Origin of the sequence: Brumicola pallidula DSM 14239 = ACAM 615 (assembly GCF_000428905.1) — a bacterium.
GTDB lineage: Bacteria > Pseudomonadota > Gammaproteobacteria > Enterobacterales > Alteromonadaceae > Glaciecola > Glaciecola pallidula.
In genome coordinates this window covers 1-57,671 of record NZ_AUAV01000011.1, presented here as the reverse complement: position 1 = coordinate 57,671, position 57,671 = coordinate 1, and the positions used below count along the sequence as shown (strand labels likewise).

General features: G+C 41.4%; 45 protein-coding genes, 3 tRNA genes and 1 pseudogene (1 of these 49 running past the window's edge). 22 read left to right on the top strand and 27 right to left on the bottom strand.

Annotated features, from left to right (window positions below):
- Positions 1–1,228 carry the 3' portion of an aminotransferase class V-fold PLP-dependent enzyme gene (locus G399_RS0103035; RefSeq protein ID WP_006012522.1) on the top strand. It extends 515 nt beyond the left edge of the window, so only the last 1,228 of its 1,743 coding nucleotides appear in the window; its start codon lies off the left edge, out of view; the stop codon is at positions 1,226–1,228.
- A 53-nt stretch (positions 1,229–1,281) separates the two neighbouring features.
- Here the strand turns inward: G399_RS0103035 and G399_RS0103030 are convergent, their stop codons facing one another.
- Positions 1,282–3,504: a TonB-dependent receptor plug domain-containing protein gene (locus G399_RS0103030; protein WP_006012525.1), complete on the bottom strand. Its 2,223-nt coding sequence runs from the start codon at positions 3,502–3,504 to the stop codon at positions 1,282–1,284.
- Positions 3,505–3,711: 207 nt separating this feature from the next.
- Here G399_RS0103030 and G399_RS0103025 point away from each other — a divergent pair, with 207 nt between their 5' ends.
- The 4 genes from G399_RS0103025 to G399_RS0103010 all read left to right on the top strand — a co-directional run bounded on the left by G399_RS0103025 (position 3,712) and on the right by G399_RS0103010 (position 9,067).
- On the top strand, positions 3,712–4,101 hold the full coding sequence (locus tag G399_RS0103025; RefSeq protein WP_006012527.1) for a MerR family transcriptional regulator: 390 nt from the start codon (positions 3,712–3,714) through the stop codon (positions 4,099–4,101).
- Between the two features lie 256 nt (positions 4,102–4,357).
- Positions 4,358–4,807 (top strand): GbsR/MarR family transcriptional regulator, encoded by a 450-nt coding sequence (locus G399_RS0103020; RefSeq protein WP_006012530.1) that lies wholly within the window; start codon positions 4,358–4,360, stop codon positions 4,805–4,807.
- A gap of 47 nt (positions 4,808–4,854) precedes the next feature.
- Positions 4,855–5,925, top strand: coding sequence for an efflux RND transporter periplasmic adaptor subunit (locus G399_RS0103015; protein WP_006012533.1), 1,071 nt, complete (start codon positions 4,855–4,857; stop codon positions 5,923–5,925).
- Position 5,926: 1 nt separating this feature from the next.
- Positions 5,927–9,067, top strand: a complete 3,141-nt coding sequence (locus tag G399_RS0103010) for an efflux RND transporter permease subunit (RefSeq protein WP_006012536.1) — start codon at positions 5,927–5,929, stop codon at positions 9,065–9,067.
- A 6-nt stretch (positions 9,068–9,073) separates the two neighbouring features.
- Here the strand turns inward: G399_RS0103010 and G399_RS21450 are convergent, their stop codons facing one another.
- The 11 genes from G399_RS21450 to G399_RS0102955 all read right to left on the bottom strand — a co-directional run bounded on the left by G399_RS21450 (position 9,074) and on the right by G399_RS0102955 (position 22,302).
- Positions 9,074–12,301, bottom strand: a complete 3,228-nt coding sequence (locus G399_RS21450; RefSeq protein ID WP_006012539.1) for a complex I subunit 5 family protein — start codon at positions 12,299–12,301, stop codon at positions 9,074–9,076.
- Positions 12,298–13,824, bottom strand: coding sequence for a complex I subunit 5 family protein (locus G399_RS20065; protein ID WP_006012541.1), 1,527 nt, complete (start codon positions 13,822–13,824; stop codon positions 12,298–12,300). The genes G399_RS21450 and G399_RS20065 overlap by 4 nt, the downstream gene beginning before the upstream one ends.
- 2 nt (positions 13,825–13,826) lie before the next feature.
- Positions 13,827–14,132, bottom strand: coding sequence for an NADH-quinone oxidoreductase subunit K (locus G399_RS0102995; RefSeq protein WP_226988981.1), 306 nt, complete (start codon positions 14,130–14,132; stop codon positions 13,827–13,829).
- The gene (mbhE, locus tag G399_RS20060; protein ID WP_034896001.1) at positions 14,122–14,871 is read right to left on the bottom strand and encodes a hydrogen gas-evolving membrane-bound hydrogenase subunit E; all 750 of its coding nucleotides are present in this window, start codon (positions 14,869–14,871) and stop codon (positions 14,122–14,124) included. The genes G399_RS0102995 and mbhE overlap by 11 nt, the downstream gene beginning before the upstream one ends.
- Positions 14,864–15,169: a DUF4040 domain-containing protein gene (locus G399_RS20055; RefSeq protein WP_051288469.1), complete on the bottom strand. Its 306-nt coding sequence runs from the start codon at positions 15,167–15,169 to the stop codon at positions 14,864–14,866. The genes mbhE and G399_RS20055 overlap by 8 nt, the downstream gene beginning before the upstream one ends.
- Positions 15,159–15,485, bottom strand: a complete 327-nt coding sequence (locus G399_RS0102980) for a cation:proton antiporter (protein ID WP_006012547.1) — start codon at positions 15,483–15,485, stop codon at positions 15,159–15,161. Before G399_RS0102980 ends, G399_RS20055 begins: the two co-directional genes overlap by 11 nt.
- Positions 15,482–15,739 carry an MrpF/PhaF family protein gene (locus G399_RS0102975; protein WP_006012549.1) on the bottom strand — a complete coding sequence of 86 codons (258 nt, stop codon included), beginning with the start codon at positions 15,737–15,739 and terminating at the stop codon, positions 15,482–15,484. The genes G399_RS0102980 and G399_RS0102975 overlap by 4 nt, the downstream gene beginning before the upstream one ends.
- Entirely contained in the window at positions 15,736–16,290 is a 555-nt protein-coding gene (locus G399_RS21175) for a Na+/H+ antiporter subunit E (protein ID WP_006012558.1), read from the bottom strand. The genes G399_RS0102975 and G399_RS21175 overlap by 4 nt, the downstream gene beginning before the upstream one ends.
- A gap of 12 nt (positions 16,291–16,302) precedes the next feature.
- Entirely contained in the window at positions 16,303–19,026 is a 2,724-nt protein-coding gene (locus tag G399_RS0102965) for a cation-transporting P-type ATPase (protein WP_006012560.1), read from the bottom strand.
- A 632-nt stretch (positions 19,027–19,658) separates the two neighbouring features.
- Complete coding sequence (locus G399_RS0102960; RefSeq protein WP_006012562.1) at positions 19,659–21,065, bottom strand: glycosyltransferase; 1,407 nt, start codon at positions 21,063–21,065, stop codon at positions 19,659–19,661.
- Positions 21,046–22,302 carry a GGDEF domain-containing protein gene (locus G399_RS0102955; RefSeq protein ID WP_006012564.1) on the bottom strand — a complete coding sequence of 419 codons (1,257 nt, stop codon included), beginning with the start codon at positions 22,300–22,302 and terminating at the stop codon, positions 21,046–21,048. Before G399_RS0102955 ends, G399_RS0102960 begins: the two co-directional genes overlap by 20 nt.
- 458 nt (positions 22,303–22,760) lie before the next feature.
- Here G399_RS0102955 and G399_RS0102950 point away from each other — a divergent pair, with 458 nt between their 5' ends.
- Positions 22,761–23,606: an HDOD domain-containing protein gene (locus G399_RS0102950; RefSeq protein WP_006012566.1), complete on the top strand. Its 846-nt coding sequence runs from the start codon at positions 22,761–22,763 to the stop codon at positions 23,604–23,606.
- A gap of 27 nt (positions 23,607–23,633) precedes the next feature.
- Here the strand turns inward: G399_RS0102950 and G399_RS0102945 are convergent, their stop codons facing one another.
- On the bottom strand, positions 23,634–24,437 hold the full coding sequence (locus G399_RS0102945; RefSeq protein WP_006012573.1) for a thioesterase family protein: 804 nt from the start codon (positions 24,435–24,437) through the stop codon (positions 23,634–23,636).
- 181 nt (positions 24,438–24,618) lie between these two features.
- Between G399_RS0102945 and G399_RS0102940 the strand changes: the two genes are divergently transcribed.
- Positions 24,619–25,935, top strand: a complete 1,317-nt coding sequence (locus G399_RS0102940; protein WP_026843397.1) for a spinster family MFS transporter — start codon at positions 24,619–24,621, stop codon at positions 25,933–25,935.
- On the opposite strand, the gene G399_RS20045 is transcribed toward G399_RS0102940, so the two are convergent.
- Positions 25,927–27,087 carry an alkane 1-monooxygenase gene (locus G399_RS20045; RefSeq protein WP_006012578.1) on the bottom strand — a complete coding sequence of 387 codons (1,161 nt, stop codon included), beginning with the start codon at positions 27,085–27,087 and terminating at the stop codon, positions 25,927–25,929. The genes G399_RS0102940 and G399_RS20045 overlap by 9 nt on opposite strands.
- Before the next feature lie 178 nt (positions 27,088–27,265).
- Between G399_RS20045 and G399_RS0102930 the strand changes: the two genes are divergently transcribed.
- A complete protein-coding gene (locus tag G399_RS0102930; RefSeq protein ID WP_148277426.1) occupies positions 27,266–28,300 on the top strand; it encodes an AraC family transcriptional regulator in 1,035 nt (344 codons plus the stop codon).
- The gene (locus G399_RS0102925; protein ID WP_006012584.1) at positions 28,287–29,135 is read left to right on the top strand and encodes an alpha/beta fold hydrolase; all 849 of its coding nucleotides are present in this window, start codon (positions 28,287–28,289) and stop codon (positions 29,133–29,135) included. The genes G399_RS0102930 and G399_RS0102925 overlap by 14 nt, the downstream gene beginning before the upstream one ends.
- A gap of 157 nt (positions 29,136–29,292) precedes the next feature.
- On the opposite strand, the gene glgC is transcribed toward G399_RS0102925, so the two are convergent.
- Together glgC and G399_RS0102915 are read right to left on the bottom strand one after the other, a co-directional pair.
- Positions 29,293–30,549 carry a glucose-1-phosphate adenylyltransferase gene (gene glgC / locus G399_RS0102920; RefSeq protein WP_006012586.1) on the bottom strand — a complete coding sequence of 419 codons (1,257 nt, stop codon included), beginning with the start codon at positions 30,547–30,549 and terminating at the stop codon, positions 29,293–29,295.
- A gap of 152 nt (positions 30,550–30,701) precedes the next feature.
- Positions 30,702–31,583: a mechanosensitive ion channel family protein gene (locus tag G399_RS0102915; RefSeq protein ID WP_006012587.1), complete on the bottom strand. Its 882-nt coding sequence runs from the start codon at positions 31,581–31,583 to the stop codon at positions 30,702–30,704.
- Between the two features lie 169 nt (positions 31,584–31,752).
- Between G399_RS0102915 and G399_RS0102910 the strand changes: the two genes are divergently transcribed.
- The gene (locus G399_RS0102910) at positions 31,753–33,015 is read left to right on the top strand and encodes an MFS transporter permease (RefSeq protein ID WP_081585819.1); all 1,263 of its coding nucleotides are present in this window, start codon (positions 31,753–31,755) and stop codon (positions 33,013–33,015) included.
- A gap of 74 nt (positions 33,016–33,089) precedes the next feature.
- Here G399_RS0102910 and G399_RS0102905 read toward each other — a convergent pair whose 3' ends face one another.
- The 6 genes from G399_RS0102905 to G399_RS0102880 form a co-directional block, all read right to left on the bottom strand.
- Positions 33,090–33,989: a hydroxymethylglutaryl-CoA lyase gene (locus G399_RS0102905; protein WP_006012591.1), complete on the bottom strand. Its 900-nt coding sequence runs from the start codon at positions 33,987–33,989 to the stop codon at positions 33,090–33,092.
- 33 nt (positions 33,990–34,022) lie between these two features.
- A complete protein-coding gene (locus tag G399_RS0102900; protein WP_006012593.1) occupies positions 34,023–36,017 on the bottom strand; it encodes an acetyl/propionyl/methylcrotonyl-CoA carboxylase subunit alpha in 1,995 nt (664 codons plus the stop codon).
- A complete protein-coding gene (locus tag G399_RS0102895) occupies positions 36,014–36,808 on the bottom strand; it encodes an enoyl-CoA hydratase/isomerase family protein (protein WP_006012595.1) in 795 nt (264 codons plus the stop codon). Before G399_RS0102895 ends, G399_RS0102900 begins: the two co-directional genes overlap by 4 nt.
- A 123-nt stretch (positions 36,809–36,931) precedes the next feature.
- A complete protein-coding gene (locus tag G399_RS0102890; RefSeq protein ID WP_006012598.1) occupies positions 36,932–38,539 on the bottom strand; it encodes a carboxyl transferase domain-containing protein in 1,608 nt (535 codons plus the stop codon).
- A gap of 144 nt (positions 38,540–38,683) precedes the next feature.
- Positions 38,684–39,853 (bottom strand): isovaleryl-CoA dehydrogenase, encoded by a 1,170-nt coding sequence (locus tag G399_RS0102885; protein ID WP_006012600.1) that lies wholly within the window; start codon positions 39,851–39,853, stop codon positions 38,684–38,686.
- Complete coding sequence (locus G399_RS0102880) at positions 39,850–40,248, bottom strand: MerR family transcriptional regulator (protein WP_006012603.1); 399 nt, start codon at positions 40,246–40,248, stop codon at positions 39,850–39,852. Before G399_RS0102880 ends, G399_RS0102885 begins: the two co-directional genes overlap by 4 nt.
- A gap of 207 nt (positions 40,249–40,455) precedes the next feature.
- Here G399_RS0102880 and G399_RS0102875 point away from each other — a divergent pair, with 207 nt between their 5' ends.
- Positions 40,456–41,628, top strand: a complete 1,173-nt coding sequence (locus G399_RS0102875; protein WP_006012606.1) for a thiolase family protein — start codon at positions 40,456–40,458, stop codon at positions 41,626–41,628.
- 101 nt (positions 41,629–41,729) lie between these two features.
- Here G399_RS0102875 and G399_RS0102870 read toward each other — a convergent pair whose 3' ends face one another.
- Both G399_RS0102870 and sbcB read right to left on the bottom strand, forming a co-directional pair.
- Complete coding sequence (locus G399_RS0102870) at positions 41,730–43,376, bottom strand: flagellar assembly protein A (protein ID WP_006012609.1); 1,647 nt, start codon at positions 43,374–43,376, stop codon at positions 41,730–41,732.
- Positions 43,377–43,456: 80 nt separating this feature from the next.
- Positions 43,457–44,929 (bottom strand): exodeoxyribonuclease I, encoded by a 1,473-nt coding sequence (gene sbcB, locus G399_RS0102865; RefSeq protein ID WP_051288473.1) that lies wholly within the window; start codon positions 44,927–44,929, stop codon positions 43,457–43,459.
- Between the two features lie 561 nt (positions 44,930–45,490).
- On the opposite strand from sbcB, the gene G399_RS0102860 reads away from it, so the two are divergent.
- The 3 genes from G399_RS0102860 to G399_RS0102850 all read left to right on the top strand — a co-directional run bounded on the left by G399_RS0102860 (position 45,491) and on the right by G399_RS0102850 (position 50,322).
- Complete coding sequence (locus G399_RS0102860; RefSeq protein WP_006012613.1) at positions 45,491–45,748, top strand: hypothetical protein; 258 nt, start codon at positions 45,491–45,493, stop codon at positions 45,746–45,748.
- 293 nt (positions 45,749–46,041) lie between these two features.
- On the top strand, positions 46,042–49,941 hold the full coding sequence (hrpA, locus tag G399_RS0102855) for an ATP-dependent RNA helicase HrpA (RefSeq protein ID WP_006012623.1): 3,900 nt from the start codon (positions 46,042–46,044) through the stop codon (positions 49,939–49,941).
- Positions 49,942–50,019: 78 nt separating this feature from the next.
- Entirely contained in the window at positions 50,020–50,322 is a 303-nt protein-coding gene (locus G399_RS0102850; RefSeq protein ID WP_006012625.1) for a PilZ domain-containing protein, read from the top strand.
- Positions 50,323–50,354: 32 nt separating this feature from the next.
- Here G399_RS0102850 and G399_RS0102845 read toward each other — a convergent pair whose 3' ends face one another.
- Complete coding sequence (locus G399_RS0102845) at positions 50,355–51,536, bottom strand: class I SAM-dependent rRNA methyltransferase (RefSeq protein WP_006012628.1); 1,182 nt, start codon at positions 51,534–51,536, stop codon at positions 50,355–50,357.
- Positions 51,533–52,003, bottom strand: a complete 471-nt coding sequence (gene rnhA / locus G399_RS20040; protein WP_034895994.1) for a ribonuclease HI — start codon at positions 52,001–52,003, stop codon at positions 51,533–51,535. The genes G399_RS0102845 and rnhA overlap by 4 nt, the downstream gene beginning before the upstream one ends.
- A 78-nt stretch (positions 52,004–52,081) precedes the next feature.
- Between rnhA and dnaQ the strand changes: the two genes are divergently transcribed.
- From dnaQ to G399_RS0102805, 7 genes are all read left to right on the top strand, one after another.
- Complete coding sequence (gene dnaQ / locus G399_RS0102835; RefSeq protein WP_006012632.1) at positions 52,082–52,783, top strand: DNA polymerase III subunit epsilon; 702 nt, start codon at positions 52,082–52,084, stop codon at positions 52,781–52,783.
- A gap of 61 nt (positions 52,784–52,844) precedes the next feature.
- Entirely contained in the window at positions 52,845–54,218 is a 1,374-nt protein-coding gene (locus G399_RS0102830) for a TIGR03503 family protein (protein WP_006012634.1), read from the top strand.
- A 170-nt stretch (positions 54,219–54,388) separates the two neighbouring features.
- A tRNA-Asp gene (locus tag G399_RS0102825) sits at positions 54,389–54,465 on the top strand.
- A gap of 26 nt (positions 54,466–54,491) precedes the next feature.
- Positions 54,492–54,565: transfer RNA gene (locus G399_RS0102820), tRNA-Asp, on the top strand.
- 29 nt (positions 54,566–54,594) lie between these two features.
- Positions 54,595–54,671 (top strand) — tRNA-Asp (locus tag G399_RS0102815).
- Positions 54,672–54,781: 110 nt separating this feature from the next.
- The gene (gene lolD / locus G399_RS0102810; protein ID WP_006012637.1) at positions 54,782–55,471 is read left to right on the top strand and encodes a lipoprotein-releasing ABC transporter ATP-binding protein LolD; all 690 of its coding nucleotides are present in this window, start codon (positions 54,782–54,784) and stop codon (positions 55,469–55,471) included.
- A gap of 1 nt (position 55,472) precedes the next feature.
- Entirely contained in the window at positions 55,473–56,699 is a 1,227-nt protein-coding gene (locus G399_RS0102805; RefSeq protein ID WP_006012639.1) for an FtsX-like permease family protein, read from the top strand.
- A 53-nt stretch (positions 56,700–56,752) separates the two neighbouring features.
- Here the strand turns inward: G399_RS0102805 and G399_RS0102800 are convergent, their stop codons facing one another.
- Positions 56,753–57,043 carry a high-potential iron-sulfur protein gene (locus G399_RS0102800; protein WP_006012642.1) on the bottom strand — a complete coding sequence of 97 codons (291 nt, stop codon included), beginning with the start codon at positions 57,041–57,043 and terminating at the stop codon, positions 56,753–56,755.
- Positions 57,044–57,472: 429 nt separating this feature from the next.
- Between G399_RS0102800 and G399_RS22320 the strand changes: the two are divergent.
- Positions 57,473–57,671, top strand: a pseudogene (locus tag G399_RS22320) (RNA-guided endonuclease InsQ/TnpB family protein); the annotation flags it as partial.

Genomic DNA, 57,671 nt, shown 5'->3' with positions numbered 1-57,671 from the left:
TATTTATCCGGTAGCGGAGATTTGTCGTTTGGCTAGGCAGCGAGATATATTGAGTGTTATCGATGGTACCCAAGCTATTGCCCATATGCCCGTGGATGTTGACTCAATGGGCTGTGATTTTTACGTGTTTAGTGGTCACAAGATGTATGCGCCGACAGGTGTTGGCGTAATGTATGGCAAAAGCAAGTGCTTAGAAGACTTACTTCCTCTGCGATTAGGCGGAGAAATGATAACGCGGGTATCATTTACAGACGCTGAATACCAATTACCGCCGTTAAAATTTGAAGGTGGAACACCTAATGTAGCAGGCGTGATTGGCCTAGGTGCGGCGGCTAAATTTTTGACCTTAAATATACTGGCTATTCAGCAGCATGAAATCAGTTTATTTAAATTACTTAGTAGCGGTTTAGAAAAGCGAGAAGGTATCCGCTTGTTTGGAAATGTAAATGCTTGTATTCAGTATAAGGGTAAGCAACAAAGTCAACATAGCGCTGATTTGGCACTGGGTCATTCAATAGGTTTGCAGTCATTTATTTTTAATAACCATCATCTATATGATGCAGCCGCGTCACTATATCAAAAGAATATTGCGCTTAGAGTCGGGCATCACTGTGCCATGCCATTGATGAATGTCTTAAACATTGCGGGGACCATGCGGGTCTCTATTGGTTGTTATACCACTGAACAAGACATTCAGCGTTTTTTGCAAGCACTGGACAACACGCTAGCTGAGTTAGACCAAAACGTAGACTGTCGGGTGTCGCTAAAACCTAAACAACAAGAAGTCAACTCGTGTCGCGATGAAGAATTAGCAATTGCATTTAAGGTTAAACAAGCGCAGGGGTGGGATAATCAATATCGTCAACTGTTGCTTGCAAGTAAAGCTCTTAAGGTATTGCCTGTTGAAATGCGTACAAATGAAAATGCTGTGTTTGGGTGCGAGTCGGATTTATGGATTGCTTACTATGACCAACAACTATGTGCATACTCGCAAAGTAAGATCATTCGCGGCATCCTTGCCCTTCTTATTGAGAAAGTGACGCAAATGACTGTGACGTTAGCGGGTAAGAGTGTCAGTCATAAAAATAATGCCGATGCTGCCGGTTTCGATTATTTTGTGTATCTGACGGATCTAAACTTAACACCGTTTTTTAGTGTCGGTAGACGTGATGGTATACAAAATGCGATTTCATCAATAAAAAACAGCTTACTAAAAGGCAATAATTAGCGCTAACAATAATTAGCGCTAATAATATCTGCGATGGACTTCATGTTTGAAGCTCAATACCCCCCTAATCGAATTCTTACACCCGCATTAACAATAAAGCCGTCGTTGCGTGACCAAATATTGGTGGTCCATTGCCCATCGGGTGACCGTATGGGCAACACTAGCGAATCTTCTTTGGTCTGTCGTATATCGAGCAAGTTCTCCGCGTTGATAAACCAGCTGAACCGGCCTCTCGTAATTTCGCCCATTAGCCCGAGGTGCCAATAGGGCAGGCTCTCAGTCCGGAAAGGATTGCCGTTTAAACGCTGTATACCTGTATAATAGGCTTCAAAACCAATCCTAAATTTACCGTGCTGCTCCTTCATAGCGACAAAGCCGGCTGAATGTTGCGGAGTAAGCTCAATACGCTGACGGCTTAAACTGGTTGCGTCAAATTCAGTCGCATCTAAGTATAAATAGCTGGCGGTGAGTTTATAGTCTTGCCATTTATAGCGAAGGAGTATCTCTGAGCCATAAATACGCGATTTTCCTGCCGCATTCAGTAAACGAACTCGGTCAAGTGGCCCGCCGGTTTGAGAAGCCAAAGCTTGTAACTCAGTCACGCCATCGACGCTTGAAGTAAAGAAGGTAAGGTTAGTTTCAAGTTTATTGTATTGGTATCCAATGTCCAAAGAAGAGGTGATAGCCGTTTCTGCTCTTATGTTATTTAGCGGCTCGAGGCGCGACAGACCGGCTGCTTCAATCTCTTCTACGAAGGGTGTCGGCGCAAAATAGCCGCGTCCATAAGAGGCCCGAATAGTCCAATCATCAGGGCGATATAGCAGTGATATGCGCGGACTAAACTGCGATCCAAACTCGCTATGATCATCTAAACGTGCGCTGATTGAGGTAGAAATTTGTTCTGTGAACTCATAGTCAGTTTGCGCAAATATACCCGGTACTTCGTATGAATAATTGAAGTTAGGAAAATCTTCGGATTCAAAGCTATCTGACTGCATGGCTAAACCAACAACCCATTGTGAGCTGAGCGTATAACCCGACAATGTGCTCTCCAAAAGATAACTCTCATGACGGTCGTCGTCTAGTACGTCACCAAACTGTTTATTATGAGTTTGTACCATGGCGGATCCGCGTGCTTTCCAGCTTAATAAGTCTCCTAAGGGGACATTAGCAATTAGACCAGCATCAAAGCGCTCGCTGTCTTGGTTTTGCTTAAAAGTGCTACCATCTGGGACAGTTTGGCCCACTCTTGTGCCGCCTTCGCGTTTTTCTGTCATAAAGCCAGCTGTTGCGTATAAGCTTGCGCCGTTTTCACTGTCCCAAAACAAGCGTGGCCGAGCAGTGAAACGCTCATACCCTGCCATGTCAATCCAGCCGTCGTCATCGAGGTCTTGTTTAGCTTGATGATGAGAACCAGCGGTAAGGGATGCGCCAAAAGAATCGTTAATAGGTGCAGCTAAATAGGTGGTTATGTCTTGCCCATCGCGCGAAGTTGCATTCAACAGTATTTCGGCTTCGGGCTTTTGTGAGGGCCTGCGTGAAATTAGATTGATTACGCCACCCATAGCGGAGCCGCCATATAGTGAAGATGCCGAGCCCTTGATTATTTCAACACGGGACAAGTCAGTTGGCGGGATCTGCAGCAGGCCAATGGAGGAAGCTTGACCGCCATAAAGGGCTAAGCCATCGTTAAGTAACTGAGTGTAGCGACCGTAAAGACCTTGTAAGCGAATGTTTGCACTGCCTAAAGCCGGTGAAGTAGTTTGTACTCGTACACCCCCAGTTTCAGCTACCAACATGGAGATGTTACCCGGGCGCATAATGGCTTTCTCTTGAAGCTCTTCGCTGTTGATTACTTCTACTCGAATAGGCTCATTGTTAATTGACCGACCCGAACGAGTGGATGTAACGAGAATAGATTCAAGCTCGTCATGTTCGGCATCGTCATGCATATGTTCATCATCATGCATATTTTCATCTTTAGATTTGTTTTCAGCATTCTCATGTTTATGCTTGTCTTTATCAAAAGATGTGTCAGTTATCATCAATTCCTGTGGTGAAGATGAGTTAGCGTTTGTCTGGGTTTCACTCTGATGAGCTTGCGATTTAAAAGCGAACATAGTGACGGTAACAATGAATAAAACAAATTGTTTACAGAAGTGAAAAGCGCTCATAATGATCATATTCCTTAATGCTAGAGAGGTCTTAATGGATAAATGCTTTTTTGTATGTCGCATTTTGTTGCTTGATTTTGTTGCTTCATTTTGTTGCTTCATTTTCAAAATTCTATCGCTAAATTAAAATACATGCGGGTGTCTACTCGTCGCTTACTTATTTATTCCACAGCACTCACGCCACAGCACTCACGCCACAGCACTCACCCAGCTGTGCCCACGCAGCAGCGTTCATCCAATGGGTTTTGGTTACTTTGATATTTATTGTGTGTAGAATAAAGCTTCCAGCTACGGGAATGTCAAGCAAACATGCAAATAAAACAATTAGCCAGTTTTACTGGGGTAAGCGCTAAAACCATCCGCTATTACGAAGACATTAGTCTACTGTCAAAAGCGAAACGTGGTGATAACGGTTACCGCTATTATGATGACCAAGATGTGTCCTTGTTAAAATTCATTCGCCGTTGCAAAGAGTTGCGTATCCCATTGGCTGACATAAAGCGACTGGTTGTAGTGCAGAGCAGTGGCAACGATCCGTGCAAGCAAGTTGATACAATAATTTTTCAGCAACTTGAGAAAATACGCATTGCCCAATATGAATTGCATCAACTAGAGCAAAACTTGAAAACACTGGCGAATTGTTGCAAACATGAACGTATTAAAGATTGCGCAATACTGAAACATTTACGGTCGAACTGACATCGAGTTAATTCTCATTTTCCTTGGCTGGCTTCGTGAATTTATCTCTTATATTACAATCTCGGCAAGTATAACAATTAACGTAGACCGTTGGGTCAAGATCTGAATGCAAGTCTATCTGCAGCAGTTACGCTTCTCGACTGGCAATTGAAAGGGGATTTTTACCTACTATCAATTGCAATTGAGCACTAATGTTTATATTATTCAGTTTCAACTGAACAGTATGAATATTTCTTGTGAGCATGAGTAGAACAAATTGAGATCAGAAAAAACTGAACAAGCCATTGAAGAATTTATCGAACGACTTGGGCTGATTAGTCAAGCTGAGGGCATGCCGCGAATATCGGGCAGGATATTGGGTGTATTAGTCTTGTTTGATGAGCCTTTTAGCTTTTCCCAACTGAGCGAAAAATTGCAAGTTAGCCGCGCCAGTATAAGCACCAATACGCGATTACTAGAGACACTCAGCATAATAGAGCGCACCACCAAACCGGGTGAAAGACAAAACTATTTTCGCTTACGTAAAAATCCGTACGTCAGCCTAATGCGAGGAATACAAACCCGTATGCTATACGCTCAGGAAGTAGTAGAAGAAGCAAGAGAGCAACTACCCGAACAATGGAGTGGTGCACAAAAACGCTTACAAGAACTGGAAAAATTTTACAAAGATTTTTATCACGCTTCCTTGGCTATCACCAACAAGTAACTTGCTAAACGTAAAGCAAAATTTTTAAATTTAGGAACCCCTTAGTAATGAAGAACCCGTATATTATTGCCTTGGCATTTATTGTGATTTTGTGCACATGGATGCTGAGCGGCTTATTCGTTGAAAGCGATAAAAAATCAAATAGTGATTTGCTTAACAATGCGCAGTCAAAGGATCTATTTAGTGTTGAAATTGCACAATTAACAGCGCAAGACAAGTCGATATTGGTGACTGCGCAAGGTCAATCTGAGCCTAATAGAGTGGTAACGATCAGATCTCAAACCTTTGGTAATGTGGTTTCAGTAAAAGCCAAAGAAGGTCTAGCGTTGAGCACTAACGATGTAATCATCAGCATAGATATTCAAGACAGAATGCTAGTGCTAGAGCAACAAAAAGCCTTACTTAAACTCAACCAAAAAACCTACGAAAGAGTGAAAAAACTCGAAGATAAGAAGTTTCAATCAGAGGGTGAAGTAGAAACAGCATTTGCCAACTTAAAAGTATCAGAAACGAATGTGGCAAATATTCAGCGAGATATAAAAAACACAACAATTGTGTCACCTTTAAGCGGTATATTGGAAAAACGTTTGGTAGAAGAAGGAGACTATATAGAGGTCAATACACCTATCGCGATCGTGGTCGAAAACCACCCTCTTGTTGTGTTAGTCACCATTGCACAGCAGGACATAGCAAACGTAGAAAAAGAGATGACTGCACAAGTTGACTTTGCCAATGGCGTGTCTCGCCAAGGCAGTGTCCGATACATTTCCCCACGTGCCAATAGCAGCACGCGTACATTTGATGTTGAAATTGAAATAGACAACGCAAACGGCAGTTTACGCTCGGGCATTGGTGCAAAAGCACAAATACCGACAAAAAAGGTAAAAGCGTATTATTTGTCACCGGCACTATTTAGCTTGAGCGACTCAGGGGAAATTGGCGTTAAAACGGTAAATGAGCAAGACATTGTTGAATTCTATCCTGTTGAGTTAGTTCAATCCGACAGCAACGGTGCTTGGGTAACAGGATTGCCTGATACCGCAAGGGTGATCATTACGGGGCAAGGGTTTGTTAAAGCAGGCAATAAAGTGAAGCCCATAACCAAGCAGGCGCAATAGTATGGATCGTCTGATTGACGGCGCCTTTAGTCGTTCACGTACCGTTGCGCTCTCGTTCATTATAATTTTGATTATGGGGACAAGTGCTTATTTTAGTATCCCAAAAGAGTCCGAGCCCGATATCCCCATACCGACTATTTACGTGTCGGTCAATTATGAGGGGATCGCGCCCGAAGATGCCGAGCGTTTATTGCTAAAACCTTTAGAAAAGGAACTGCAGTCTTTGGAAGGACTCAAAGAGATGCGTGGGGTAGGTGCTGAAGGATTTGCTTCAGTAACACTTGAATTTGATGCGGGTTTTAATCCTGACTTTGCCTTACAAGATGTGCGTGAAAAAGTCGACCTAGCGAGAGCCGAACTCCCACAAGGTACAGACGAACCACGAGTCACCGAGGTCAATGTTGCTTTGTTTCCTGTGTTAACGGTAGTTCTCTCTGGCGAATTACCGGAAAGAACCTTACTTGTTATTGCTCGCAGTTTACAAGACCAAATAGAAGGATTGTCAGGCGTATTAGAAGTCGACATTGGGGGTCAACGCGAAGAACTTCTAGAGGTGATTATTGAGCCTAATAAGCTTGAAACTTATAACTTATCGTTAAACGATGTATTTAACTTTGTGACGCAAAACAACCGATTGGTTGCTGCCGGAGCGCTTGAGCAAAGTGCAGGACGCATGGTGTTTAAAGTACCAGGCGTTATTGAGGGCTTACGCGATTTACAAAGCTTACCGATTAAACGCGAGGGCAATACTATCGTTACCTTTGAAGATGTAGCGACTATTCGTCGTACCTTTAAAGACCCTAGCTCATTTGCCCGTATTCAAGGTGAAACTGCCCTAGCGCTAGAAGTTTCAAAACGCACAGGCGCGAATATTATTGAAACCATCGCCCAAGTTAGAAACATCGTTGAAAAAAACAAATCCTTTTGGCCTGACAGCATCAAGGTGGATTACTTACAGGATAAATCAGAGCAAATAAAAGACATGCTCGGCAACTTAGAAAACAACGTAATCACGGCCATTATTTTAGTCATGATTGTAATTGTTGCTGTCCTTGGCGTTCGCCCTTCAATATTAGTTGGCTTATCTATTCCTGGTTCATTTTTAGCCGGGATGTTAATTATTAGCGCCCTTGGCATGACACTTAACATCGTTGTGTTATTTAGTCTTATTTTAGTGGTGGGAATGCTAGTCGATGGCGCTATAGTCACGATAGAGCTTGCCGACCGAAAAATATCTGAAGGTGCGACCCCAAAGCAAGCTTTCGCCGCCGCTTCTAAACGCATGAGTTGGCCAATTATTGCCTCTACTGCGACTACCTTAGTGGTCTTTTTTCCCTTACTATTTTGGCCCGGCATAACAGGAGAGTTCATGAAGCTCTTACCTATGACCGTTATTATTACCTTAGGCGCATCACTCTTTATGGCACTCATTTTTATTCCGGTACTAGGCGGGATTATTACTAGTGATAAAGTCGCAAAAAACAAACAAGCTGAAGATACAGATGGTGATTTACGAGCCAGTGAAAATGGTGACCTTAATTCAATAAAAGGAGGCGTAGGTACTTATTTACGCACTCTAGAACCGATTATTGATCATCCGAAGCGTATTCTAATGGGCGTAGTATTGGCGCTGATACTGGCTTACGTAGCCTATTTTACTTTGGGTAAAGGCGTCGAGTTTTTCCCCACTATTGAGCCTGAGTTTATTCAAGTTCAAGTGCAAGCTCGTGGTGACTTATCGATTATTGAACGCGATCTTTTAGTCGCGCAAGTTGAACAAGATTTACTCACAAAAAAAGGCATTAAGTCAGTATACACGCGCACTATGGGAGGAGGTGCACAGACCGAAGGAAATATGCCTGCAGACGTCATTGGGGTGATTCAATTAGAGCTTACCAACTGGCAAGAACGCCCACCAGCGGTCGACATTATAAAACGGCTACGCAGTGAAGCCGGCAATATTCCGGGTATTAAAGTACAAATACGCGAACAAGAATCGGGACCGGCAGGCGGAAAACCTTTCGATATTGAAATTAGCGCTATTCAAAATGACAAACTAAACCAAGGTGTTGAACACATTCTGACATTAATGCAAGAAGTGGGTAACTTTGTAGATGTTGAAGATAGCCGCCCGCTGCCAAGCATTGAATGGAAGCTAATAGTAGATCGCGAAAAAGCCGCGCAATTTGACGCCGACGTTACCTTGTTAGGTAACGTAGTGACCATGATTACAAATGGTGTTCTGCTAGCTGAATATCGCCCCGACGACGCTGAAGAGGAACTTGAAATTAGGCTTAGGTTTCCCCAAAGCGAACGCAACCTGCAACAACTTAACGAATTACGCATACCAACAAGTGCCGGTAATGTGCCTATACGCAACTTCGTGACCTTTGAACCAGCGCAAAAAACTGGCAGAGTCAATCGCACTGATGGGCGCAGAGTAATGAGTATAAAAGCGGCTATTGAAGAGGGCGTATTGGCTGATCAACAAGTTACTTTAATGAAAAATGCACTTGCCGCTGACCCATTACCTCAGGGTGTTATCCTACGTTTTAAAGGCCAAGACGAAGATCTTCAAGAAACCATGTCTTTTTTAGGCACCGCCTTTATCATTGCAATATTTATGATGTTACTGATTTTGCTCACGCAATTTAATAGCTTCTATCAATCCTTTATTGTATTAAGTGCAATTGTTTTCTCTACCACGGGTGTATTTATTGGCCTGCTACTAACAGGACAAGCATTTGGCGTAGTAATGAGCGGCATTGGCGTAATTGCGCTTGCGGGCATTGTGGTGAACAACAATATCGTTCTGATTGATACCTTCAACGATTTGAAAAGCAAAGGACTGAATGCGAAGGAAGCTATTTTACGTACTTGCGCGCAAAGAATGCGACCTGTATTACTCACCTCAGTAACAACCGTATTGGGACTCATGCCCATGGTATTTGGACTAACCATCGATGTTCTAGGACGTAATATTTCAGTAGGTGCACCTTCTTCTCAATGGTGGACACAATTATCGAGCACTATTGCTGGTGGATTGACCTTCGCTACACTGTTAACCTTGTTTTTAACCCCTTGCATGCTGATGATTGGTGAGCAATTTTCAAATTGGAGAGAGAGTCGAAAACGTGTTTGAGGCTCTCTAATTTAAATATGAAACGACGGTCACAACAAGTATAAAACCCAATAAAACTACGCCTGGGTTAGGGCCAGAACTTTCAGATTCAATGTTAATTATATACGCCTTTATTTTAACGTAGGTCTTGCCTAAACCATACTTTTTTACATCCGAAGCGCTGTTATGGTTGCTTAATTTGTGCATTGCCAATTTTACGCGATCACCCACATCTTCAATTAATACCACAATATCTCCGGCCGGAATTTCGTAGTGTTGCAAGCGCGTTTTCCTAATAATTAGGTATAAAAGTACAGCTAATATAAGAGGTAGCAAAGGCAGCACTAGTGTAGAGAAGGAGAGCTCTTTTACCCAAAATAGCCTTGATTCAGGCAGCGCGTATATGAACACGACGCTACTGAAAAACAACAATGCGAACGACAAGCAGCGCCAGATATCGAGGCCCGAATTTTGCACATTTTTGGTACTGTTCCATAAGATATCCACAAACCTAAGCATTAACAAGCTAGTGCCAACTGCCGACAGCAGTAATAACGTAGGTAGCATAGCAAGCTCACTAAACGAGCCCTTTAATGCACTTTTCGCCATTGCACCGCTTGAAAAAGGCAGTCCAATAATGGCAAACACCGGTATTATAAGGCAAATAATGGCAAGTATTCTAAGGCTGCGTCTTGATGCTAGAGCGGGAATAAAATCAACACATAAAAACAGTGTTGCTTTCACAATACCGTGATGAAAGGCAAATAAAACAATTGCTGGTAGCACAGCAGGCCAAAGCTCTGGATATTTCAAACCCACGCCAACCGCCGCAATAACGATGCCCATCTGACTGATCGTAGAATATGCAAGAACTGACTTAGCGTTCTTCTGCAGTAAACCCACAAGTGCAGCTAAGAAAGTACCGCTAAAACCAAGATAAATTAAGCCAGTCCCGATACTCGATATTGCTACATCTCCAAGTGGCAAAAATCGTAGCCAACCAATAAGGCCGGCTTTTACCATTACGCCACTTAATAATGCACTTGCAGGTACGGGCGCGGCGGGATGAGCCCGAGGAAGCCAAACATGGAAAGGTATTAAACCAAGCTTTACGCCAAAGCCTGCCACTAAAAATAGTGTTACCCAGTAAGCTTGTGTGGTTGAACTGGCAGCCTCGCTTATAGCCCCGCTACTATAGGCAAGGCCAGTTAAGCCAGCAAATAATATGACCTCGCCAATAATCACCCATTGTACGTAGGTTTTAGCTGCTTTTCTTGCTGCGTCGTCTGCGGTATGAATAACCAAGCCATATGAAGATAGACTCATTAAGGTAAAAAAGGTAATAAAACCAAATAAATCTTGCGCGAAGATTAGGCCAAAATTACCACACATGGCAAGCAAAAAAAACAAACAGTATTGCACTTTGTCTGCTTTATCTTTCATGTACCCTACGCTATATAGCCCCGCTGCAAACCACACTAAAGAGGCTAGTATCAAGAAAATTTTATCGCTGGCACCCATACTCATGATGCTGCCAAAAAATAATTCAGATAATGTATTGGCGCCGTTAGGTTCTAGCAAGATACTGGCAAACAAAACTGGCGCAGCTGCAAGAGGTAACAGGATCAAGCATCTTTGGCGGACCCAGCGAATGGTCAGTGTAGTGGTTGCCAGCAGAGGCAAAAGAACGCACCACCAAAGCGCAGGTTGCAGGATTGCATTTTGTTGAGCAACAAGTACAAAATCTGAACCATACTCGCGCGCAGCGACTAATTCAGTCCAGTACAACGGGCTTAAGGAAGAGCCCGCAAATACCCCAGCTAATAGAGCCAACGAAGCGGTAATCGCAGGCGGTAAAATGAGCATCCAGTGTGCTTCAAACAACCCTTTCGGTTTCGCCTTTGGACTCTCGCCATTCGGCCACTCTGACTTGGCGGGAAGAAACCATGCTGCATAAAGAATGGGTAAAAAGTATATTGCGTTTAATAGACTACTTATGGCGAGTACCGCAATAATCCAATAGGCGTCTACCTCGATAGCGCCAACTCCTAGATACCATTTGGACACAAAGCCTGCGGCTGGTGGCAGACCAATCATGCCAAGGGCTGCAAAACTGAAGGCAGTCATGGTTACCGGCATTCTACGGCCAGCGCCATTCAGGTCACTAATTTTATTGATGCCTAAGGTTTCAGCTAAGTTACCGGCACAGAAAAACATGGTGATTTTCATAAGGCCTTGATGCACTAGATGCACAATGCCGCCAATAGTAGCAATAGGACCTGCTATTGCGGTTCCTAATGCGATATAAGAAACTTGGCTTACGGTTGAATAGGCCAAGCGTTTTTTTAAATCATTTTGTGCAATCGCTCGTAAAGAGGCATAAATAATTGTTGCTGCGGCAATTATCGCCAACCCAAGAGTGAGCCCCAGTTCGCGTGAAAATTCGATGCCATATACATCGTAAACTACTCTTACAATGCCAAACACCCCTGCTTTTACGACGGCTACCGCATGCAAAAGGGCGCTTACTGGCGCGGGAGCTGCCATTGCTACTGGCAACCATCCATGCAAAGGAATAAGGGCCGCTTTTACTCCTAGACCAGCAATAAGGAGTATAAAAATAATGCGTAGATGATTTTCGCTGATATTTGGCATTTGCTCTAGTACGCCTGTGGCGTCAAAATCGAGTGGGCCAGCAATACTTTTTAGCCACACTACGCCTGCCAGTAACACCGCACCGCCAATCATTGTATAAATCAGATAAGTGCGTCCGGCACGCATAGAGGCGGGGTTACCTTTATGCATAACTAAGGGGTAGGTAACTAAGGTGAGTAACTCATAAAAAATCAAAAAAGTAATGAGATTACCCGCGAGAGCGACCCCCATGGTAGCGCTTACGCAAAATCCAAAGAACCCAAAAAAGCGGCTGCGATTGGCTGACTCTTCTAGGTAACCAATCGCGTAAATGGTGGTAAAAAACCATAATACTGCCGAAAGGCTAACAAACAGTAGCGAGAGCGCATCTGCTTTGAGAACCAAATCCATATTAGGCAGCAGCGTAAAACGAGTCTCAAACACTTCTCCTTGATAAACGCCAACTAGCATAATTACAACTAGCGTTACGCACAGCAGCGCGCCAAATATATTCAAGCTTGTGCGTAGCTTATTGGCGTGTTCTTTTACGCGTAAAATTAGAATGCCTGAAACCATTGCGCTTAATACAATTAATAAAGGTAGGGTTGTTTGCCAACTCATTGCGCTACTCCTGCTAAGTTTTGGACTGTAAAACCTTGCCCTGTAGTTTCATATACCAAGGTACCGCTAATGTCTAATAACCACTGGGCATTGAAACCAAGAACAACGGTAAGTAAGGCTAGTGCAAGCGCGCAAAGTGGCATAATAGGAGATATTTTGCGAACGATATCGGCTTTTGTAAATGTGTCATCATCTTTAGTAAAGGCTAAATTTAAAAATTTAAATACATACGCTGCGGCAAGTAAACCGCCACTTAGAATAACAATGACCCACCACCATTGTCCTGTGTTTATTGAGTTGCTTAGCAGCAGCCACTTAGCAATAAAGCCCGCGCTTGGGGGCAGACCAATTAAACTAGCCCCCGCAATCCCAAAAGTGAATATGCTGAGAGGGCAGTGGCGAACCAAGCCTTTGAGCTGTTTAATATTGTCATGCCCAGCAATACGCATAATATTGCCGGCTGCCAAGAACATCGCTGATTTAGCCGTAGCGTGAGCTACAATTAAGTAGGTAATCGCGCCCATTGCTGCGCCTTCAAACGCATTTGTTTGTGTGTTACCCACCATGAGCGGAAATAACAGAAATAGATACCCTATTTGAGCAACCGTAGAATACGCGACCATCACTTTTAAACGACTCGCAAACAGCGCTTGAGCAGAGCCCCATAATATCGCTGCGGCACCAAAAACTCCAAGAATAATCAAACCAGCGTCACTTGCTGCTGGCGCGAGGATATCTAGCCAAAATCGTGCAATTAAGTAAAATGACCCTTTGACCACCAAAGCTGAGAGGACTGCGCTAACTGGCGCTGATGCACCACCGTGGGCCGCGGGCAGCCAAAAATGCAGTGGAAATAACGCGGTTTTCAAACATAAACCAATGGTAATAAGCATTAATGCTGCGGTGCTGCTGGCAGAATCACTGGTCATACTAGCAAGTTGAACTAGGTCGAGCGTGCCGTATTCTCTATAAAGAAGGGCAACCGCAAGCAGGTAGCATAGCGATCCTAATAGACTGACTAACAAGTAGCGAAGCGCAGCGATTAATGCAGCCCGACTATTTTCAATTGCAATTAAAGCTACAGCAGCGAGCCCTATTAGCTCAAATGCTACGTAAATATTGAATATATCACTTGATAAAAACAAGGCATTAAGGCCTGCAATTAGCAACCACCACAGTGGCCAGAAGCGTATTGCTTTATCGCTTGATGAAAAGTAAACGCTGCTGTAAATGCTAAGCACAAAAACCAGTAGGCATGTAAGTGCCGTCATTAATGCGGTAAAGCCAGACACCTGAAGCTCAATGCCTAACGGCTGGCTCCAACCTGCAAACGCGTATCGTAATACCCCTGCTTCATACGTATTAATAGCGAGCAGAGTACCGGCTGATAATATCAATAGTGCCGCGGCGCTAATAATGCTGATAGCTGCACATACACGGCTGTTTTTTATCAACACACAGCATACGCTAACAGCCAGAGGCAGCATAATAAGTGCAGGTAAGAGAGCAGCTATATTATCCATATCTATTGACTTTTCTCTGACGGTGCTAAGTCGTTTATTTTTTTCACCAAAAAGAGAGCGAGTGCTGTTCCTGCAACAGCCACCACAATGCCTGTCAACACCATGGCATGAGGAACGGGGTCGGCGTCAATATTTGCGCGCTTTGCGCTTGATACCAACAGCATAAAAATGCCCACTCCCATGACGTTTATGGCAAGTATTTTACGGAAAATATGCGGGACAATAATTAAGCCTAATAAGCCTATACCAAATAGTGCTATCCCCGACGCGCTATACATGATTTCTGGTGTGAGTTGGCTAAGCATCATGATTAAACTCCTCCTGCGTTCCCGCTACCGCTAAATATAGCAATAACAGTGTGGTGGCTATAGAGACGGTTGCTGCCGTTTCAATAAATAAGATAATGGCACTGGCGTATTTTTGTGGGTATTCTAAAAACTGACCAGTCTGCAGCGCCACGGCAAAACCTGAAAGGATAAAAATACATAGCCCAATGCTGAGCAAAGCGCGAAACGCAAAACTTTGCATATTCACCTGATATTGAACGTTTGTAAAAATCAAAATACCTGCCCCAGCAATTAATGCACCTGCCTGAAATGCGCCGCCGGGAGAATAAGCGCCAGTCCAAAGCATGTAACCGCCCATTATGATAAGGGTAGGGGCCAAAAATCGAAGAAGGCTTGACATAATAAGCCCGGGATCTGCCGATTGTTGAACTCGTATAAGTGAAAGGGACTTGGACACAGTCGCCTGCGGCAGCATTACAATAGCCACAATTAGTAACACGGCAATTTCTAATAAGGTGTCATAACTTCTAAAATTAAGTAACACGGCGGTAACAGGGTTCTCAACGCCACTTTTATTGAGCATGCTTGACACTACCTGCTGCAAACCTTCACTGTGCCTTTGGGTGCTAATTAAAGCACCCACGAGTAAAGTGCATAAGGCTAATATAGTTACTCCACAAAGCACGGCTATCGACGTCGGTAAACGTCCTTTCTCCGGCTTATTAATGGCATCTTCTTTGAATATTATTTCCTTAAACATCTTGTTCTCCCGACTTTTTTTCTCCCGACCTCTTTTCTCCCGATTCTTTTTTTGCTGCGGTTTTTTTTAAGCCTCGTCGACTAGACAATAGTAAAGCGCCGGTTAAACCTGCACCAATTGCGGCCTCTGCTATAGCGACGTCCCAAGCGTCAAGCCTTATCCACATTAGTGTTACAAATAGACCCATGCATACAAAGCATGTAATAGCTTTCAGTAAATCGTGACTGAATAAGCATAGCCATGCCATGGTCAGTGAACCGCCTATTAAAAATATATCTAGAAAAAAACTAAAGCTCATGATTGACCTCTTTGTTTTGTAACTCACTGGGCAGCTTGTCGGCAGCGCTGCCAATATTAGCAATGAGGTAACATGAAGCGGCACCTGATAGCATCACAATAAACCAAATAAACACCAGTTGAACAGCATCAAATATAGAGCTTACTTGGGGCAAAATGCCAAGCACAATTAGGCCAAGTCCTAAGTTATCGGCCTTGGTTAATGCATGCAGTCGACTTATAGCATCGGGGAAGCGTAAAAGCCCAATAGTGCCTGCAATAAAAAAAACTAATCCGCCGCTGGTCATTACGATGGTGTAGATATCAACAAGGTTCATTTAGACTTCCTCGTGTTTTTTACAAACACAATTAAAGTAAGCGGTGCCAAAAGCGCCAACACTAACGCTAAATTTAAAAGCGTTGCTTGTTGTTGCACCACAGCCAATATGATTGTTAAAGCAACTCCCGCTGTGCCAAATAACTGGCAGGCAAGCATTCTATCGGATTCGCTAGGGCCAATAATGACTCTAATTAAGCCCACTAGCAGCGTGAGTGTTAATAACATGGCAATTATAGTGAGATAAAGAATCATTTTTCAGCTCCTGTTGTGCAGGGAGTATCATACTTAACAAAAATTTTGCTTAACCGGTGTTCACAATCGCGCAAACTATCCTCACTGTATTCGTTTATGTCGAGAATATGAATACGTATAATTTGCCCATTAATGTTTGCGCTTACCGAACCTGGCATAAGACTAATAATGTGCATAAACAATATTTTCTCCCGGCGCCCACTTAGGCATGTTTCAAATTCTATAAAGTCGGCTGGCGCTACGCGCGAACTAAGTGCAAGCAAAGCAGTTTGGCAGCCGCCTCGAAGCGACTGCCATGCAAAGAAAGGTAAAAATGTAAGTAAACCAACAAAGCTAAAGTTCGCGGTGTTTTCTGCTGTTTTATCATTGTTCCGATATAAAGTGATACTCAGCCAAGTAGCAAAAGGAACAACTATTATGCCAATAAGCCACGAACTCAATGTGCTCTCAACCAAGCTCCACCACAACACTCCAAAAAGAAGTGTTTTCACACATATTTCTTTATATTGAGGGCGCTGTTTAAGGCGACTAACTTTATTATGGTTTACCATTTTAGCCTCCCTTTACGGCTTTTGTGACGCAGAGTGCTTATTTTTTAAACGCCAGTACTTCTCGGCGCCCACAATAACGCTTATAAGGGCACCACAGGCGAACACACGAATCCATGAATAGAGGTCTATCGGCGCAGAGCCAAACCATGCGTTCATTATCGGCAAATAGGTAAATAAGCCCTGAAGCACTGCCATAATGATTATTCCAAACCAGATCCAAGGATTGCTAAAGAAACCAACTGAGAAAACAGATCTCTCAAGCGATCGACAGTTCAGCAGGTAGAATGCCTCGCCGACCACAAACATGGCAACCGCGACGGTTCGTGCTTGTTCTTCGCTAGCACCCAGACTCAACTCTAATTCGTAAAGACCAAAAGCAGTGATGCATAATAAAGATGACACCAACACAATTCGCCATATCAATATACCGTCGATAATAGGCGCATTTGGGATGTTAGGTGGTCGCAGCATAATACCTTCCTCTTTGGGTTCAAAAGCAAGCATTAAGCCCAAGAAAATAGCTGTCGTCATATTGATCCAAAGAATATGTACGGGTAGCAGCGGTAGCGACACACCTAAAATAACAGCGACTAGAATGACTAAGCCTTCGCCGCCATTGGTGGGTAACGTCCATACGATGAACTTTTTTAAGTTATCAAAAACGCCTCTTCCTTCTTCTACAGCGTCTCTTACGGTTGCAAAATTGTCATCAGTAAGCATCATGTCAGCGGCATCGCGTGCTACTTCAGTGCCGTTTAAAGCCATGGCAACGCCTATGTCTGCGCGCCTTAATGCAGGGGCGTCATTTACACCATCGCCGGTCATTGCAACTACTTGATCTTGCGCCTGCAGTGCCTTTACAAGTTGTAATTTATTTTCGGGAGTGACCCGAGCAAATACGTTGAATTTAAGTGCCGCTTGCATCAGTTCGTCATGGTTAAGTAACGCTAATTCTTGGCCAGTGATAGTGGCATTGCCGCTAGCGTCGTCCACAATAGTAAGTTGATGAGCTATGCTAGTGGCTGTCAAAGCATGATCGCCTGTGATCATTTTCACATCAATACCAGCCCGATGGCAGGCTTTTACGGCCTCTATCGCCTCGGGACGAGGGGGGTCTATCATCGCTTGCAATCCCAAAAATTCTAAATCTTGAGCTAGAAATTCGTGGCTAATATTAGTGGTATTTGAGTCAGTTCTCTTGCGTGCAAACGCCAGCACACGCAAGCCGCGACTGGCCATTTCTTGTACTTGCTGGTGAATCAGCTCATGAGCAAGCGAGACCTGTGCACCACTATGATCAAGCATATGGATACATTTTGGTAAAATACTCTCAATAGAGCCTTTCATGTAAACAACATTACCTTCTTCTTCAGCATTTAAAATTGCCATGTACTGATATTCTGATTGAAAAGGAATTATGTCTAAACGATTCTGCGTAAGCTGGCTCTCATTAATGCCCGCCTTGGCGGCCGAAACAATCAAAGCGGCTTCTGTAGGGTCGCCAGTAATTGTCCATTGCTGATGTGACTTTTCCAGCGTAAGGTCAGGCTCGTTCAGAAGCGCATCATTACATAAAAAACCCGCTTTTAAGGTCATGAATCCAGCTGAAATAGCGGGCAAAGTTGTCACCTTATCGCCTTCACTAAATTCTCCGAGCGGATCATAACCACTTCCGTTAGCACTAAAGTTACGGCCGCCTGCCCATATATCTGTAACCGTCATTTGGTTTTTAGTAAGGGTGCCCGTTTTGTCCGAACAAATTACCGTGGTACTGCCTAAAGTCTCAACCGCGGGCAAGTTGCGTATTACGGCGCGTTTTTTTGCCATTCGAGAAACGCCAATCGCCAGCATAATAGTCACAGCAGCGGGTAAGCCCTCTGGAATAGCACCTACAGCAAGTGCAACTGCTGCCATAAAGGTATCAACCAGCGGTCTGCCGTGGAGCCAGCCAATAAATATGGTGAGGGTCGCTAATCCAAGAATGGCATAAAGCAGCACATGGCTGAAACTCGTAATTCGTTTAGTAAGTGGAGTATCAAGCGTTTCAGTGGTCGCTATCATTCCAGAAATTTTACCTATTTCTGTATTATCACCTATGTAAACAACCACACCCATGCCGGTGCCGTAGGTCACTAATGTAGATGAGAAGGCCATATTAATTCTATCGCCTAATAGGCAGCTTGCAGATAACGTGGCAACGTCTTTCTCGGTCGGTAACGATTCGCCGGTAAGTGATGACTCATCAATTTTTAAGTCGCGTATTTTGATTAAGCGAAGGTCTGCAGGTGTCTTATCACCTGCCTGTAATACGACAACATCGCCTAGCACCAGTTCTTCCGCTAATATTTCTTGACGCTTGCCTGCACGTATTACCGTTGTTTTTGTCTTTACCGAGTTAGAAAGTGAATTTATTGCATTTAAGGCTTTCGATTCTTGTACAAAACCAATAATTGAATTAACTAAAACCACAGCAAATATTACGGCCGAGTCAACCCACTCTTGCAGCAGCAAGGTAACTGCGCATGCTGCCAGTAAAATGTAAACAAGCGGTTGATTAAACTGTAGTAAAAATCGTTTGAGCGGACCGGTACCTTTATGCTCAGTAATTTTGTTACGACCGAACCGCTCGCGCCTTTCAATAATTTCATCTGAACTGAGACCCTCTTTCATGTTTGTGGCTAACGAAGATGTCACACTATCAGTACTTTGGTCGTGCCATGTAGACTTCAGTTTCATTGTTCTCTCCAAATTGACAGATACCAATATAGGTATGCGAGATATTAATGTACCCAGTTGTCATGCAAAAAAAAAGTCGATTTAAAATTACTAATAGATCGGTAAAACCGATGCTTTAAATTTATAAGTCAATAAAATACGATTTCGTATTTTTTGAGTTTTGTCTTGAATCGTGCGTGGAAATTGGTGGTAAGCTGATTTTATAAAGGGAAAAACACTGTAACTCATTATTTAAAATAATTTTGACACAATCTGAATAGACAAATATTGTAAAGTTCTCCGCACTGCAAAATATAAGCACTTAATACGATACGCCGCATAAAGGGGGTATAAGTTTATTACATTAATACTTTATGCTAGAGAGAATTACATGTCTTGCTAGTGTGTGTTTTGTCAGCAAAATAGCAGCTTATTTAGCCAACATATGCGAGTGAGGATGATGAAACTATTTTTGTTTCGCATATAACAGGCTGACAGTTTATTTGACTATACTGGTTAATTATCGCAATAACCTATTCATAGAGGTGACTCTAACGTCCCTTGATATATCCATAAACTTGGGCGCAATAGTAACCAGTAAATTGTTATGGTGTCCCTTATAACAAAGCGTTGTATATAATAAAGAATGACGCTTAATCAGCGCATTGATTTTGCTTTAACCGCGTTTTCACTTCAATCCATTGGCTCATGTATTTCGCACTGTTGATTGTATGATGTTGTATTACCTGTCCTAAAAAGTGTTGCTGACGATGTTTCGTCAAATTCGACATAATGACGTCAATACAATGCATTAATTGTTTAGACTGTTGTGTGTAGTTAAATATTGATGAATATAGAGGCTGACTCCGATTACTGGCCAGCGTCCATTTGTTTTCATTTGTATATAGGGCAATGGATGATTGAATAAAGTCATTAGTTGACGATTGAATGTTATTTATAGCGCCGGGCCACAAGTCAAATTTATCTGACGGCTGGTTCGTTAAATAGGTGACATCAGAAGCATCGTTACACGGCATTGTTATCATATTTTTTGCATCAGAATTACACTTGTCGTTTATCTCGTCAGTTTTAGGTAATAATCCTTCTGCGCCAATGTCCGTGGTAACCGATGGTGTGCTGCATTGCATAGCATCTACCAATTTTCCTTTAATACCGGCGCCAAAATTCAATGGAGCTAATAAAACACGAGCGTCACCAATAACTTCTTTCGCATCTTGTACATAACCGTGTACCAAAAATCCCTGTTGTTTATTTTCCAGTAGTTTTGCTTTAGGTGTTAGATACGAACCATAAATATGACAGCGAGCATTGGGCAATGCTCGCTGTATGGGGGGCCAAATTTTTTGTTTTAGGGTAAGCACTGCATCCCAATTTGGTGCGTGTCTGAAACTGCCTATACTAATAAAGTCAATTCGTTGTGCATAAGATTTTGTCGAGTTCACGGTTAATTCAGGGAGTAGAAAAGGGCAGTAATGCAGAAGAGTATTGGGTATTAAAAATACCCTTGTGAGCAATTGACACTCATAATCAGAGAGCAAGATACTGAGGTCGCAGCGTAAAATTGATGCTAATTCCCTTTTACAAATATCACTGTATAAATAATTATTGACTTGCTTGGGCATATCAGCATTTACGGTGCTTTTGTTAGTATCTTTGTATGCTTGTTGGCGGGCATCACGCAAAAAATGCAGATCTTCACAATCCAGTATTTTCATGCACTGAGGTGCAGATGAAGAAACACGCCATCCGAATTGCTCTTCACTAATAAAACGATCAAAAACCGTAATATTTGGCGCATACCGACACACAAAAGTATCAAAACTACTGTCATTTAAGGTTATTGATTGCTCCTTAACACCTATTGCCGTTAATGCAGCTGAATGCTCTGATTTGTCAGCGGCACAAGCAAACGTGACTTCGTAGCCATTGCTAATAAATAAATTTATATAGCTGAGTATATTTTGTCCAGCGGCGGTAGATGTAGGCTCCGGCCATACTAAACCAACAAATAGAACTCTATTATTCGACTGTTCTGACACAATTACGCCCACCTTTCTTCGCTTTATACAAAGCAGAATCTGCGCGTTTAATAGCCGCTTTAAAGTCATTACTACCAAGCGAACTCTGTGCAATACCAAAACTACAGGTGACCTTTACAATTTCCTGTTTTACAGGAGCATGCCGTCTATTTTTTGACTCCGAGGCAGACTTTTGTGGCCTATTCTGTATCCGGATAGCCATAGGATAGGATTCCAACTGCACGCGCAAATCTTCAATTGTCTCACGAACATCATCAATGTACTTTCCATCAAACACTAATGTAAACTCTTCGCCGCCGTATCGAAAAGCTCGGCCTCTATTCCCCGTTTTTGCTATTTTGCTAGCGACAAGTTTGATCACATCATCGCCTGCATCATGCCCATATTTATCATTGAAGTTCTTGAAAAAATCGATATCTATCATCACAACGGCAAATTGACCAGAGACCTCCTGCGCATACTGTGTAAGTGAACGCCGGCCAGGGATCCCAGTTAATTCATCATTGAACGCCATGTTTCGACTCGTAATGATAGCAGAAAATAGACACAGAACACTGCCCAGAATTGCAAACAAAATAATACTTAGTGAAGACACATAAACCATAGCTAACGCTGCTAGAGAGGCAATCGCGAGTAAATAGACATTGTGTAACGACTTAATCAGTAAAATAACGAGCACCATTGTACTGATGCTAATTAATACAAACTGCAGTGGTGATAACAAGAAGTTTTGAAATGGCGGTTTAATCCCCATACTGCTCAATGCGCGCTCTACAACATGTAATATAGGCAAATCCAATTTAGCAATAACCAAACTAAAAAATCCCCACGCGATCACGCTGCCAAAAAGATAAATAACACTTTTGAGTATTCTGTGGGCTGGAATTTTAATGAGACCAAAAATCGGTAGTAAGGTAATAAAAGACAACAATAAATGTTTGCTATCGGCCACGATTTTTAGATTTTCATTAGACACTTTTAAACCGGGAATAATATAAAAATGTGAGATGGTGATAAAGGCGATTATACTTGCGACGTACATGGTTAAAGCTTGCCGCATCGCCAGATTGAGTATAATAATAAACATCAGGCTTATGCACACAAAAGGGACAAGACTCGCGACTGGGAATGACAGTAACGATAGGAATGATGTCGTATTATGGATAATCAAAAACATCAAGCAAACAGACAGTATTGCCACAAAAATGATAGGAAACGCCGTTCTATTTGCGGACATAACTCTTCTTATTTTTAACTGCTTGCATTGCTAGGTGCCTTTTCCAGAAGTCATATTATGCTATTGATATTTTATCAATATAGCGGCGCGTAACTACGATGATATCACTATATAATTCAGCGGTTTACTAATAGTTTATATTTTGACACTATTAAGCAGACGACAAAAGTGTCAAAAACACACGCAAGCTGCAAACTATATACCTAGTGTATGGTCACTTTCTGCATGAGTTTATTCTATCCGTCAATCAAACATCAGACTGAGTTGTGGATATCGCCTGCATAACTGCAGGTTTTCATACAATAATAGGTATATCCCTTGAAGTAACCAGTAGATTAGTGTAAAAAAATATTATTAGCTATTAAACGAGCGTATTATTAAACACATTAAGTGTGAGTGTTTGGTGTTGGGGTGATTCAATCTTCACCAGAAAATTGAAAATGTTTAAAAAGGCAATTATGAACGCAATTGATTATGCAAAAAAGGTATCTGACTTATTCGCTGTGCCAACGACTGCTGTCAGAGTTAAAAGTTTAATTGATGACGATCGTTCTGATGCAAATAGCATATCTGCGGTTTTACAGACCGACCCAGGCTTAGCTGCGCACATCCTCAAACTAGCCAATAGCGCAATTTATCGCTTTCCAAGAAAGATAGATAAGTTACAAAGAGCCATTCAGGTTATTGGTACCTCTGCAGTTTATGATTATGCATTGGTATTTGGCTTATCAAATGCGTTTAGTAAAGAGCAAAGTCAATTTGTCGACTTGGATAAATTCTGGGAACAAAGCGTTAGTTGCGCAATTTTAGCTAAACACTTTGCTGTCTCAAAAGGCATCAAAGATCCCGATAGGTTATTTGTTAATGGTCTTCTGCACAATATTGGTGAGCTAGTCGTTTTAAAATTGGACCCAACGTTGGCACAAGATTGTGCGCGCTTTGATGCAAAACTCAATCCAAAAGAATGTCAGTACGATGTGCTTGGTTTCACTTACGCTGAAATTTCAGCAGCCTTGGTGCAGCAGTGGTTGCTTCCGGATTCGATTGTATCGGCCATTGCAACGCAGCATCACGACGATTCAGCGGCTGAAACGCCAGAGGTTCAAATTATGCAGTTAGCTTATGAACTGTCTATTATTAATACCTTCCCACAGCATTATAATTTCGAAACACATTTACCATTTTTTATGTTTGAATCACTGAACCTAAGTCGTGATGACATTGAGGAAGCACTTGATACTACTAATTACCAAGTTGAACAAGTTATTCACTTATTCAATCCTGATGCATTTCAAGTAGCTTAGCTAAAAAATAGCTAAACTAAATAATGCTCAGTCAAATATTGCAACGGTTTGTCTACTAATCGCGATAAGTTCACCCTCTTTATCCCATATATTTGCTTCAGTATGACCATATCCATCTGCTGCTTGACGTGTGTGGGCTTGGTAAGCCAACCACTCATTACCGGAAATCGGTCTTTGTGGATGAATAAATTCTAAATTCCAACTAACTGAACTCCCGGGTGCTGGTGCATTCAGCATCTGCAAAAGTGTCGGAGGCCAAGCATCAATAATACTAATAAGGTGAGCGTCAGTAAAAATTGTGGGGGCCTTTTTGAACCTCAACCAGCCGTGATAATTCGAGGTTTTTTGCGCTGTAAAAGACATTCCGCCTTCTTGAATTGATAAATCTAGGTGTTCTAAAAATGCCGGTGTTACCTTTTCAGCATCAGCAATAATGCCTTCCCGCAATGGTGACGGTATGTTGTGAGTGTCTTGGTTTGGTACTGAAATGGTTGACACTCGACTATTTCCAAAGCAAATTTGCGAAACAACACAGGTTTTATTTTCTTGTATGGCTCTTACCATCACTTGGCTGACATTCTTTCCCTCACGCAGAATTTCAACGGTAATGGTAAAAGTTTTCTCCGTCATTAGTGGCCCAACAAAGTTAGTGGAGTTGGACCGCATTACTCTGGTTAGATCAACATATTCTCGCGCTGCTGCATATAACAAACCGGCTGATAAACCACCATAGACTGTAAGGCCTTGTGACCACCCTGAAGGTATTATTAATACTAAATTTGGATTGGATTTTTGTGTTTTTGCTAATGCGAGTAATTCATCAATATGCATCGATTACGCTTACTCTTAACTGGTCTAATGACACTAGTCTGTCTGCAATGATCTGGAGTTGCAAGCAACTTCAACCTACTTATACTTATGTTCACAAATCATTAACATCAAGTGGCAAAGTCACCATAGCTGATTCAATATGGAGTTTAAATACAAATTTGGAGTAATTGTGGCTGATTCAATGGAAATACCTGATGTATCAAAAGGGGCTGAGGATATACGGCCATCTCGGGCCTATCGTAACTATGTACTTATCATCTTAACGCTAGTGTATGCATTTAATTTTATAGATAGGCAAATTATCGGCATTCTATCGCCTTTTATCAAAGTGGATTTAGGCTTAGATGATGCTCAACTCGGCTGGCTTAAAGGTTTTGCATTTGCATTATTATATACCGTGGTCGGAATTCCTATTGCTTGGTTAGCCGACCGCTATAATAGAGTCAACATTATTGGTATTTCCTTAACACTTTGGAGCGGTTTCACCGCGCTTTCGGGTTTTGCTGCCAATTTTTGGCAATTAGCCATATTACGAGTTGGCGTTGGTATTGGTGAAGCAGGCGGCAGCCCTCCTAGTCATTCTATTCTGTCAGATTTGTTTGATAAAACTGAGCGCGCAAAAGCCCTTGCATTCTATTCTTTGGGTATACCGTTTGGGATTATGACCGCCTATTTTGCAGCTGCATTTTTTCTTGATGGCGGCTCAGCCGATTGGCGTACTGTTATGATCAGTGTCGGACTGCCAGGCATTTTGTTAGCTATTTTGATGAAACTCACGGTCAAAGAGCCACAAAGGGCGCGAGTATCGCATGGTCCTCAACAAATGGAATTTATGGTATCGGTAAAACGTTTACTAAAAATCCCGACTTGGTGGGGAATGTGCTTAGGAATTTCTTTCGGCTCATTTGGTAACTATGCAATATCAACTTGGATTATTGACTTTTACGTTCGAATACATCCGGATATGCCAATTCAAGAGCTATTAATTGTTTTCGGTATCGTGAATGGAACTGCTTATGCTCTGGGTGTTTGGTTAGGCGGAGTAATTGCCGACAAGTGGGGTAGGAAATCTAAACGGGCATATGCATTGTTACCTACGATTGCCTTGATTATTGGTGTGCCTTGTTTCTACTTCTCTCTGCAAGTTGGTAGCGTTTGGCTGTCAATTGGTTTAATGACGGTGATGCTTTTCGCTAGCGGAATGTATTTAGGCCCGTGTTTTGCGATTGCGCAAACGCTGGCACCGGTTAATGCTCGGGCTATGTCTACGGCGTTGTTCTTCTTTGTGTTGAACATTATCGCACTGGGTGGCGGCCCAACAATTGTTGGGCTTTTAAGCCAGTCTTTGTCAGCAACGATGGGCGAAGCTGAAGCCTTGCGAACATCCCTAAGTTGGCTGTTATTACCTTATCTATTGTCTATAGCCACATTCTATTGGGCTTCCACTAAAATAGAACATGATTGGGATGAAGCTGAAAGGATGCAGGCGCTAGACTAACCGCCTGTCATTTACATCGCTTGCTATACTTTCTCCCTGTTGTAATCTAAGGATGGCGAGTTCGCTTTCGTTCGCCATCGTTTCGTCCCAATGTTGCAATTTAGGTTGCATTAATTTGTACCAAAGAGGTGGCAATAGTACGAGTACTATTGTCGAAATGTAGCCACCAATCATGACCGGTGCATCAGGCATGGCTTCCAATTTTTCGAAGGGTACTGCGCCTTTTGCATGATGGTGACTATGACGAGGCAAATTAAACATTGCCCAACAACTTACTTTTCTATTGGTATTCCATGAATGTTTTGGCATCACGCGCTCACGAGGGTGGCGAACTAAACCGTAATGTTCCATGTAATTTACAATTTCAAGTGTAATTTTTGCAACTAAACCCACACCAGAGACAAAAAGTACGCCTTGCCAACTACCCACTAGAAACACAAATCCTAACCACGCAGCTGTCATTAACCAACCGGTAATGAATTGATTATGTAAGCTGAGAACTCGTTGCTTTTTTCGATTAAGTCGTTTTACTTCTATCTGCCAAGCTGATTTGTTAGTACCCCATATCGCGATCGGCACATGTTTATAAATAGAACGTCCACGCGGAGCAGTCACTGGATCATTTTCGGTAGCAACATGGACGTGGTGATTAAATACATGCTCAATTGAAAAGCTGGCATCAAAACTAAGCGCCATTAAACAACGTCCCGTTGTTACCGCTTTTTTATTACCAATTCGATGTATTAATTCATGACCAACAACGGTTGCGATACCACTAAGCATGAGGCCACAAAAAATAACGGCGACAAAAATTTCAATAATCGACGTGTTTGCTTTGGCTGCAACAAAATCATATTCGACATTAGCAGATAGCCAATGCATTGCAGCCCAATCATATGGTGTAACCAGCCAAATACAAACCGTCAATAAAATAAAAGTAGTTGGAACTGATGCATATAGCATTGCGTTCAGTGCCCACTTTTTTGTTAAGTTGGGTTGACTCAGATCTTCACCAAAAAAGGTATCACCGATAATATAAAATGCAATAAAAATACCAAATCCGAATAAAATCCAATACTGCGCAAAAAGGACCGCGGTGACCCCCAGCAAAGTAGTAATAAAGTAATTAGCGAATTTTAAATAGTGAAACATGTCATTTCTCCTTTTTTGATGCTGTTACGTTGTCACGCTTTCAAGCAATGAATAATAGCAATACATGCCATCAATTAGTCATTTATTGCCAAATTGTTATTTTTAGCGTAATTTAAATATGCGTTCGTTCGATTATTTTTATGCAGAGCATCAACCCTACATTGGAAAAATAGACTCAATGACTGACAATATTAGCTTACCAACCTATTATTTTGGACACGTAATAAGTGTGCTAAAACAATCAGGTATTGGTATTGAAAAGTGGCTTGCGTCGCAACGATTAGACTTGGCTAAGTTATTAGAAGCAGACGCTAGAGTGAGTGTGCAGCAGTTTGATGGTTTAATTAAAACCGTTATTGGAACTCGCGGATTCGAAGACCTAGGATTATCAGTGGGTAAAAGGTTAGAAATTGCACATCATGGTGATTTTGGTTTAGCTATATTGAACAGTGCCACTTTACGCCAAGTGCTTGACTTTCACGTTAAGTTTTTACCAATTAGAGTGCCCCTGATAAAACTGAATTACGATATTGATGGGTCACAAGTATTGGTGACGTTAACAGATGAACATTGGCAGGGGAGTCTTCACCGCGCGGTTATTGAAGCTGTAATGATAGCAATTGTGAATATGTTGCATGTAATTAAGTTTCAAGACAATAGTCAATTGCTTATCGATGTGGTTAAGTTTGATTACGCTAAACCCAACTATGAGCAAAAGTATCAATACATTAAAGCAGCCAAGCTTGAATTTGATAAACCGAATTGCTCATTGCTTTTTTCAAAGCAATTTATTGATAAACCGTTGGCCTCGGCTGATGACTTTAGTTTCCAACGTGCAGTACTTAACTGTCAAAAAGAACTAGATTCTTACTTACATCAAAACTTAAGCACGCGATATCGCGTGATAAGATTGCTAAAACAAGATGATGGTATAGGCTTAAGCTTAGACGATATTGCACAACAATTGCACATCAGCAAACGGTCTTTACATCGCTCCCTTGAAAGGGAAGGAACGAGTTTTAAGTTATTGCTACAAAAAATAAAAATCGACCGCGCAGTGACATTACTTCAGCACGGGAAAACAGTGACCGAAGTTGCCGATTTATTAAACTATTCAGATTGCGCTAACTTTACTAGAGCGTTCAAAACATGGTTTGGCGTTGCTCCTAAAGAATGGATAGCAAGAAACAGGGTAACAAATGCAACAAAGTGAAACGCCGAACAATAAAAGTGACAAGGAACTCATTCTACACTTCGCTCATGCTAATGGATTTCCGGCAAATAGCTATGCAAAACTGTTTGCTAATCTAAGTGATAGTATTGAACTAATAGCTTTAGATAAATTTGCTCATAACCCGGAGTTTCCATTAAACAATAATTGGGAAAATCAAGTCAATGAACTTATTCAGTATGTTCAAACCAAACAAGCAGCAATAGATTCTAACTTGCCTGTCGTGTTAGTTGGACATTCATTTGGCGCCGTGATCTCTTATTTAGCCTGTTGTAAAAAGCCTGCCATGTTTTGTGGTTTGATTATGCTGGATCCGCCTTTAATGACGGGTCTCGCGGGCTGGGTATTCAAGCTTGCGAAGAAGAGTAAACTTATTGATAAAATAACGCCTGCAGGTAAGACTAAAATGAGGAATACAAAATGGCACCATAAAACGGACCTGGTACAGTACTTTAAGCAACGAGCGCTGTTTAAAAATATGGACGTTGATTGCATTGCTGACTATGTTAACGCTGTAACTCGTGAGCATCAGGGGCAAAGATTACTGCATTTTGATGTGCAAGTAGAAGCTGATATTTTTAGAACAATTCCCGATAATATGCATAAGCACTATGGTAAATTACAAATCCCTAGTTATTTGCTAACGGGCAAGTACACTGACGTATGTATTCCGCAGCTTCGAAATCGTTTCATTAAAGGCAATGCGGGAATTACACATGAGGAATTTGATTTTGGTGGGCATATGTTCCCACTTGAAAGACCAGTTCAAGTAGCATCTCGAATCAATACCTTGATTGCTGGTTTTCTTGCTAAATAATAAATAATATTTTTTTACAAAAAGTAGTTATAAAAGTAGTTATAAAAAGCTGTTATAAAATACCATTTTAAACGATGTGACCGTTATTATATCGTAACGTAGGCTTTGACATTAGAAAGGGGCAAACGCCCCTATATAAAGACTCTTTAAAAAGGAATTAAAGGTTTTCTAATTCAGTTTTCGTGACTAATACGACACCATTCTCGGAAACTCTAAAGCCTCTTGCTCTGTCATCATCGTGATTATACCCAATCACAGTGCCCTCAGGAATTTGACAACCGCGATCAATAATAGCTTTCTTTATTCTTGAGCCTGCACCAATAGTTACCTCTGGCAGCACCACGGTCTGTTCAACTCGACTACCTGAATTTACTCTTACATTACTAAAGCATATGCTCTCAATTAACGTGGAACCAGATATAATACAGCCACCAGAAACGACTGAATTTAGCGCGTCACCTCGATTTTCGCTGCTCTCCATAACAAACTTAGCGGGCGGTAGTTGTTCTTGGTAAGTCCAAATAGGCCATTGTTTATCATATATATTCAAAGCAGGAACAGGAGTAACTAATTCCATGTTAGCTTCCCAGTATGAGTCAAGCGTACCAACATCTCGCCAATACGAGTCATCTTTGCTACTTTTTGAAAATTCAAAGGCGTACACGTCATGATTGTCGATAATCGCTGGAATGATATCTTTGCCGAAGTCTCTTTCTGAGCCCTTTTTTTGCGAGTCGCGTTCTAGTTGTTCGAATAGAAAAGCGGTATCAAAAACATAGTTACCCATAGATGCTAAACAATAACCAGGTGAACCTGCTAGTGGCGTTGGCTCTGAGGGTTTTTCAGCAAACTCAATTATCTTACTATTCTCGTCAATTGATATAACTCCAAACGCATTTCTAGCTTGCTCAATAGGCACTGCTATTGTGCTGACTGTCATTTTTGCGCCAGACTCAACATGTTGTGCAAGAATATGGCCATAGTCTTGGCGATAAATATGGTCACCGGACAATACCATTACATATTTTGGTAGCTCATCTCTTATAATATCAATATTTTGATACACGGCGTCGGCTGTACCTTGATACCACTCTTCTGAAAAGCGTTGAGAGGCTGGTAGAATTTCGACTGATTCGCCTAGTTCTTTTTTAAAATGCCCCCAACCGCGCACCAAATGCCTAATTAACGAGTGTGACTTGTACTGCGTGAGGACACCTATATTGCGTATCCCTGAATTTACACAATTGGATAAAGGAAAGTCGATAATACGAAATTTACCGCCGAAATATAGAGCCGGTTTGGCCCGCCAGTCTGTCAGTTCATATAACCTAGAGCCTCTACCACCAGCTAATACAAGTGCATAAGTGTCTTTTGTTAAATTACTAATATAGCGTTCGTTATTATTTGTAGGCATTTAGCATTCCTTTATAAAACCCAAAAGAAAAAGTTTATTAACCGGCTATAAAACCCTCTAAAAAGAGGTTATTAAGCTGCAATGTTAAAAATTTATACTTAATTCAATATACACAAATTTTAAAAATGTTGTGTATAAATTATGGCTATTTATTAGTCTGTTAGAACGTTTATTTCTTCAATAGCAGCGACATTACCCTTTTGCCCAACACTTTGGTGCCATAAGCAAAAGAACTCTTTGGTAATTGCTTGTTGAATTTTTAAGTTTAGTTCTACGGGGCAAAATAAGTCAATCGTTATGCAAATCTTGGCAAACTGGTTTGTATGCACATGGAAACTAGGCTCGATACTAATAAAATCAATATCCATTCTTTTTTCAATGAATTTTTTATAACGCTCTGCCACATCGGCAAAATCTTCGAAGTACTCTTGTGCGCTTATCTCTAATTTATCAATAATTGGATTGATATCAATTAAGGGTTCACAGGTTATTGTGAAATGATTCATGCTGTATCGCCTTAAGAAATTTAAGTTCTTAACTGTTTTAAGGAGGAGTTGATTATTTGGAACAAATAAATGCTTTCCCGTATAGCTATTAGACTGCAAATCAACTTCGAGCATGGTTATTTTGGTCCAGTCAGAACCAATAACTTCACCGACACCATCTTGTACTTGTATCCAGTCTCCGATGCGAAAGGGACGTGCACTTAAATAGTAAAAATAACCGATGAAGCATTGAATAAACTCTTTGGTAGCAAATACGATTGCAAACATAAATGCTGCGAGGGAAAGGGCAAACTGTTGTATTTCGCTAGACCACAGCACCAGTATAAAAAAAACTAAACTGATATTGAGGGAGTTATTTGACGTGTTTACTTGTGAGCGATAATTCTTATTAAGCTTTTTACCTCTATCGACCAGAACACGTTTCAAGATTGAATTAATCACACCAACTAAGATAATAAGAGAGACCGAAATAATCGTCTTTTGTAGGTTGGTATTTTCTAGGTAGACAATAAGTTGGTCTACTAACATGGACGTGTAACACCTTTTAAACGAGCTAGTGAATTGTAACGTAAGAGTAACAGATTGCTTAGCTAAACGCGAAATACGAATACCAAGCCAAGTTAACTAAAATTATTAATATAAACAGAACAATAAAATAGGAATTACAGTAATATTGAGTCTACATAAGAGAGGTTTTGTGAACAAAAAAAGCATTAAATTTCGTATTATTGTTGCACTTGTCTTAAGCAAGGTGACTGATATTTTGTTGTCGGCTAAAACAACACTGCCTACATTGTTGAATACTCTCGGCGCTCCATCTTGGATGCTCGGTTTGTTGGTTCCGCTTCGAGAATCCGGATCTTTGCTACCTCAAGCTTTGATTAGTGACTGGCTTATAACCAAACATAGTCGTCGCTTGCCATGGATAGTCAGTATGTTAACGCAAGCTTTTTTTATTGCCATGATGATATTCGTACCACTTTTCGTACTGCCATTATTCATGGATCAAGCAAGCCGAGGTTATGCATTGAGCTGTGGACTGCTGGTGTTAGTTGCACTAACTGGATTAAGCTTGGCCAGAGCAATGACCTCTCTCACAATGAAAGATATTCAGGCTGGGCACTTAGATAAAGGAAAGCGTGGCAATGTTGTCGGAATTGCTGCTACTGCTGCGGGTGTTTTGTCTCTATTATTTGCTGTATTTACCCTTTTTTCAGGCAAAATGGATGAACAAGTTATACTGATAATCGCCGTATTATGCGTTGCCGCAATGCTGGTCAGTGTGCTGACTTTAAAAAATCTAGAAACAAAGGTAGAAGGCAGACGCTGTGATGGCGATAATGCAACAAAGGAAAACCTAACTGCAGCGAAAATAAAGTCTTATATTGCTACGTTTTCAGGTCAACTCGGGCTATTTATCTTAGTTAGGTCGTGTTTTGTGCATACCGCACTAATTGCGCCATTTTACATTATTTGGGCCAGTAGCTTATCGTCACACAATGGCTTAATTACATTACCCGGTTTTATAATAGCGCAAGCGTCAGCGAGCATTTTATCTTCTTATACTTGGGGGACGCTTTCTGATCATAATGCGAAATTAACCATGCAATTGGGTGCACTCTTAGTTTTATTGGTGTGTTTAGCAACGGTGTTTATTATTCAGTTTGAGCTTACTCAGTTTATCTATTCAATTTGGTTTGTTGTTGGCTATTTTTTGATAAGTGTCGGCCATAATGGGGCTCGTTCTGGCAGAAAAATATATGCCTTAGATATCAAAGAAGGGGCAAACAGAACAGAGTTTATTGGCAAGGCTAACACAGCAATTGGAGCCGTTATTCTATTATTGGGTGCGTTTTACGCAATCTTAACATTTGCCGGAAATCTTATTTTGTTTTCAGTGATTGCCTTGGGGCTGATCATCGGTTTGTTACTCAGTACATCCATGAAAAATGAAAAATGAAAAATTTATAGAGAACAGTCGTTTCTGATTTTTTTATTTCGCAGATTAAAACGTTATAAGCAGATTAAGCCTGTTTAAGGTGCCGCTTCGCCCACTTTTGAGCCGTTATTACGGTTTAACTTAGCGGATATTGATTTTCCTACCTGAATCAGCTGTTCTAGATTTATTCCAGTGTCTATGCCCATATTATGCAGCATATAGACCACATCTTCGGAAGCGACATTGCCCGAAGCGCCTTTGGCATATGGGCAGCCACCGAGACCCGCTACAGAGCTATCAATAACGCTTATACCAAGTTGAATAGCAGTTAATATATTCGCCAGCGCTTGACCATAAGTGTCATGGAAATGGACGGCTAATTGATTACTCGGAATAACCTGCAAACAAGCTTCAATGAGGGCTTTGGTTTTTAATGGGGTACCAACGCCGATGGTATCACCCAATGAAATCTCATAACATCCCATATCCAGTAGCGCTTTACTAACCCAGACAACGTCCTTAATTTGTATGTCGCCCTCATAAGGACAGCCCATTACGCAAGAAACGTAGCCACGTACTGGAATATTATGTTTTTTTGCTTTTTCCGCAACAGGCGCAAATCGTTCGAGACTTTCTTTAATACTACAATTAGTATTTTTTTGTGAAAACGATTCAGAAGCCGCACCAAAAATAGCTACTTCTTGGGTATTAACTTGCATGGCCAAGTCGAAACCTTTCAGGTTTGGTGTTAATGCGCTGTAGCGTTTGCCGTCAAAGCGTTTTATTGCTCGCATAACTTGATCTGAAGAAGCCATTTGCGGCACCCATTTGGGAGAAACAAAACTCCCTGCTTCAATGCGTTTAAAACCGACCAATGATAATTGGTCTATAAAATCGATTTTGTCTTGTGCGCTTAAGCTTGTTTTTTCATTTTGCAGACCGTCACGCGGACCTACTTCAACAATGTCGACTGTCTTTGGTAGTAAATCAAACATAGATATCACCTTGTTTATGGCTTTAAAAGCGCATTAGCTATTTTCATCATCCGCCGTAATATCAATCAAAGCAACACCACCACTGACTAAATCACCTTGCTTAAAGAAGCATTCTGCTACTGTGCCATCATATGGGGCTTTAATACTGTGTTCCATTTTCATGGCTTCGACAATAATTAGCTGTTGCCCTTTTTTTATCTTATCACCTGTTTTCACTAGCAGTGCAACCACAGTACCGTTCATAGGTGCGACGACCGAGTTGGCGTGATCATCTTCACCAATTTCGCCTAAATCAGCAGCTTGAATTTGCGCAGTCAGCATCCCCTGTGGTGTAAATAAGCTTATTTCAGCGTTATTAAACATGATAGGTAACTTTGCTTTAACCCCATTTAAGCTAAATGACAGTGTGTCGTTAGTGATGCTTCCAGATACCACATGTTGCTTACCGTTGTTATTTAAAGTCCATTGATTAGGGCTGCTCATTGTGGTGCTAATTGTATGGACTTTATCATTAACAATAAATTCAATAGACGGCTGATGGATTAAGTTGCTGCGAAAGCTGTCGTGTATGTCCCACGGCGTATTATTAGCGCTGTGCTTGCAATCTGCTTGTCCAGACAATAAATAACCCAGCGCGATAGCGGGTAAATAGCTATCGACCTCTACAATTGTCGCTGTGCTTATGCTGTCGTTATGACGCTCAATAAAGTCAGTGGTTAATTGCGCTTGCTTAAAAGGCATTGAACCTGCAATTCTGCGCAGATAATCAATATTGGTTGTAACACCGCCAATCGCATAATGTTGTAAACAGGTTTCTAATCTGGATAACGCTTTTTCACGGGTTTCGTCCCAAACAACCAATTTTGCGATCATTGGATCGTAATAAATGGATACCTCATCACCTTGCTCGACACCGGTGTCGATTCTTACCTTGGCATTGGTTATTGGCGTTTTTAGCAGTTGCAATATACCAGTGGCTGGCAAAAAATCATTATTTGGGTCCTCTGCATAAATGCGAGCTTCAAAAGAATGACCTTGTATTGCTAGTTGAGACTGAGTTTTTGGCAGCGTTTCATTATTCGCAACACGTATTTGCCATTCAACCAAATCTTCTCCGGTGATCATTTCAGTCACGGGATGCTCAACCTGTAGTCTCGTATTCATTTCCATAAAATAGAAACTGCCATCAGTATCGAGCAGAAACTCTACGGTGCCGGCGCCAGAATAATTAATAGCAAAGGCAGCCTTTAATGCTGCTTCACCCATGCTGGCACGAAGTTCTTCAGACATATTTGGGGCAGGGGCTTCTTCGATGACTTTTTGATGGCGACGTTGAATTGAGCAATCGCGCTCGAATAAGTAGACACCGTTTTTATGATTATCACAAAATACTTGGATTTCAACATGGCGCGGTTCAGTAAGATATTTTTCCACTAGCATTTTGTCATCACTGAAACTCGACATTGCCTCGCGTTTTGCTGCTGCTAAAGCGTCATCAAATTCTGGCTCCGACCAAACTTGACGCATCCCTTTACCACCGCCACCTGCCGTGGCTTTTAGTAATACTGGATAACCCATGTCATTGGCACTTTGTTTAATTAAAGCTGGGTTTTGATCGTCACCGTGATAACCAGGCACTAAGGGAACACCTGCTTGGTGCATGATTTGTTTGGCAGCTGACTTTGAGCCCATCGCCTTTATGGCTTCGATAGTTGGCCCAATAAAAATAATGCCTTGCTCTGCACAGGCTTCTGCAAATTGCGCGTTCTCAGATAAAAAACCGTAACCGGGATGGATAGCATCTACATTCAATTCTTTGGCTTTTTGCAAAATTAAATCGCCGCGCAAGTAACTATCTTTAGAGGGGGCGGGGCCGATGCAAACGGCCTCATCAGCTTGTGTTACATGCAATGCGTTAGCGTCAACCTCTGAATAAACAGCAACGGTTGCTATACCCATAATTTTTGCTGTTTTTATGACGCGACAGGCAATTTCGCCTCGGTTAGCAATCAGTATTTTCTTGATCATGCTTTTTTCCAATTCGGTGCGCGCTTTTCTACAAACGCAGTTAACCCTTCTTGCCCTTCGTCGGAAACGCGAACAGTAGCTATTAGATCGCTCGTTTCTTCAATAAGCAGCGGATCAATCGTGCGGCGGCTGATGCTATTCACGAGATTTTTAGCAATCGCAACGGATCTTGGTCCATTTTTAAGAACCAGTGACACAATATTTTCGACACTAGAGTCGAGTTCTTCTTCACTAACAGCTTCGCTTAGCAAACCGATGCGTCGAGCTCTTCGCGATGACATAACTTCAGCGGTCATAAAATAGCGTTTAGCTAATCTTGGACCAATTGCCTCAATGACATAAGGGCTTATAGTTGCGGGAACTAAACCTAGTTTAACTTCACTTAAACAAAATTTGCTTAACTTGCTACCAATTGCAATATCACAACAAGCAACTAAACCCACTCCACCGCCATATACAGCGCCTTGCACCTTAGCAATAGTCGGTTTATTTAGCTTATATAGAGTACTAAAAAGCTTAGCTAGTTGGCCGGCATCTTGTTTATTTTGCGCATATGAATAGCTGGCCATTTTTTTCATCCAGTTCAAATCAGCACCAGCACAAAATGATTTGCCCGTTGCTGCGAGCACCATCACTCTTATATCGGCATTCTGATGAATAGATTCAAATGCATTAATCAACTCAGCGATAACTATATCGTCAAAAGCATTGTGTACATGTGGACGGTTGAGAGTGACGGTTGCAAGGCCTCTGCCATCCACGTCTATTGTAATTGCTCGTTGTTCTGTCATCTTTTTCTCCATCTGTAAATCAGTTTCAGTTTGGTTTCATTATGTTGTTAGCACTGGCTATTATAACTAGCCCATATGACTGTTTCATGTGATGGACTGTTGTTATCGCCTTTTATGACTGACTTACATTCTGAATATACCAAATTTAGTTTCTTCTATTTCTTTATTCATAGATGCAGAAATGGCTAAGCCTAAAACACGTCTCGTGTCGGCTGGATCAATGACGCCATCGTCCCACAAACGCGCTGAAGCGTAATAAGGATGTCCTTGTTTTTCATAGGTATCAATAACTGGCTTTTTGACTGCTTGGTCTTGTTCAGCAGTCCACTCTTCACCGGCTCTCGCCGCTTGGTCTTTTTTCACTTGCGCTAACACCCCAGCAGCTTGCTCTCCACCCATAACTGAGATACGTGCATTTGGCCACATGAATAAAAATCGCGGATCATATGCACGACCACACATGCCATAATTTCCAGCGCCAAAGCTACCCCCAATAAGAATGGTGAACTTAGGCACTTTAGCACATGCAACCGCAGTTACCATTTTTGCACCGTGCTTGGCGATACCGCCTGACTCATACTGTTTTCCTACCATAAAGCCGGTAATGTTTTGCAAAAATACGAGCGCTATTTTGCGTTGTGAACATAGCTCTATAAAATGCGCACCTTTCTGTGCTGATTCTGAAAATAAGATACCGTTATTGGCTACAATACCAACGTTGAAGCCCTCTATGCGAGCAAAGCCACAAATCAGTGTTGTCCCATATAGCGCTTTAAACTCATGAAATTCAGAAGCATCTACTATGCGAGCGATTACTTCTCTGGCGTCATAGGTTTTTTTGTTATCTTTGGGGATCACGCCATATATTTCGCGAATATCATATAGCGGGGCAACAGCTGGTTTTTTGTCGGCCACCACTGGACGACTTCTATTTAAACGACCCACCGCGTCACGTGCTATCTGTAACGCATGCAGGTCATTATTGGCTAAATGGTCGACAACTCCTGATGTTCGGCAATGCACATCACCACCGCCTAGTTCTTCAGCGGTGACAACTTCACCTGTCGCAGCTTGCACAAGCGGCGGGCCGCCTAAAAATATAGTGCCTTGCTCGCGCACAATAATTGATTCATCAGCCATTGCTGGCACATAAGCTCCACCTGCGGTGCATGAACCCATGACAACGGCTATTTGAGGGATATTTTGTGCCGACAAATTGGCCTGATTGAAGAATATTCGGCCAAAGTGTTCTCTATCAGGAAAAACATCGTCCTGACGTGGAAGGTTTGCGCCACCAGAATCGACTAAATAAATACACGGCAGGTTGTTTTGTTCAGCAATGGTTTGCGCGCGTAAATGTTTCTTAACTGTCAGCGGATAATAAGTACCGCCTTTAACTGTTGCGTCGTTTGCGACAATAATACATTCAATACCAGACACTCTGCCAATACCCGCAATAACACCAGCGCAGGGGACATAATCGTCATACACTTCCCATGCAGCTAGTTGTGAGATTTCCAAAAATGCGCTGTTATTGTCAATCAATGCATTAATTCGGTCTCTGGGTAATAGCTTACCGCGGTCAGTGTGTCGTTTGCAGGCTTTTTCACCACCACCTTGGGCTACTTGGTTACAAAGGCGATTTAAGTCGTCTACTTGCATTTGCATGTGCGCCGCGTTTTCTGAAAACGCTTGGCTATTGATGTTTATATTAGAAGTAATTTTGGGCACTGATGCACCTCGTATAATGGCGTTTAAGGCAAATTTGGTATTATCACATCGTTGCATAATAACGTGAAACGGTCGCCTATTTTTAGGCGAACTTTGTTGTTGAGTATGATGGCTGTCTATGACTCATTTTTTGTGCTTCTCGTGTTATGTAGATTCTTTAAATAGCTCTCTACCAATCAGCATACGACGAATTTCGCTAGTGCCTGCGCCAATTTCATAGAGTTTGGCATCACGTAAAAGACGTCCTGTTGAATAGTCGTTGATATAGCCATTGCCACCTAATAACTGAATCGCATCTAAGGCCATTTTGGTTGCTAATTCGGCACTATATAAAATAGCACCGGCAGCGTCTTTACGCGTCGTTTCACCGCGGTCACATGAACGAGCAACAGCATAAACATAAGCTCGTGCTGCATTCATTTGAGTGTACATATCAGCCACTTTACCTTGCACCAATTGAAATTCACCAATGGATTTTCCAAATTGCTTACGGTCATGAATATAAGGTACAACAATATCCATACACGCTTGCATTATACCTAAGGGTCCACCAGATAAAACTAAACGCTCATAATCAAGACCACTCATAAGCACCTTTACGCCACCACCAATCCCGCCAATAATATTTTCGGCAGGGATCTCGCAGTCTTGTAGAACTAATTCACAGGTATTTGAAGAGCGCATCCCAAGTTTGTCTAACTTTTGTGCTTGAGTGAATCCGGGCGTTCCTTTTTCAACAATAAATGCAGTGATACCGCGTGCACCTGCTGATACATCAGTTTTCGCATAGATGATGAAGACATGAGCATCAGGCCCATTGGTGATCCACATTTTATTACCGTTCAATATGAATTTATCGCCAATTTTTTCAGCTTTTAGTTTCATGCTGACAACATCTGAACCTGCATTAGGTTCGCTCATGGCTAACGCGCCAATATGTTCACCTGAGACCAACTTAGGCAAGTATTTTTCTTTTTGTGCTTGAGTTCCATTTTTTGCTAACTGATTCACACATAAGTTTGAATGTGCACCGTAACTTAAGCCAATGCCTGCGGACGCTCTTGAAATTTCTTCCATGGCAACAGTATGCGCAAGATATCCCATGTCAGAACCACCAAACTCTTCGCTCACCGTGACCCCTAATAAGCCCATATCTCCGAATTTGGCCCAGAGATGATTTGGGAACATGTTGTCTTCATCTGCCTTTTGAGCGAGTGGGGTGATTTCACTTTGCGCGAAATTATAGACATGATCGCGAAGCATATCGATTTCTTCACCAAGACCGAAGTTTAGAGTTGGGTAGGGCGCATTCATAGGTTATTACCTCTTTGCAATTCAGTTAATTCGTCTTTACAACGCGCTTCCACGTCGTCCAGTTCAATCATGAGCATTTGTATATCATTTAGTTGTTGATTTAATACTGCTCGTTTTTGTTCAGTTATCGCCAGCATTGTTTCAAGCTGTGGAGCACTATTTAAGTTGGTATCATATAAATCAAAAAGTGTTTTGATTTCTGCTAACGAAAAGCCTAACCTTTTACCGCGAAGGATTAATTTAAGTCGAACCTTATCTTTTAAATGATATATTCGGCTTTGTCCTTGCCGTTCAGGAACTAATAACTCTTGTTCTTCGTAAAAACGGATAGAACGAGCTGTAATATCAAACAACCTAGACAGCTCGCCAATTGAATATTGCTGTTCCTGAGTCAAAAGTTTTCCTTATTATATTCTTAAGCTTTACGTTAACGTAAAGCTGAGTTAACGTAAAGCCGAGTTAACGTAAAGGTAAACCAAAGCTTAACGTAGATCAACAATATTCAATTGAAAGATGGCCTAATACTAAAGTCGGCTTTCAAATGACCTAAGGTAACCTATAGTCAGTTTATGGGTTATTTTATCAACAACAGGAAAAGTGTAATGAGTGATTCAATTGTAATAGTTGCGGCAAAACGGACACCAATGGGTGGTTTTATGGGTACTTTGTCAGCAGTTCCATCGACAGAGTTAGGGGCAACGGCAATTACTGCCGCTATTAACGGAATTGATCCCGGCGAAATTGACGAAGTTATCATGGGTTGTGTTTTACCAGCGGGCTTAGGTCAAGCACCTGCTCGTCAAGCAACACTAGGTGCAGGCTTACCCATGGCGGTAGGTGCTACGACAATCAATAAAGTCTGCGGCTCGGGTATGAAAGCGATTATGTTGGCGCATGATTTGATTCGTGCGGGTAGTGCGGAGGTCATTGTAGCGGGCGGTATGGAAAGTATGAGCAGTGCTCCTTATATATTACCAAAAGCCAGAGCTGGATATCGTATGGGGCATGGTCAAGTCATGGACCACATGATGTTAGATGGACTTGAAAATGCTTATGACGGCAAAGCGATGGGTTGCTTCGCTCAGGATACCGCTGATTCTGAGAGCATTACGCGCGAGCAAATGGACGAATTTGCCGTAAGTTCATTATTAAAGGCTAACACAGCCATTGCAGATGGAACATTTGTTGATGAAATTGCACCCGTTACGGTTAAATCTCGCAAAGGCGATATCGTTGTTGAGATCGATGAAGGTCCTGGTAATGCCAAACCTGAAAAAATACCCTCATTAAGACCCGCTTTTGCGAAGAACGGCACCGTGACTGCTGCAAACTCTAGTTCAATTTCAGATGGTGCTGCAGCATTAGTAATTATGTCTGCGGCTAAAGCATCTGCTTTGGGTTTAACGCCATTAGCAAAAATTGTTGCGCACGCAACTAATGCCATCAAGCCTGAAGATTTCACCGTCGCGCCGGTTGGCGCGATAGAAAAAGTGTTTGCTAAAGCGGGTTGGTCAAAAGATGATGTTGATTTGTTCGAAATCAATGAAGCCTTCGCTATGGTTACGATGTTGGGCATAAGCAAATTAGGTTTAGATGCCAGCAAAGTTAATGTTAAAGGCGGTGCCTGCGCATTAGGCCATCCAATCGGTGCGTCGGGCGCCCGTATTGTGGTTACGTTGTTGCATGCATTAAAGCAGCGAGGCCTCAAGAAAGGAATTGCTGCTTTGTGTATTGGCGGTGGCGAAGGGACTGCATTAGCTGTTGAAATGCTTTAATGTGAAGCGACATTGCTGCGTTAAGAAAATAAAAAGGCATCTGTGAAGTGTGAAGTGTCCAACTTATTGGGGGCATCTCAGTGATGCCCTTTTTTTATGCCTCAATTAAGCAGAGGGGTATATTGCCATTTGCCATCGACAAGGCTGACAACAGATTTAAAATATTCTTTTTCAGACCGCCAACTACGCTTATTCATCTTGATCGAGACACCTTGGAACATCTCTTTATACGCAACAACCTTAGCATTTTTTTCATAATCAATTTTAGCTTGACGCATTTCAGTCTCAACACCCTCCAACCAATTTAAAAGGTGCTTTTCTGACTCAAAAACAGAGTCCATCTTATTGAGTTGATTAACGAGCGCGTTGGGAACATGTTTTGAACGCAATTCACGCAATTTGACGCCGTGGTCAAAGTTGTTTTCTCGTAACTGTTTCAATGCAGTCAAAACTGCCTCATATCGGCTGTTTAACACGTTAACGCCTTCACTAAAATCAATCGTCAATGCACTGCCTGATATGGCGCCGACCGTTCCCGCATAGAGTGTTGAACCACATTGGATAGTACTAGCAAATATGCTCCCCATAGGCTTATCAGGATCACCTATAGTAACGGTTCCTCCGCATTTGACTCTTGAGTAAGCAAGTTGTTTACGAACATTCAAATTCTTATTTGTTACAATATCCAAACCTTGTCCGTGCTGCACGAATACGCTGCCTTGTGCGTGCAATTTGCAATCTTCTTCGTTCATTTTTCCCATTGCACCTTCAGTGATAATAATATCGCCTCCCGATCTAATGGTCGCTGACTCAACAAACCCGTTTATAGTAATATCGCCTTTCGCAATAACCTGCATACTTTCAGTTACATCGCCGTTGACAATTACCGCCCCAGCATAATTTATATTACCGGTTCCAACATTGACTCCTTTTGTTTGAAAAGTGTCGTCAACATTCATGATTTCATTTTCGAATTTCGGCTGACCGGTGACCGTTGCTATAATAGCGTTTTCATCGTCAAGGCTAATGCTAGTGTTAGCACCTAATTTTATTTCTTTCCATTCACCAACATTCGGTTTTAAAGGAGAGCCTGTGACTGTATAGCCAACTCGACCTTTACTTGGCGCATTCCTGCGAGCTACGACTGTGTTCGCTGAAACACATAAAATATCGCCCAAGTTGCGCATATCAACCTTATTGTTATCTGCGTCTTGAGGTTGCAGGATCCTGTCTATCGCGTTAGGGAAAAGTGATTTTAAGATAGAAGCTTTTCCGTCCCTGGCAGCAAGTCCTCTAGCTACAATATCTGTAAACGTGATACCGCTATCAGCCTCTGAAGCTTGAAAAATTAGATTGTTAATTCTTTTTTTGCTGACCCCTTTTTTGACGCCCTCTTGATCTAAAAGAAGCATAATATCTTGATACGAAGCGACGCTGCCAGCAAAGGGTGATTCAATGGTGACTTCAGCATACATCTGGTCAGTAGCAATATTGATACTTATTTTAGCATCTTTCATTTCACCAATGACTTGGGTCTTTTCCTCTAAACTATTGGCTGCTTTCGCCGCGTTACTCAGCGTGCACAATGACGCGATACCATCAGCTAAAATAAAAAAATTTTTGTAGTCCGATGATTGAATTAATGCATCTATTGCTTTGGGTTGCAGTAAGCCCTCTACCAACAATGGGTCGACCGTAGCCACCAGTTGTCGTGAGGCTTTATTTATGCTTAACGATACACCTTTCATATTGCTTTTTTACACACCTTTTAAAATCATACTTGCGATCGTAACACTCTCTGCTTTGTTTTAGCAGTAATCTCAATCTTTTACAATTGTTCAATATAACGAGTCACAGTCGACAGTAGGTTTATTTTCTTTACATCATCTGCGTATTTCTCAGCAAGCTCTTCGATTTGCATCTGACATTCTGCAATTGAGAGGCAGGTTTTTTTGTTATCAGTGGTAAATCTTGCCTTTCGATGGGCCTGCCATTTGTCTAGTTCTGATTGATCTAAAGTATTTAAAAAATTTCTAGCTCTGTAACGCATGAGCTGTTCAGCATAGAGCGCGTCAGGTGCTTTGTCTTGCCAAACTGCTAGCTGTTCTGGGTCAGCCATTTTAACTTCAGTCATCCACTGTTTATCGGCGGAAGACGCAAAACCTCTAGTATAAAGCGATGCGTCGATATCAACTTCATCATATTGTCTGTTTTTATCGTCAAAAACAGCTGCTAGTTTTTCAGTAATACCAACGATCCCCTTAACAAATTCATGATTTTGTAAACAGGTCTCTCTGCTGATAGTTAGTCTTTTTGCATGTTCTGGTGTTAGGGTTTTTGCGGGTGCAACAAACGGCGATTTATTTATATGTAACAGCTTAATTCCAGGCTTTTTGACGCTGGCTGGCAGTTCATCCTGTTTAGTATAGAGTATTTCTTTTAGATCTATCGGATCCATGTGTTCGATAGCAGACAAGTCGGATGATAGATCAACACAAATAATTGCATTCTTATTTGTTGGGTGTATTGTTATCGGCATAAACCAACTGCAACAACCCTGAGCTGCAGGCAACATCCCGCTAATGTGCAAAAAAGGCTTTTGATTAGCAATATCAATATTTTGCATCACTGTGTTTTTATTACGTAGTGAAAAGTAAAAATCAAAGAGCTTAGGCTGACTCGCTTTTATTAACCGAGCGAATGCAATCGTTGCTTTTACGTCTGATACTGCATCGTGGGCAGACTCATGGGCGATTCCGTTGGCTGCGGAAAGGTCCTCTAATTTAAATGATGGAAAACCATTCTCGTTTAGGGGCCATTTAATTCCCTCAGGACGCAATGCATAACAAGCTCTCGCGAGATCAATAATATCCCAGCGACTATTACCATTTTTCCATTCCCGTTCGTAAGGGTCGTAAAAATTTCGGTAGCGAAGAAATCGAGTAACCTCATCGTCAAACCGAATACTGTTATAACCAACAACACAGGTATCTGGTTTGTCCATCACCTGTGCAACTTTGGCGGCAAACTCGGCTTCTAGATAGCCTTCTCTTAGGCTCTGCTGCGGAGTAATACCCGTCACTAAACAAGCAACAGGGTTGGGCACATAGTCATTCGGGATCTGGCAAAAGTAACTAACTGGGTTACTAATGATATTGAGCTCTAAGTCTGTTCTGATAGCCGCAAACTGACAAGGGAAGTCGTGTTTAGGGTCAACTCCCCAAGTTTCATAATCATGCCACAGTAATGTTGGACCTGAATACTTAACGTAGTCATCTTGGTTGTTTTTCTTAACGGACATATCTACTAATATATCTTTAAAGATCTCTTTTACTGAAGATGAGGACATGTTTTTAGTTGTAGGCTTGTATTTATGGGTTTATTCCTTGCACTTTATCATGCTTAAACAAACATTAAACCTGACCCTAAGTAATTTTTATTTTTAAACGTCATTATGTCGCAGTTTACTGTGTGAATTTACGCAATACTTTGCACTTACTAATGCTCACTTAGAGTGTTGTTTTCAGCAAACCTAGGGTTACTTTTTTACTCTATATATTATGAGCTTACATTTTTTATGGTTTTAACTAACTGATATTAATAGATTTTAATTCACAGTGAGAAGTCGGTTGTTTTTGTTAGTTATTATTTTCAGGCCCCAATTTCCTATTTTAATACTATTTCTTTCTAAGACGGATACGCTCAATTTGATGATATCAATTTATCACCAGCGTGGGCAGCACTTGCGGTTTTAAAAGACTTTTTAGCATAAATATAACGCACAATTAGCTTGTTTAGTTATATAGCAAGTCTCTAACTTAGCGCTATAATATTAACTATCACTTTTAGCTAGGAAGCCATCATGCGTGAAGTAATAAAAATGGAGTCTGACTTGTCGTTTGGCAATGCGGATAATGGACTGTCTCAGGCAGATTCATACTTATATCCCGGAATTGTGTCCTTTTTTTCAATTAGGAAGTTGCGGATTATTTATAATGAGTTAAACGATACAAGTAATTTTGAATATCATTCATTTGATGCGTTCAAACATCAAGTAATGTCATCTGCAGCGCCACATCTGGAATTCAATAAATGGCAAGCAATCGCTTCTCGTCGCTAATAGAAAAGTCAACAGGTGTTAAATGACATTTAGTGATTTTAGTCTTTTTTTAACGTTAAGACTAATTGTCAAATGAGGCGCTAATCGGCGCTTAATGTTCAAAGCGCCGTTTTATCACCACTGGGCATTGAGCATCACGCTGCTTCCTACATTGCTATTTATAAAGGCCAATAGCCAATAACAATCAGTTCTGTTAATCTTAAGCAAATCCATTAAGCGACACTAATGTACTGTCCACATTCATCCTCAAAAAATAAAAATGAACTCTATTAAGTGCTAACTGTATATAACCCATGCAATTTAAATTAAATAATGCACTTGAAAAGTGCTTACTCAAAGATCGTTTCCCGTTACGACGTCAATATCAAAAGCTTGAAAAGTTACCTGACAGCGATGAAAAGTTGTCAGCACTTGAACGGTTTCTTTTGCGCGTGGACCAATCTCAGCTTGCGAGAAAAGGGCGAGAAGACGCAGTTCCTACTATCGAATATCCCGACCTACCAGTCTCAGATAAACGCGAGGACATAAAGCATGCGATTGATAATAACCAAGTTGTTATCATTGCAGGTGAGACAGGATCAGGTAAAACCACACAAATTCCTAAGATGTGCCTAGAGTTAGGGCGTGGTATTGATGGTTTTATTGGCCACACGCAACCAAGACGTTTAGCTGCGAGAAGTGTTGCCAATCGTATCGCAGAAGAGTTGAATTCTGAACTCGGTAAAGAAGTCGGTTTTAAGGTCCGTTTTAGTGATAACGTAAGTGAAAATAGTCATATAAAATTAATGACAGACGGTATTTTGTTGGCTGAAATTCAGCAAGACAGGTACCTCAATCAATACGATACTATTATTATTGATGAAGCTCACGAGAGAAGTTTAAATATTGATTTCTTACTTGGTTACTTCAAACAATTATTAGTAAAACGCAAAGATCTTAAACTAATTATCACTTCAGCAACAATTGACCCTGAGCGTTTCTCAAAGCACTTTTTTGACGCTCCCATTATCGTGGTTAGTGGGCGTACCTATCCAGTTGAAATTAGATACCAGGAACCTCCTAGCTCTAGAGACAGTGATTCAGAAGAAGATCAAGACCAAACGACGGCTATCTGCGAGGCTGTTGATGAGCTTTTCCGCGAAAAACCCGGTGATATTCTTATATTCTTAAGTGGCGAAAGAGACATAAGAGACACACAAGATGCATTGCTGAAACGCCAATATCGGAATACTGAAATCGTTCCGTTATATGCTAGGTTGTCTGCTGCTGAACAAAATAGAATTTTCCAAGCGCACATTGGCAGACGAATAGTTCTCGCCACTAACGTAGCGGAAACCTCTCTGACGGTTCCTGGAATTAAGTATGTTATTGATCCTGGTTTGGCACGCATGTCGCGTTATAGTCATAAAAGTAAAGTACAACGCCTGCCCATTGAGGCTATTTCCCAAGCCTCTGCGAACCAGCGTGCAGGTCGTTGTGGACGAGTATCTGATGGTATTTGTATTAGGCTATATTCCGAGCAAGATTACTTGTCACGCCCGGAGTTTACTGACCCAGAAATAATTCGAACCCATTTATCATCGGTCATATTGCAGATGTTAGCGCTCGGTCTCGGCGAAGTCACCCAATTTCCATTTATTCAGCCCCCAGATAGCAAAAACATCAACGATGGCCTGAAGCTCTTAGAAGAGCTTCAGGCTATTGAGCGTAAAAATAATGCTTATGCGTTAACGCCATTAGGGCGCAAAATTGCGCGACTGCCGGTTGATCCAAGGTACGCCAAAATGGTGGTAGAAGCTGGTGAGCGAGATTGTGCCAAAGAAATTATGATTATTACCGCCGGTTTGAGTATTCAAGATCCTCGAGAACGACCGCAAGATAAAAAACAAATAGCGGATGAAAAACATGCTGAATTTGCAGATACAGATTCGGATTTTGTGTCGTTGTTGAATTTATGGAACGTATTTTCGAGTAATCAGAAAATCCTAACCAACAACCAGCTACGAAAATGGTGCAAGCAGTCTTTTGTGCATTATTTAAGGATGCGTGAATGGCAAGATATCGTCAGTCAAATGAAGAAATCGCTTGTGGAAATTGGCTACCGGTTAAACAGTACCGAACCTAGTTACGAGAAAATTCATACTGTTATGGCGACAGGTTTGCTCTCTCAAGTTGGCTTTAAAGATAAGAACCGTGAATACCTTGGTTCTAGAAATACGCGATTTATGATTTTTCCTGGATCAGGATTAAGTAAATCTAATCCAACGTGGCTGATTGCTTCTGAGTTAGTTGAAACGTCAAAGTTGTTTGCCAGAAATGTTGCCAAAATTGATCCTAAATGGCTCGAGCCAATCAGTCAACATCTCTCAAATAAACAATATTCAGAGCCCCACTGGAGCAAAAAGAAAGGGACAGTGCAGGCTTACATAAACGTTAACCTATTCGGTTTGCCGATCGTATCAAAACGGCTGGTAAATTATTCACAAATTGACCCCGTAGTGTGTCGAGATATATTCATTCGTGAGGCCTTAGTCAACGGTCAAACAATCTTAAACTATGCTTTTTTACGAAAAAATCAGGCGTTAATAGATGAAGTAGAGATCTTAGAGCACAAATCTCGGCGCCGCGACTTATTGATCGATGAAGATGATTTGTGTGATTTTTATAGTGAAAAATTACCAACTGATATTTGCAATGACGCCCAGTTTAAAAAATGGTGGCAGGTTGCGACCAATAAAACGCCTGATTTGCTCGATTTTTCTATTCAGGCACTACTTAGAAAAGACGCGTCTGGTATTAATAAAGTTGCTTTTCCTGATGAATGGAAACAAGGGAATTTGCGATTGCCTTTAGCTTATGTTTTTGAGCCTAATGCCCAGAATGACGGCGTTAATCTGGAAATTCCTCTACCTATTCTAAACCAACTCGCTGATATCGGTTTTGATTGGCTAGTGCCTGGGTTCCAGCATGAGTTGATCGTATCTCTGATTAAATCGCTACCTAAAAAATTGAGACGGAATTTTGTACCAGCCCCAGATTTTGCTACCGCTTGTTTAGCCGAAATTCAGCCATTAGATAAAAACGGAGCGCCGCAAAGCATTGTGTATGCGCTGGCAACAAAATTACATAGAATAACGGGTGTGCTAATAACCACAGAGGACTTTGCCGATGCAGAACTACCCAATCATCTACAGTTCAATTTTGTTGTCGTAGATGACAAAGGCAGTGTCTTGAGCTCAGCGAAGAGTTTGTTAAAAGTACAAGATGAGTTAAAAGGTAAAGTAAAAGAAACACTGGAGTCTGTTGCGACCCCTGAACTTGAGCGCCAAAACATAGAAACTTGGGATTTTGAGAGCCTACCAAAAGCATTTGAGCAGAAGCATGCAGGCTTCGAAATTAAAGCATATCCTGCGCTGGTTAAAAAATCCAACAAAGTAGACATCGTACTTTTTGATAATCAACAGGAAGCTGAAAACTCGCATCGCCTCGGTGTGTATCAGTTAATTAAAAATACGGTACCTTCACCGTTAAAATACTTGCAGCAAAAGTTGCCTAACAAAGCCAAGCTTAGTTTATATTTTAACTCCTTTGGGCAAGTGAATATTTTAATTGATGATATTATATTGGCATCAATTGACCACCTCGTTAGAGAGTTTGAGAAGGAAAGGGCGAAACAAATAAGAGATAAAGCTGATTTTGATGAAGCTTGCGAAATTGTACGCCAAAATATTAATGATTTAGCCCTTCAAATAGCTCAAAAAATTGAAAAAGGTCTAACGGTTGCTCATCATATTCAAAAGCAATGCAAAGGTAGTATTCCTCTTAACATATTGACTAATATTGGTGCCATAAAAGGTCAGCTTAACTTGCTTGTATATAAAGGTTTTGTGTTTGATTTTGGCTATCATAGACTAGACGATTGGAATCGTTATGTAATGGCGCTTAGCCAGCGTTTTGATAAATTAAAAGTGGATACAAATCGTGATAGGCTAAACCAACTTGACGTAGACAAAGCCGTAGCTAAGTATCAAGAAGCGATTACGAAAATTCATAAAGTTGGCGCTGATATTGCCTCAGTGGATGAAGTAAAATGGATGATTGAAGAGTTTAAAGTCTCCTTATTTGCGCAACAGCTTGGTACTAGCATGCCAATATCACTGAAGCGGATCAGTAATCGTTTGAGCGAATTTTAGGCTATTTGTTGACATATCACCGCCAGCACAATATAAATACAATTACTGTTTTTAGAGTCATGGTGTCTGGAGTAATGAATGATAGCGTATGATGATAAGCGTAATTTTTATAGAATGATGGTCAACTCGCCCTGTGAACTTTCATTATTAGGCGACCCCGTGCAACGAACTATGCAGGCAATATGCAAAGACATTAGTGCAACTGGCATGTCTGTTCAAATAGAGCAACCCACGATGGAAATCGGCACATTGTTGGGCGTTTCTATTGAGTCAAACAGTGACCAAGTCCCATCACTTATCGCAAAAGCTAAAGTGGTACGATGCATAGCTGAAACTGAAAATAGCTGCTTGTTGGGCGTTGAAATTAGTGAAATAAAATAAGGAGCGTCAAACGCTCCTCTCATAGTCCTAATTTATACCTTACACACCAAGCCTTTAAGATAGTAACTCTCTGGAAAATTGCCGCTAATAGGATGGTCTTCACTTTGTGTAAGTCTTTGCACAAAGAATACGTCACGCTGAGCATCTAATGCAGCGTCAGCGACGATTTTTTGAAACAAGTCTTGTGGCATTAAACCAGAACAGCTAAACGTCAATAGAGTTCCGTTCTCGTTAAGTAGCGATAATGCTAGTCGATTTATGTCTTTGTAACCGCGAGATGCTTTACTGAGATTGTGTTTACTACTAACAAATTTCGGTGGATCCAGCACGATAACATCAAACATTGTACCGGCCTCTTTATATTCTCTGAGCAGCTCAAATACGTCACGTTTTAGATGAGTTACTTTACTTTCATCTAAGCCGTTTATGTGTACGTTTTTAGCACTCAATGTCAGTGCTGATTGAGACGCGTCAACGTTAATAATTTTAGTAGCGCCGGCTGCGAGTGCATACAAACCAAAAGTACCTGTAAAACTAAAGCAATTAAGTACCGTCTTACCGTTACAATAGGAGGCCGCAATGCGTCTGTTTTCACGTTGGTCTAGGTAGAATCCTGTTTTATGTCCGTTAATTAAATCGACACAAATTTTAACGCCGTTTTCTTCAATAATAACTGAATCTGGAAGTTCACCATGCAGTGTTTGCACTAATGGTGCTAGGCCTTCTTTTTTACGCACATCAACATCGCTTCTTTCATGCACTATGGCGTCTGGATATAATTGCAATATAGCCCACAGGATCTTACTTCGATGCTTTTCAGCACCAGCACTGAGTAGCTGTACAACCACAATATTGACATAAACATCGATAGTAATGCCGGGCAAACCATCTGCCTCAGCAGCTATAAGACGAAAGGCATTGGTCTTGTACTTGTTTAAAATCTCTAGCTTTCTGGCTAATGCTTGTTCGAGTTTGCGTTTAAAAAAGGCATTATCAATAACTTCTGATTTCGTAAACGACCACACTCTTGCTCTAATCTGTGATTCAGGTGAATAAGCAGCTTTGGCAAGCCAAGTGCCATCGCTAGCTAAAATGTCAACAGTATCCCCTGAGCGTATAATACCCTGTGTTTTCTCTATGGCGCCTTCGAAAATCCAGGGGTGGCGACGCAACATTGACTTTTCACGTTCTATTTTTAATGTAATGGATGTCATTCGATACCTTTTTCATATTCATGATCGGCCACTAAATCTGATGATGACGCAGCTTCACGAGCCAAATCATCAACTTCTTCGTTTTCAGGATGACCAGAATGTGCTTTGACCCAATGCCAATTCACTTCATGTTTACTTACCGCGTCGTCAAGTTGTTGCCATAAATCTGCATTTTTGACAGCCTTTCTGTCTTTTGTTCGCCAGCCATTTTTTTTCCAGTTGTGGATCCACTGACTAATACCATTTTTTACATATTGGCTATCCGTATACAGGTCGACATTACACGTTTCTGTCAAACTATTGAATGCAGCTATAGGCGCAAGCAACTCCATTCGATTGTTGGTGGTTAGTTTAAAGCCTTTAGATAGTCTTTTTTTGTGCTCTTTAAATATCAGTAAGGCGCCGTAACCTCCTGGTCCAGGATTTCCCAAGCAGGATCCATCGGTGTAAATGCTAAGTTTTTTCATATTTATACTGAATTCTGATTGTCTGGTGTAAGAGCGCCGAAGTATACTAGTCAGAACGATAATTAAAAGAAGTTTTGTATGCGCCAAATAGTTTTAGATACAGAAACCACTGGTATCAATCCCAAAGAAGGTCATCGCATCATTGAGATTGGTTGTGTTGAAATGGTAAATCGAAAACTGACCGGGAACACCTACCACGTCTACATCAATCCGCATCGTGATATTGAAGAAGAAGCGATAGCGGTGCACGGTATTACGAATGAGTTTTTAAAAGATATGCCCGCTTTTAAGCAAATTGCTCAGGAGTTCATCGATTTTATAAAAGGCGCTCAATTAATCATCCATAACGCACCATTTGATATAGGCTTCATGGACAATGAATTTGCGCTAAATAATAGCTCGATTAGAAACACCAGCCAAATTTGTACGGTTTTAGACACCTTAGCACTAGCCAGAGAAATGCGTCCTGGTCAAAAAAACAATTTAAATGCATTGTGTCGAGTGTATGGCGTAGATAACACACATCGTACTCATCACGGCGCTTTGTTAGATTCGGAAATTTTAGCAGAAGTGTACCTATGGATGACCGGCGGCCAAACAGCAATGAGTTGGGCGCATGAATCTGAAGGGGCAGATCCTAAAAATAAAAATGCACCGAGAGCTGTTAATTCAAAAGGTGTCTTAAAGGTTGTTAAGGCCTCTGCCGATGAACTAAGTAATCACGAGGCATACTTGGACAAAATTGAAAAACAATCTCAAGAAGTGGTTTGGCGTAGCTAACCAACATAACAAAATTTTCCATTGTAGCGCGCATGCGGCATTGCTGTTTGCGAGTCTTTGCATGTTTGTACCCAAAATCCATGCGCAAGAAGATAGATCCCCCGAGCGTGATCTATTATTGCAAAACCCCGCAAAAGAAATACCACCACTTAAAAGAGATACGCCGCCGATTGTGCCGCTGGGGACTGATTTTCAAAACAGCGTACTTTTATTAAATAATCGGTTTAGAGTTGACAGTGATGTTGATGAAGTCACTATGGTTTTCTTTCGAGACAGGGGGTCTGCCCCTGTTGTTCTAGTTCGCCCTGATGGTTCGAAAATTTTTATTGAGAATGACGAAGAAGATCCAAATGTGCAATGGTATGAAACCCAAACGTACGACATGATTAGCATAAAAAAACCAATGCCAGGACCTTGGCAAGCAGTCGGCCAAGTGTTGGAAGGCAGCAAAGTCATGGTAATTGCTGATATTGTTTTAGACGCTCAACCTATTCCTCGTAATATTTATTCAGGTGAAATAATCAAACAAACCGCCGTGCTCAAAAATAACGGCAAACAGGTCGATTTCTCACCATTTCGGGATGTGGTTAGTTTAACTATCGATTTTGTTAGTAACAACAATCCAAATTTTGAAAACTTTGGATTAGGAACACGAACCATCGCTCGCTTTCAAGATAATGGAGAAGGCCTTGATGAAATAGCTGGTGATGGCGTTTTTACCGGTCAATTTAATCTCAGTATCCCCAGCGGTGAATGGCGTCCTACTTTTGGCATAAGGACGCCATTGTATAACCGAGAACAAATCAATGAAACGGTTATATTGCATCCAAATCCGATTTTTATTAACGTAAAAGTCGACGAAACAAATGAAGCTGAACACGTCATTATGATTGACACTGACAGTAAACATATCAAACTCGATTCATTGTTACTTGATGGCAAAGTAACACATCCAAATGGTGATACCGACAATGTCACGATGACGGAAACTAACGATTTAGTAAAAGTGATCAAGGTGAAAAACACCGGTTTCGGTATTTATCGTATTAAACTGACCGCATTCGCTACAACGGCGGATGGCAGGGAGGTGATCATTAATGTGCCCGAACACACCTTTGTGACTATCGCGCCGCCTGAACCAGAGCCAATACCAACGCTTGAACTTGAGGTGAATGACACCAGCAAAGAGCCTGCTCAACCAATATCAATGACTCTACCTATAGACATGTGGACGGCAACTGACACGGTGAGTTTCATTATTGCTATAAATTTATTTATATTTGTGTTTGGCGGTATTGGCATATTTTTAGTGTTGAATAAGCGCAAGTATCCGAATGACCATATTATATTGCGATGCAAATTAGCCTGCTTTACGTTGTTGGATAAGCTCAAAAATTTGAGGAAATCAAAGCTAAAATCCGACGCTGTTGAATAAACTTGCTATTTAAACTCATTAAAATTGTAATTAGCCTGTTTTTTCATCAAGCAAAAAATGATTTTAAAAAAGCAGTTGACTACCTAGGGGCGAAACCGTATTATCTGCGCCGCAATGCAGGGACAGGCTTCAGTCTAATTCTGTAACTCATTGATTTAGCTTGTAAAAGCGGAGTGGTAGTTCAGTTGGTTAGAATACCGGCCTGTCACGCCGGGGGTCGCGGGTTCGAGTCCCGTCCACTCCGCCAATTACAAGTTTTATGACGCATTTTGCGGAGTGGTAGTTCAGTTGGTTAGAATACCGGCCTGTCACGCCGGGGGTCGCGGGTTCGAGTCCCGTCCATTCTGTTTATTATAAGTTTTTTGCCTCCTATTGCGGAGTGGTAGTTCAGTTGGTTAGAATACCGGCCTGTCACGCCGGGGGTCGCGGGTTCGAGTCCCGTCCACTCCGCCATTTATGTTTAGTTTCTTATAAATATTATGCACAAAAAATTCCTGCGAAACTTGTAGCAACTCCAGAAGTATGTAAACTAATAGTATCTTTTTATTATCTAATCTCAATTGATGCTATCTCCTCTATTTAAATGTGAAAATATCTGCAAACAATACTCAGATGCTAGCAACACGCTGCAAATTCTCAATAATGTCAACTTTTCCATTTTAGCTGGCGAAAAGGTCGCCATTTTAGGTGCTTCAGGTTCAGGTAAGAGCACGTTGCTGCATATATTGGGTACTTTAGATAACCCGGATTCCGGCGACGTTTTTTATAATGATCGAAGTCTTTTTAGCAAATCAAAAAAGCAGCAGGCGTTGTTTCGTAATACTGAACTCGGTTTTGTATATCAATTTCATCATCTGTTGCCAGAGTTTAGCGCAGCAGAGAACGTCGCCATGCCGCTATTTATTAAAGGCGATAATCACCAAAAGTCTTTGATAAAGGCAAAAGACTTACTCGCTAAAGTAGGGTTGCAAGATAGACAAGAGCATCGCCCACACCAGTTATCTGGGGGAGAGAGGCAACGAGTGGCTATAGCAAGAGCGTTAATTAATCAACCTGCGATGATTTTTGCTGATGAACCCACTGGTAATCTTGATGACAAAAATACCGCATCTATTTATGAATTAATCAGCGACATAAATAAAGAATTCAAAACCTCATTTCTGTTAGTGACACATGATGTGCAGTTAGCCAAAAAAATGGACAGAATTATGTATCTTGAAAATGGACAATTACGGATGTTGGAAAAGGACTAATATGCGCTTTTCGTTAGCTTGGACATTTGCCAATAAGTTTAGGCAAAGTAAACAACAAAGTGGTTTTATTTCTTTCGTTTCTGCATCCTCAACGGCAGGCATCGGCTTAGGTTGTTTCGTTTTAATATTACTACTCTCGGTCATGAATGGCTTTGAAAAAGAGTTGCGCGAGACACTTCTTTCTTATATTCCGCATGCTGAATTTATTGCAGTGAATCCAGATGGTGTTTACTTAGACGATGACATAAAAGCCAAAGTGGCAGCTGATCCACGTGTACTTAATTTATATTCCTACACTAAAGCCTCAGGCCTGTTGCAAAACGGGACTAAAATGAAGTCAGTCGAACTGCAAGGAGTCGACGATAATTATTTGCAGAGTAAACCAGCAATGAAAGTGCCTGTGGGCGCGTTTTCTGAAAATGAAAGTGGCCTGTTTTTGGGCAAAGGAGTCGTTGAAAAGCTAGGCTTGGAAATAGGCGACAAGGTACAATTACTGCTTCCTTCGGCAACGCTAGATCTATCTTTTGCTGCCCCCAAAGTACTTTGGTTAACTGTATTAGGTGAAATTTCATTAGGTGGAGAAGCAGACAATTTTGTTGGCATTATGAATAAGCAAACACTTTCGTCTGCATTAAATGTAAAGCTTGGTGGCACCCATATAGAGTTTCAGTTAGCTGATCCGTTCGCTGGGCGACAGTTAATAAGAGAATACGGTAATGACTTTAAACAAGCGGTTTATATGTCGGACTGGACAAGGACTAATGGTCATTTATATCAAGATATTCAGTTAGTAAGAACGGTTGTTTACATCACACTGACATTGGTTATTTGTGTAGCTAGTTTCAATATTGTTTCATCACTTGTGATGTCAGTAAAAGAAAAGACAAGTGAAATTGCGATGTTGAAAACAATGGGGGCGCAGGACAATTTCATACGAACGATCTTTGTAATAAAGGGAATGATAAACGGGATCTATGGGGCAAGTATTGGCACATTTCTTGGGGTATTAGCTGCACTTTATTTAAATCAGATTACAGATGCGATTGAAGCACTATTTGGTTTTACCCTGTTAGCCGATGGTATTTACTTTATTAACTATTTACCTTCCGATTTGCAAGTTACCGACGTTGTCACTACCTACTTTGTGGCTGTCACTCTTTGTGTCATTGCCACTATTTATCCGGCATCAAAGGCCGCCAATATACAACCAGCCAGCGCACTGCAATAAAAAACCAGTATATAGCTGACTGTTTTATGGTTTTAAGGGCGAAACAAGCTTACTTAGCCCTTTTTTATCCAAGCCGAGCACCAGCCATCGGCAGCAACTAGTTTACCTGCGAAAAGGCTACACGGAAGCCACTCTGCCTCATCTTCGCCTTGTATGTACGCACAGTTTTTACAATATTCACCGTCAACTGCTGATTTGTGGACGTATTTTAAGGCTACTGCCGTCGGATCGTCTAGGGTAATCTTTTCTTGCGCGTTAACGCGCAATGCAACTCCGCCTAAGGTAACACCAATTAACGTGCTGCCCGATAATTTTAAAAAAGCACGACGGTCAATTTTATTCATCTTATTTTTCTCACATTATTAATAATATTTTTATTTAGTATATTCTCAAATCGAGTGAGTAAATGTAAGTCTTAAGGATGAATATACCTAATCATATAGTAGGATTTTTGTCATTGAACGACGAGCTCAATCGGTAATTGTGTCGGACTTTCAGGCATGTCCTGCTTTCATGATTTTGTTTATACAGAAACTAATCTAGCGTAAAAATCAGGTAAGCGCACAAGAGTACTTGTGCCACTCTACATCCGCATAACCTTGTCTGATATTGTGTAATCAAATTGAACATTAGCGCAAGTTGTTTCAATTGGCATTCCATTTTCTAAGCTAGGCTCATATTTACCGAATTGCGCGAAAAGCTCCTTCCTTTAGGTGGGGGATGGATAGCGCGTAACGCTTGCGTTATACCTAACAGCTGTATATATTAACAGTATGAAAACAACCTTTTCAAAAACCATCAAAGTCCGTGTTAAAGATAAGCGTGTAAATTTGCTTAACCAGCAGGCTAAAAGCGTAAATTTTGTGTGGAATTTTATCAATGAAACCAGTCATCGGTTGATAAAAGAACGGGGTGTTTTCGCGTCCGATTTTGATATTCAAAAATACACCAATGGTGCGGGGAAAATGCTTG

Coding starts and splice junctions, on each gene's coding strand:
- G399_RS0103030 (WP_006012525.1), bottom strand. CDS start 3,504: ATGAAGCAACAAAATGAAGCAACAAAATCAAGCAACAAAATGCGACAT.
- G399_RS0103025 (WP_006012527.1), top strand. CDS start 3,712: ATGCAAATAAAACAATTAGCCAGTTTTACTGGGGTAAGCGCTAAAACC.
- G399_RS0103015 (WP_006012533.1), top strand. CDS start 4,855: ATGAAGAACCCGTATATTATTGCCTTGGCATTTATTGTGATTTTGTGC.
- G399_RS0103010 (WP_006012536.1), top strand. CDS start 5,927: ATGGATCGTCTGATTGACGGCGCCTTTAGTCGTTCACGTACCGTTGCG.
- G399_RS21450 (WP_006012539.1), bottom strand. CDS start 12,301: ATGAGTTGGCAAACAACCCTACCTTTATTAATTGTATTAAGCGCAATG.
- G399_RS20065 (WP_006012541.1), bottom strand. CDS start 13,824: ATGGATAATATAGCTGCTCTCTTACCTGCACTTATTATGCTGCCTCTG.
- G399_RS0102995 (WP_226988981.1), bottom strand. CDS start 14,132: ATGATGCTTAGCCAACTCACACCAGAAATCATGTATAGCGCGTCGGGG.
- mbhE (WP_034896001.1), bottom strand. CDS start 14,871: ATGTTTAAGGAAATAATATTCAAAGAAGATGCCATTAATAAGCCGGAG.
- G399_RS20055 (WP_051288469.1), bottom strand. CDS start 15,169: ATGAGCTTTAGTTTTTTTCTAGATATATTTTTAATAGGCGGTTCACTG.
- G399_RS0102980 (WP_006012547.1), bottom strand. CDS start 15,485: ATGAACCTTGTTGATATCTACACCATCGTAATGACCAGCGGCGGATTA.
- G399_RS0102975 (WP_006012549.1), bottom strand. CDS start 15,739: ATGATTCTTTATCTCACTATAATTGCCATGTTATTAACACTCACGCTG.
- G399_RS21175 (WP_006012558.1), bottom strand. CDS start 16,290: ATGGTAAACCATAATAAAGTTAGTCGCCTTAAACAGCGCCCTCAATAT.
- G399_RS0102965 (WP_006012560.1), bottom strand. CDS start 19,026: ATGAAACTGAAGTCTACATGGCACGACCAAAGTACTGATAGTGTGACA.
- G399_RS0102955 (WP_006012564.1), bottom strand. CDS start 22,302: ATGTCCGCAAATAGAACGGCGTTTCCTATCATTTTTGTGGCAATACTG.
- G399_RS0102950 (WP_006012566.1), top strand. CDS start 22,761: ATGAACGCAATTGATTATGCAAAAAAGGTATCTGACTTATTCGCTGTG.
- G399_RS0102945 (WP_006012573.1), bottom strand. CDS start 24,437: ATGCATATTGATGAATTACTCGCATTAGCAAAAACACAAAAATCCAAT.
- G399_RS0102940 (WP_026843397.1), top strand. CDS start 24,619: ATGGAAATACCTGATGTATCAAAAGGGGCTGAGGATATACGGCCATCT.
- G399_RS20045 (WP_006012578.1), bottom strand. CDS start 27,087: ATGTTTCACTATTTAAAATTCGCTAATTACTTTATTACTACTTTGCTG.
- G399_RS0102930 (WP_148277426.1), top strand. CDS start 27,266: ATGACTGACAATATTAGCTTACCAACCTATTATTTTGGACACGTAATA.
- G399_RS0102925 (WP_006012584.1), top strand. CDS start 28,287: ATGCAACAAAGTGAAACGCCGAACAATAAAAGTGACAAGGAACTCATT.
- glgC (WP_006012586.1), bottom strand. CDS start 30,549: ATGCCTACAAATAATAACGAACGCTATATTAGTAATTTAACAAAAGAC.
- G399_RS0102915 (WP_006012587.1), bottom strand. CDS start 31,583: ATGTTAGTAGACCAACTTATTGTCTACCTAGAAAATACCAACCTACAA.
- G399_RS0102905 (WP_006012591.1), bottom strand. CDS start 33,989: ATGTTTGATTTACTACCAAAGACAGTCGACATTGTTGAAGTAGGTCCG.
- G399_RS0102900 (WP_006012593.1), bottom strand. CDS start 36,017: ATGATCAAGAAAATACTGATTGCTAACCGAGGCGAAATTGCCTGTCGC.
- G399_RS0102895 (WP_006012595.1), bottom strand. CDS start 36,808: ATGACAGAACAACGAGCAATTACAATAGACGTGGATGGCAGAGGCCTT.
- G399_RS0102885 (WP_006012600.1), bottom strand. CDS start 39,853: ATGAATGCGCCCTACCCAACTCTAAACTTCGGTCTTGGTGAAGAAATC.
- G399_RS0102875 (WP_006012606.1), top strand. CDS start 40,456: ATGAGTGATTCAATTGTAATAGTTGCGGCAAAACGGACACCAATGGGT.
- G399_RS0102870 (WP_006012609.1), bottom strand. CDS start 43,376: ATGAAAGGTGTATCGTTAAGCATAAATAAAGCCTCACGACAACTGGTG.
- sbcB (WP_051288473.1), bottom strand. CDS start 44,929: ATGTCCGTTAAGAAAAACAACCAAGATGACTACGTTAAGTATTCAGGT.
- G399_RS0102860 (WP_006012613.1), top strand. CDS start 45,491: ATGCGTGAAGTAATAAAAATGGAGTCTGACTTGTCGTTTGGCAATGCG.
- hrpA (WP_006012623.1), top strand. CDS start 46,042: ATGCAATTTAAATTAAATAATGCACTTGAAAAGTGCTTACTCAAAGAT.
- G399_RS0102850 (WP_006012625.1), top strand. CDS start 50,020: ATGATAGCGTATGATGATAAGCGTAATTTTTATAGAATGATGGTCAAC.
- G399_RS0102845 (WP_006012628.1), bottom strand. CDS start 51,536: ATGACATCCATTACATTAAAAATAGAACGTGAAAAGTCAATGTTGCGT.
- rnhA (WP_034895994.1), bottom strand. CDS start 52,003: ATGAAAAAACTTAGCATTTACACCGATGGATCCTGCTTGGGAAATCCT.
- dnaQ (WP_006012632.1), top strand. CDS start 52,082: ATGCGCCAAATAGTTTTAGATACAGAAACCACTGGTATCAATCCCAAA.
- G399_RS0102830 (WP_006012634.1), top strand. CDS start 52,845: ATGTTTGTACCCAAAATCCATGCGCAAGAAGATAGATCCCCCGAGCGT.
- lolD (WP_006012637.1), top strand. CDS start 54,782: ATGCTATCTCCTCTATTTAAATGTGAAAATATCTGCAAACAATACTCA.
- G399_RS0102805 (WP_006012639.1), top strand. CDS start 55,473: ATGCGCTTTTCGTTAGCTTGGACATTTGCCAATAAGTTTAGGCAAAGT.
- G399_RS0102800 (WP_006012642.1), bottom strand. CDS start 57,043: ATGAATAAAATTGACCGTCGTGCTTTTTTAAAATTATCGGGCAGCACG.